Genomic DNA, 57,671 nt, shown 5'->3' with positions numbered 1-57,671 from the left:
GATCCTCACAAAATTCAGTACAAGCGATTCAAAAGAGAGGCCATGCGCGAAATCCGTCAGGCACTAACGCAAGACAGGATTATGAATAGCAGAGGCTAGCTTTTGGTTGCAGGGCGTTATAAGTATTTCGCCTGGCTTACAAATTCAATATTCAAACGAGCCGAATTCGCTCGTTAAGGTTACTTTACTCTTTTCTGCAGCTTCAACGCTGCCAATTATTTGGGCCTGTACTCCAAAACCGTTTGAAATATCAATTACTTGCTGAGCATATTTCTCTGGCAGATACATCTCCAGGCGATGTCCCATGTTAAATACCTTGTACATCTCTTTCCAATCAGTTTTGCTCTGTGATTGAATCATTTTAAAAAGTGGAGGCACAGGTAATAAGTTGTTCTTGATTATGTGAAGCTTATCTACGAAGTGTAAGACTTTGGTTTGTGCCCCGCCACTGCAGTGAACCATACCATGAATTACACCTCTTAACTCTTGCAAAGCCTTAACAACAATGGGTGCATAAGTGCGCGTTGGCGCCAGCACAAGCTTACCCGCATTTGCAGGTACACCCTCTACTTTATCGGTAAGTTGGTATTGACCTGCATACACTAAGTCGCTGGGCACAGCACTGTCATATGACTCAGGGTATTGCTGTGCATACTTTTTGTTGAACACATCATGTCGTGCAGAGGTTAAGCCATTGCTACCCATGCCACCGTTGTACTCGCTTTCATAAGTTGCCTGTCCGTAGGATGCGAACCCCACAATTACATCGCCAGGTTGAATATTGGCATTGTCAATTACATCGCTTCGCTTCATGCGCGCAATTACTGTACTATCAACAATAATGGTTCGCACCAAATCTCCCAGGTCAGCAGTCTCACCACCTGTACTCACAATGTTTAGTCCGTATGAACGTAGCATTTCTAGAACTTCCTCGGTACCATTTATGATGGCTGCGATTACTTCACCCGGGATCAGGTTTTTATTTCTGCCGATGGTGGAGGATAGAAGCATATTACCTGTGGCTCCCACGCACAGGAGGTCATCAATATTCATGACGATAGCATCTTGCGCTATGCCTTTCCAAACAGACAAATCTCCGGTTTCTTTCCAATATAAATAAGCCAGTGAAGATTTAGTACCGGCACCATCCGCATGCATAATTGAGCAATAAGCAGGATCACCAGTTAAATGATCTTCTGTGATTTTGCAAAAAGCCTTTGGGAACAAACCTTTATCCAGTTTGCTTATGGCTTTGTGCACATCTTCTTTGCTGGCGGAAACACCGCGTTGGTTGTAACGATCGGAAGTCACTTTCTTATATTTGAACTACAAAGTTGATTATTTTTTTTACAATGCCAGCTGTCTGTAAAAATGCCATAAAATGATACCTGCACAAACAGACACATTAAGTGAATGCTTCGAGCCGCTTTGTGGAATCTCCAATGCAATACTTGCTATTTTCAGCACTTCATCACTCACTCCTTCAACCTCATTTCCAAAAATTAAGCAGTACTTTTTTTTGGTATCGGGCATGAACTTTTCTAATGATTGACTCCCTGTAGTTTGCTCTACGACCACAGTTTCGTACCCGTCTTCTTTTAATTGTGCGATAAGCTGACTAACGCTTTCATGATACGACCAGGGCACAGATTCTGTGGCGCCCAAGGCAGATTTGTGAATTTCACGGTGAGGCGGAGTACCTGTTATACCGGTTAAATAAAGATGAGCAACAGCAAAAGCATCTGAAGTACGAAAGAGCGAACCAACATTGTGCAGACTGCGAACATTGTCCAGCACAACAACCAGACCAGGCTGTGTAAACGTTTTATATTCCAGTGCAGATACACGGCCGAGCTCTTCCATGCTCAACTTTCTAATCGGCTCCATTTATTTTTTTAATATAATAAACACTTCCTTTTTTTTCATACTGTTTTTCCAATTCAGGTAATTGACTGAAAAAAGCTGACAGCATATTACTCGGATCGATAATCACTTCGGGGCTTTCCAATGCAAACTGTTTTTTTACAGTAAGAATATTCTCATAGTAGTCGGGCTCCTCAAATACTTTTTTATAAAGAGCCCACTCGCTAAAACCAGTAGCCAGATGGTTTTTTGCATAAGGGGTATAATCCGGACCAATAATTAAAACGCGTTTGTCTTTTACAGAAAGCGTACTATCCTGTACGATCAGCGCTGAGTAACTGACACCGGCAAAAAAATTATTGCGAACAAAATATGAACACAGTAGTATACCTATTGTAAAAATCCATAAGTGAATTTCAGCAAAACGTTTGCGATGAATTGACAATAAAAAATGCGTGAGCAAGAAACTTAATGGAGGAAACAAGGGCAGTAAACTCTGCGGACGCAAAGATCTGGTAAAAAATAAATGCACAACACCTGCAATGAGCCAAAGAAACATGGCTTGCAATAATTGTGACTGATAATTGGTAAGCCTGCTTGCTCTGTTTAAGGTAAAAAATGAAATAACAAAATAGGCCAGTGGAACACTACTTAAGATTAACAATGCTTTAGTAGTTAGAAAAGTACGCTCATCGGCAATTAAATTTGCTTTGTAAAAATAGGTGAGCAAAAAATCATGCTGATTTACCAGATAATAATAGCTAAGCAATAGGGCATGTGGCAGTAGGAAACCGAGGAGAAATAAAAATTGTCTTCGAAGCGAAGAACGTGTGAAAAACGCAAGAATAAGGATGGCAGCAAAAAAGAAAATGACATAAGAAAAAACAGACAAGGATGCCAGGCTTAAGTAAACACCTGACTTTACAAGAGAGCTGTCGTTTGGTTCACGAAATTCAATTTCCCTGAAAATACTATTGATAGCAAGCAGTAAAAAACCTGAAGCCAGCAGTGTTCCTGTAATGGAAATAACATCAAAGGATATGCAGCACAAAAGGCAGAACAACACGGATGGAATATAGGTTGTTTCAGTGTAGGCTTTACGGTTTATAAACACCAGACCAATGTAAGCAGCCTGGAAGAAAAGAATCAAAAAAGCCAGACTGTGTCGCAAGGTAATATGCTGGCCGCTGATCCAGTTGAAAACCCCATAAAGCCATTGTGTTAAGAGTGGCGTAGAATCGATCAGTGCGGAGTAGGGCCTGAAACCCTGATTAATTTTCTCGCCAACAATGAAACTATTAAGTTCCTGCCAGGTAAGGCCGGGACTATACAGAAATACAGGCAAAGAAATAATAAAGAATAAGATGAGTAAGCCCAGAAGCCTGTAAGGATCATTTATGCGAAAGAAGCTAAGCAAGTCGTTAAATTTTGCTCGAAAATACTCAAATGTTATCAGCGTTGGAGGTGTAAATACAAAAAACCATCGCTTATTAATCGAATAACCTGTGCATTGCTGTAACTTGCAGCCTTATGACGGGGAGTACCAGACAACAGAAAGTAGCCAAACTCATTCAAAAGGAAATGAGTGATATTTTTCAGCGCGATCGGAGAGGTCTTTTGGATAATGCTTTTTTGAGTATTGCGGAGGTCAGGGTAAGCCCCGATCTGAGTGTGGCCAAACTTTATATCAGTATGATGCTTGTAAAAGACAAGCAGGCCTTGTTAGCTAAAATTAACGATCATAAAAAGGAGTTTCGGGGCTTGCTGGGTAATAAGGTGGGCAAGCAACTGCGTATTGTGCCTGAGATTGTTTTTTATTTAGATGAAGTGGAGGAAAATGCACAAAGGCTGGATGATATCATCAATAACCTTAACATTCCACCAACAGAGTAAAAAGAATCTCAAATCATATTCCACCCATCGCCTAATTAGATTTTGAATCTCCCCTTTTTCATAGCAAAGCGATACCTCTTCTCTAAAAGAAAGAAGAACTTTATTAATATTATTTCGTGGTTGTCGGTAGTTGTAGTGGCTTTCATTACGGCAGCATTGGTTATCGTTCTGTCTGTTTTTAATGGGCTAGGCGATTTACTACGAACGCTCAATAATTCTTTCGATCCACAAATAAAAATTGAAGCTGTTGAGGGTAAAACCTTTGTTATGACTGACAGCCTCATGCAAAAAATCAAGCGTGTGGCAGGTGTGGAAATAGTAACAGAGGTGATGGAGGATTATGCATACCTGCGTTACAGAGATGCTAACCAAATTGTGACGCTCAAGGGCGTGAGTGAAAATTTTATTGATCAAAAGCGTATCAATAATTCTATTGTAGCAGGTAAACTGGCACTTATTGAGAACAACGTAGACTATGCACTTATTGGAAGAGGTGTTGAGTACAATCTTTCTATTGTTGTGAATGACCCTTTATTCCCTTTGCAATTGTACTATATTAAAAATGCAAAACTGACAGGACTCGATCCATCGAAGCTTTACAACAAACGCAATATAATACCGGGCGCTGTTTTTTCTATTGTTCAGAATTTTGATGACAACTACGTTATTGTTCCCCTTCGTTTTGCTCAGGATCTGATGGACAGTGGTAATAAACGCACTTCTTTGGAGATAAAAACAAAAACTGAAGCCAGCCAACAGCAGGTTCAGGAGGCATTGAAACAAATTTTGGGTCAACGTTTTTCAGTGCTTAATCACGAAGAGCAACACCAGGATCTGTACAGGCTTCTTAACATGGAAAAGTTGTTCACTTTTCTTGCCTTCACGCTGCTGCTAGGAATTGGTGCTATTAATATTTTCTTTAGTCTTATGATGTTGGCACTCGACAAGAAAAAAGATATTTCTGTTTTGATGGCCATGGGTGCAGATGGCAATCTGATTAGAAAGATATTTGTGAGCGAGGGCGTTTTCATTGCCGCGCTGGGCACCTCATTTGGTCTTTTATTAGGCGCAATATTAATATGGGCACAAATGCATTTTGGCTTTGTCTCCATGGGTATGGAAAGCGCCATCACTGAGGGCTATCCGATTAAACCTGTATTATCCGACTTTTTACTAACCCTGGGGGTTGTGGCCATCATCACTATTTTGATTTCACTCCGACCCGCGCACCTTGCTGCACGTGCCGCTGCCATTGAACACCTGTAAGTTTGATGTACCTTCCCGCGCGAAATTTTACAAATTGACTTAAATACTTTTAGTATCTTTCAGGTTCCCGTAGCTATGGAAAGCTCTTTTTCGGGCGTTTTTAATACTTTTTTGAATGTTCTGGGTTTTAAGAGCGAACGCAACAATCGCTCATGCCTCGACAGATTTTAGACTATTATGAAAGTTTCTGCTGCACAGCCTTTCCAAATTGTGTACTCGGTTTTTCAGCACGAGTATCTTGGCTATGTGTTTGAGTCATATATTGTTCACCTGGATGAGCGTGGAAAACTAACCTACCAGCATCAAAATATCTCGCACAAAAATGCCCGTGAGTTTACCAAAGGGCTTGATGACCGCGATTTCAAATTGATTGAGCTCATGGATGCCATGCAGCAGGATGTTATCGTAAAAAAGTACTCTGCCAAGCAAATGAAGCCTGAAGAGTTTTTTGCTAAAACTTTTGATAAAGTGAAAGGCAACGAACTCATTCAGGAGCAGATTGAGGACTACATGGAGAAAAGGCGAGCACAGGTGCTCGAGCTGCTGAAGGGGAAAATGGTTTTTGAAATGGGTAACGATGGTGAACCCACCTGGCGTAAACTTGAAGTGCTGGAAAAGCGTGCAAATGTTCAGTTTCATTTCATGCGCACCCCGGAGAACACTCAGTATTTTCCTACCATTTCTTATGAAGGCAAAAAAGTGGATCTTCCAAATGCCACGGCCTTCTTGGTATGCAAACATCCGGCATGGCTGGTATTAAATGGCAAACTGTATGGTTTTGAAAAAGGAGTAGATGGAAAAAAACTGATTCCTTTTTTAACAAAGAAATCAGTGACCATTCCAAAAAATCTTGAAGAAACCTATTACAACCGTTTTGTTGCGCCACTTATTGCATCATTTGATGAAATTGAAGCACAGGGTTTTGATATACAAAAGCATGATCATGACCCACATCCGGTACTGACGCTTTCTGAACTACATACCGCTCAATCAACACAGGCCGCCACACTTTTTGATTCGAATCCTGCCACCCAAGAGGACAGGACAGATGAAAGTGGTAAACTTGTATTTGACCTTTCCTTCAAATATGGAAAGTATCGTTTCCGTGGTGATGCCAGTGGCTCTGTCAATGTTACCGTAGAGAAACAAGAGGAACAATATATTTTTCATAGGGTAACACGCAAGCCCGATCTAGAAAAGAAATTCTTACAGACGCTGCAAAAACTCGGACTTCCCTTTAAAGATTTCAGAGTAGCTGTACCAAAAGCAGAAGCATTTTCATGGTTAAACGAAAACAGAGTTAATCTTTTAAACCTGGGGTTCGAGGTTAGCCAGCCAGAAAGTCGTGACAAAAAATATTTTGTAGGCAAAGCGCTTATTGAGGTAGAGGTTAAAGAGAATATCGACTGGTTTGATATTCACGCAAAAATTCGTTTCGGTGATTTTGATATCCCTTTCAAGGAATTGAGAAAGCTGATCATGCGAAAAAAGGTTGAGTTCAAATTACCCAATGGTGAAATCGCCATCATACCTGAGGCCTGGTTGACAAAGTACTCTGATCTTTTCGCACTTAGTGAAACAGAAGGCAAAAATGAAAAACCTGTTTTGCGTAAACATCACCTGGCACTGGTAAAGGAACTTGAAGAAGGCAACCTGGCTAAAGTGCACATCAGTGAACGCCTGCGTAGCCTAAGCTCATTTACAGGTATTAAGAATTATGATTTGCCTAAAGGCTTTGGTGGTGAATTAAGACCGTATCAGAAGGCAGGCTATAACTGGCTTAGATTTTTAAATGAATATCGGCTGGGCGGTGTGTTAGCCGATGACATGGGTCTCGGTAAAACAGTACAAACCCTCACTTTGCTTCAATCCGAAAAAGAAGCAAATCATGGTACATCTTTGTTGGTTATGCCCACCTCGTTGGTCTACAACTGGGAGATGGAGGCGAAGAAGTTTACCCCTGAGCTACGAATTTTAACCTACACTGGTACACAACGCAATAAAGATGTTAAGCGATTTGATCAATATGATCTAATACTTACCTCATATGGTATTACGCGCCTGGATGTGGAGTTGTTTAAAAATTTCTATTTCAACTACATCATCCTTGACGAATCGCAGGTAATTAAAAACCCGACTTCAAATATTGCACAAGCCGTACGAGAATTAAAATCACGACAAAAGCTTGCCTTAACAGGTACACCACTGGAAAATACAACCCTGGATTTGTGGTCGCAAATGACTTTTATCAATCCGGGTTTGCTTGGGCCACAAACCTATTTTAAGAATGAGTTTTTAAATCCTATTGAAAAGAAAGGTGATGAAGTTCGATCCAAACGATTACACACCATTATTAAGCCATTCATGCTGCGCAGACATAAATCGCAGGTAGCCACAGAACTTCCTGAAAAAGTTGAAAATGTGCAGTATGTGGAGATGAGTGCGGCTCAGCAAGAAAAGTATGAGGAGGCAAAAGCATTTTACAGAAGCAAGATTCTTGATCAGATTGATAAAGAAGGTATAGGCAGTAGTAGGTTTATGATTTTAGAAGGTCTGACTAAACTTCGTCAGTTGGCCAATCACCCTAAAATGATAGACCCTAATTACACAGGTGATTCAGGGAAATTTGAAGACATCATGCATATGCTGGCCAATGCATTGGCTGAAGATCATAAAGTGCTTGTGTTTAGTCAATATGTTAAACACCTTGAGTTAGTCAGACAGTATCTGAAAGAGCAGAAAATTGATTTCGCCTATTTAGATGGTAGCAGTAGTGATCGTAAAGAACAGGTTGAACGTTTCAATAAAGATCCGAAACTAAAGCTGTTTTTGATTTCGATAAAGGCAGGTGGTCTTGGTCTCAATTTAACAGAAGCTGACTATGTATTTATACTTGACCCATGGTGGAACCCGGCAGTAGAAGCGCAAGCAGTAGACAGAGCACATAGAATTGGTCAAAAGAAAAAAGTGTTTACCTATAAGTTTATTACACGTGATACGGTAGAAGAAAAAATATTACAACTTCAGCAGCGTAAATTAAAACTCACCACCGATCTGATTACAACGGAAGAAAGTATTATGAAGCAACTCACCCGCGAGGACATTGCTCAAATGCTGACCTAATTTTATTTTATGCCGAGCATTGGGGTATTTACCCTACATTACTTTTAGCGATCTTTCCTAAAATCCTTATTTATGAAAGCCCTGCTGAGCCCTGCTAATTCCCTATTAGTTTTGCGCATGATGATCTCCATATGCATGTTGGCACATGGTACACAACGTCTGTATTTTAATACGGTGAATGGTTTTGGTGATTTCCTGAATGCAAAAGGATTTCTGATAGGCGTACCCATAGCCTGGGGCATCACATTATTTGAGTTAATTGCAGGCCTGGCCCTTCTGTTAAACTATTTTACAAAATGGATTTCGCTTGTATGGGCAATACAATTGCTGATGGGCATAATACTGGTGCATGCCCAAAACGGTTGGTTTGTAGTAGGGCCGTCAACTGGTGGTGTAGAATATAGTTTACTGCTGATTGTATCTCTGCTTGTGTTGCATGCCCATGCAAACAAGAATATATAGTAAAATTTTATTCACTGGCTTGAGGGGCCTCATCCAGATGCCTTTTCTTCCAACGGTTATGCGACCAAAGCCAACCCTCTGGCTGCTGGTAAATAGATTGTTCTACCGCTTTTGAGTAATTATCAATTACAAACGTATCCATTTTAGTGTATGGCGGTTCACCCACTAAGGCTAGTCGGCACGTATAAAAACCTCTTTTAACCTTTTCGACAATGGCGTACAAAACAGGGGCTTGCATTAAGGTGGCCATTTGCTGACTGCCATAAAAAAAAACAGTATCCTGTCCTAAAAAAGTAGTTTGATGACGTTTATCATTTCCGTGGCCAGGATATTGATCTGCAACCACAGCGATGCCTCTTACAATTGACTTACGCTTAATTAACTCACGGGCGAGTTCATTTCTTTTAACCGCATAAGCACCAAATCGTGAGCGTGCCTTTAAAATAAAAGAATCAAAAAAGGAATTTTTAACAGGCTGATAGACAAAATCCACGGGTGCTGGTAATGAAATGCTGCCGGCCACCAGCAGCCACTCCCAATTAAAGGTGTGCGATGATAACAACACAACGGACTGACCATTGGAAGTATATTTTTCCATTAATTCCGGATTAATATACCTGATACGCTTTTGGAGCTCTTCTTTTGTAATGCCTATTAATTTGATGGTTTCTACAGCATAATCGCACAGGTTTTTATAAAACTTCCTTTCAACATTCAGAAGTTCTTGCTCACTTAGCTGTGGAAGCGATTTTCTGATATTTTGCCTGACCAGCTTCTTTCGGTAACCCACAATCCTATAACTTACGAAGAATAGGAAGTCGGAAAACAGGTACAGCACTGAAAAAGGTAAACGAGAAAGTAATTTCAACAGCCACATGGCAACAAATCTTTACGAAGCAAGTTAAGCAAGTATTAGTATTTTTGGGTAAACTCAGAACAGACGTCAAAAGGATTACCCGGATTTAGCGTATGAAAAATAAGGTTGTAATTATAACTGGTGCCACTTCCGGAATAGGAAAAGCCCTTGCTTTTGAGTTTGGTAAAAAAGGATCATTGTTGGCGATAACCGGCCGTAGAGGGGAAGAGTTACAAGCGATAGCTGACGAATTAATAAAAAATGGGGTTGAAGTACTGCCCCTTCAAGGCGATGTAAGCCAGGAGGCAGAAGCTAAGCGGATAGCAGATGAAACCATCAAGCGTTTTGGTAAAATTGATGTGCTCGTTAACAATGCCGGAATTTCGATGCGAGCTCTGTTTGAAAATGTACAACTCGATGTATTTAAAAAGGTAATAGACATTAATTTTTTTGGCACGGTCTATTGTACCAAATACGCATTACCCCATATCCTGCAATCAAAGGGGTCTATTGTGGGAATATCTTCGATAAACGGTAAAAGAGCGACACCTGCACGTACAGCTTATTCAGCCTCCAAGTATGCAATGGAGGGCTTCCTGGAAGCGCTTCGCATGGAGGTAATGAAAAGGGGTGTTCATGTGTTATCGGTATGCCCGGGCTTTACCACATCAAATATTCGCAATGTTGCACTAACAGCCGATGGTCACCCACAAGGCGAATCGCCAAGGGACGAAAGTAAAATGATGTCAGCTGAAGAAACAGCCGAGCATATTTATTATGCTATCCTTAAACGCAAGCGCGATTTAGTTTTGACTACACAAGGGAAACTGGCTGTCTGGTTGACAAAACTTTTTCCTTCACTAATGGATAAAATCACCTATTACTTTATGGCCCGGGAGGACGACTCCCCATTTAAATAGTGTATTGCTCATGTCTTACTGAGCAATACAATTTTAATATTATCGGCTTTGTTAAGATTCTTGTAAAAATCAGTGAGCTCCTGATAGGCAGAGGCCGGGTATTCACCTTCTCTCATTTTAAGCTTTCGGATATAAAGCAAGCCATCTTTATCCATCTGAAAGCTCGACTCATATTCACCAAAGCGAGACTGATGTTTCTGACCTTCAGGTAAGAATTCAGGATATACATTGTCTGGAAGTTTATACCTGACAGTATCTATGTCGATAAACCCTGTAGATAAAACGATAATGGTTTTCCTTTCTTTTAGTTTTTCAGGAATGTAGGTAGACCGATTCATTAAGTTAGGGTTAAAAAATAAACGCTTCCCAGACACAGACGCAAATCGATTCAGGTTAAGATTTAATGAAACGCCAATTTCAGGCTTTTCTTCGTTAATCATACTTAGCTTAAAATTCAATATATCAAATGCGGGTATTGATGTATTATTTTGTATCCATTTCTTTTGATCATCTGCTGATTTGTTTACAAAATTATCAAGTCCGTCATTTTCAATCTGAAGGCCTGTATAACTAGTTTGAACTTTCGCCTGCGCATTACCATTAGCATCAAGCGTTACCTCTGCAGATCTTATTTGCTGATTAACATTCCCTGTATAGGTAGGAGTTTTAATAAGGATGGTGCCATTTTCAGTCACCATCATGGCAGTACGATTGCCTGTAAAATTGCCTAAATAACCAAAGGGGTTTTGTTGATTAGTACATTCAAGCCAGACTGTATCTTTTGCCAGCGGCACCGTTACAATCACATGATTGAAATAGCTTTTAGGGAAATCTTCCAGCACCGTAGGTGGATTTAATCCTCCATAAATTACTGTATAGTAACCTTTAATATCAACAGCTTTTAATAAAGAGATCATGTAGTTCGACAATGCTTTACAGTCCCCATAACTTAACTTATCTACCGTAATAGCCTCAAAGGGTTGCCAACCACCAATACCCAACTGGATACTGACATACCTGGTTTTGTTTTGAAGATACTTGTAAAGAATTTTTACTTTTTCTCTGTCATCTTTTGCATCCTTTGTCAGCTGCTTAACTTTTTCAATGGTTTCAGGCAGAATAGCATCTCTTCCTTTGTTAAGAGCAAGTTGCCACTTACCAAAATTATTCCAACTATCCATTGTACCTGCATAGCCATCGTATTCAAAAGCTACGGGGGCAACAAGTATTCTTGGAATATATTTCTCAACGTTTGGTGACATTGCCTCAAATTTTTGAGGAATTAAATTTTCAAAAGTCCATAGCAATGATTCATTACCATTTACGATCCGTTTGGTAGGGTCACCCACAAGAGTGCCTTTATACCTTGGCTTAAGGGAAGTAGGGTAAATTAATTGATATGATTTTTTCTGAATGCTCACTTCATCGTCATCAAACAAATAGAAAGATGGAATGAAAAGTAAATAACTAAGATCAAGCTCATACTCAAACTCAACTGTATAAGGATAACTCGCCTGACGCAAGTCAATATACTTTTCACGATTGTCTTCGTACAAGCTAAAACCTGAAATCGAACTTTGGTCGATAAAATCAGAGGCCTTCACTTTTTTGATTATGTTGCCGTTAGCATCGTAAACATTTGCTCTAATAGATTTTATTTTAGTAAGCTTATCATATTCAACAGATAACAGAGCGTTTGATCTGCCTGTACTTTTTAAAATAGTAACAACAGAACGGTACAATATATTAGAGTGTGACTTGTCTACAATGGTAAAGACATTACTCTCTTCACGAACCACAGCATACATACCATTTTTTAAACTGTCGGGTATATCGCTGACAGGAAATTTATTTTCAGCAGCTAACAGACTAACCGATAATGAAAGAATACAAATTGTTAATGAAAATTTCATTTGTTATTTCTTTTTTAATACTACCTGTTCAGCCTGTTTGGCAACAAGCTGATTATAAAACTCTCTCAACGAGGCGTATTCTTCCTGATTGAATACACTTTTATTAATTTGAAGATTATTTATGAGGTTAATCGTATTCCCCATCTGACTAAAACTGTAGGTAAATCGTCCTGCTCCACCAGGTAAAGCCATAGCTTTTGGCTGAGGAGCTTCATCCACCACATAACCCTCAGGAATGGTTAATTTTAGTACAAACATTTGATCAAACGATAAACCAAAGTCTACCGGATATTTGCGATCTTCAGCCTTAAAAGGATTTTCCTTAATCTTATTAAAGAAGACAGGATTAAAGTAAATGGTGTTAGGGGCAACATTACCTCTGTCTGTTGCAACAAAATCATGTATTTCTTTAAATGAATTACTCAGATCTTTTGCATTATTAAACTCACTTTTAGTCACCTCTAATTGATGATTATCTGAAAGATCTTTTATGTACACAGTTTCATCTTTAGCCAGGTATTGTTTTCTGTCGCGTGCTGCAAAATAACCTGTTCTTTCAAGGCTTAACTTTCCTTCGAGCACAGCCTCTTCCGTTAGCTTACCCTCAACGTTATAAATCAGCCTTGAGCGAACAGGCGCTGATAATGCCACCCAACTATGGCCAGCCTTGGCAACAACAAAGCCTTTCCCATTCAAACAACGCTCAGGCAACATCCCAAAGGGGAGTAATTTCTCGGTAGCATCAAGCAAATATTGTTTGTCGCCTATCTTTGCAAGAATAATAGAGTAATTGAATTGCGAAGACACGGGAGTCATCTCACGAATGAATCCATTATTTCTTGTGCTGATCAGGACAGGATAAACCTCTACACCAATTTTTTCCAGCATAGAGCCCATCAACAAATTTAGTTCAGCAGAGCTACCCTTTTTTTCATCAAAAATTTTTCGAAGAGGGGTTTCAGTAAATTTTCGGGAGGAACCATCCCAAATAAAATTATTACGAACAAAAGCGTGTATGGCAGAAGCCTTCTCCTCAGGGCTGCTAAAACCTGTTATTATTTCTTCTGCTGGTTTCTTTAAAAAACCATTGCCTTTAATTTCTCCACCAAAATCAGAACTCTCTACATAACTATTGTTAATATCTGTCCAGTTTCCCATGATTTGATTAATAGGTCTGTCGGGAAATTTTGTATAGGATAGCTCAAAATTAATTTTTGAAATATAGTCTTTATATGAAGTAATATAAGCCTCCTCTTTAAAAGCAGGGGCATTTTCAATGACCCATCGATGTGTATTCAGCGTATAGTCTATTTTATCAGTGCTAAAACTACTTTGTGTCTGTCTTACACCCATACCTCCATCACTACGATTATTTGTGGTAATAATAATACTTTGCGTGGAGGAGGATTGCTCATTTATTTTAACTGGTAAATATCCCTGTATATACTTTTCGTAATAATAATACTCAGGAATGTTAGCCCGGTATTCGCTAAACATTACAGGAATTGTTGATTGAAATTCCCAATCTTGAAAATTAAAGAGAAAGTCAGACACTACGCGATAACTAATTTCGATAACCGAACCCTCTTTTACATTGGGCATCGTAAACTTTACAAGGTTAAGATTGACAGATTGCTTTTCTTTAAACTGAGCATCATTTTTTAACTTAGATTCGACCACTTTTCCACCCTCAAGGTTGTATGTTACACCCTTAAGACTAGTTAGTTTTTCATCATTATCACCACTGCGATACAGGGGAATTGAGAAATCTCCCTGATCCAGACCATCTTTAGTAAAGATCTTCACTCGTTTTATCCTTTCAAAAATCAGTTGAAAGCCCTCCTCTTTATTGTACTCAATGGTTGATGTGCCAAAATCCGTCAAGACCACCGCAGCCGCTGAGGAGTCTTTATCATAGACTTTCAATTGAATTTGATCCATGGGTACATCACCAAATTTGATTGGGGCTTTTTGAGCGTAAGCAATGCCTTCTGCAATAATGGAAATTGCTACAACGAGAATTAAACGCATAGGTAAAATTAAATTTATTGGGTTTAGATTTGTCAAATATAGTATTATCAAGTAACATCTTATCAGAACACTGATGGCAAAAGTCAAAACCCTTTTTTTCTGTCAAAATTGTGGTCATGAATCACCCAAATGGTTGGGTAAGTGCCCTGCATGCAATCAGTGGAATACTTTTGTTGAGGAGGTTGTTAAGAAAGAAGAAAGTAAAAATGAGTGGCGACAGGAAGGAGGCCGCGAGCGCATTGCAAAGCCAAAGACTTTACATGAAATAACCTCAGCCAGCGAGGTTCGTATCATCAGTCCAGATGCTGAGTTGAACCGTGTTTTAGGGGGAGGCATTGTTCCCGGCTCGCTCATGCTTATCGGTGGCGAACCAGGTATTGGCAAATCAACTTTAATGCTTCAGGTAGCGCTTTCATTAAAAAAGATAAAGGTTTTGTATGTAACAGGCGAGGAGAGCGATCAGCAGGTTAAAATGAGGGCAGAACGAATTCTGCCTAAAGAAAAAGTCAGTGATAACTTTTACATTCTTACCGAAACCAACACAAAAAATATTTTCCTGGCCATTGAGCAGGTAGAGCCTCAGTTGGTTATCGTAGACTCTATCCAAACACTCCACTCAACCATGCTTGATTCAGCCGCGGGCAGTATTGCTCAGGTAAGGCAATGCGCTGGAGAGTTGATGAAATTTGCCAAAGAAACAAACACCCCTGTTTTTTTAGTAGGGCACATTACCAAAGATGGTATGTTGGCGGGGCCCAAGGTGCTTGAACATATGGTGGATACAGTGCTGCAATTTGAAGGCGATAGACATTTGGCTTATAGGATTCTACGCACCACTAAAAATCGCTTTGGTTCAACCTCAGAGATAGGTATTTATGAAATGTTAGGCTCCGGTTTGCGCGAAGTAAGTAATCCATCGGAAATACTGATCTCACAAAAAGATGGTCAGCATACGGGGGCCACGATAGGCGCTACCATTGAGGGCAACAGACCACTGCTTATAGAGATACAATCACTTGTAAGTCCGGCCTCTTACGGCACGCCACAACGTACGCCTAATGGTTTTGATCATAAGCGTTTAAACATGTTGCTGGCAGTACTTGAGAAAAGATGTGGCTTCAGGGTAGGAACACAGGATGTGTTTGTGAATATGGCCGGGGGTATTACTGTTGAAGACCCAGCAATCGATTTGGCTTTATGTGTTTCTTTAATTTCCTCTATGGAAGAGATATCCGTTTCGGATAAAGTATGCTTTGCCGCAGAAATTGGCTTAGGGGGTGAGTTGCGCGCTGTCAATAGAGTTGATCAACGCATCTCAGAGGCAGAAAAACTGGGCTTTGAAGAAATTTATATCTCCAAGTATAGTAAGAAGTCACTTGATCTGAGCAAAACAAAAATTGTCGTTAAATCTTTTGGTAAACTAACAGAGGTGTTTCAGGAATTGTTTGGATAATCAAAAAAGTTGAAAACTATGGTTGAATCACTGGGTATCTCCGAAGAAATTTTTGCTTACGTTATACTGCCACTATTGATTTTTCTGGCACGTATCATAGATGTATCCATTAACACGATCCGTATCATATATGTGCTAGGTGGAAGAAGAATGATCGCAACCTTGTTAGGTTTTGTAGAATCTTTTGTATGGCTGATGGCCATTCGCCAGATATTTCAGCATCTGGATAACTGGGCCTCGTACATAGCTTATCCGGCAGGTTTTGCCATGGGTATTTTTGTAGGGATGATGATCGAAGAAAGAATTGCTTATGGTAAAGTAATCATCAGGATAATAACCAGAAAAGAAATAGACCAACTAAAAGAATACCTGACAAAACAAAATCACCGCTTCACAATACTAAAAGCACTCGGCCCTGATGGAGATGAAAGTGTAATATTTACTGTATTAGAAAGAGAACGCCTGGAGGAGCTTACATCCAAATTAAAGGAAATTCTTCCCACAGCTTTCTACACTGTTGAAAAAGTTAACAGGGCATCAGAGAGCGGAGCTGTTGTGCAGGAGACTACTCGTTGGAGTATCGCCAGTTGGTTAAAGGGTGTCAGGCGAGAATGATTTAAACCTCTTCTAATAAAGTTCTAAAGGCTACTTGTTTTCCCTCAAAACGCTTACTCACCTCTTCTCTCAAAGCGGGCGCAAATTTCTCCAGGTATTGCTCCACATGGCCAATAGTCTCAGCAAAATACTGAATAGAGTAAGAAACAGTATCTTCTTCACTTTGATGCAGTATTTTATAAATTTTGGCTTGTATAAACATACCGGTATTCAGTACATCTAATATATGTTCTGTCTTCATCCAATGCAGCCATTCCTGTGCTACACTTTTATCTACACCAACTGTTACATTATATAAAAACATTTCTACGCTGTTTTTTAGTTATACCATTTTAATCTTTTTCAACGCGCAAGATTCTTCGGGTTTCGATCAAGCCTGCTGAGTCATAATTTATCTGTTTAATAATAATGGGCAATTCAGGACTTATGTAAACATCACTCACTTTTCTTAGTGCATTATCATAATAAGTACGCCTGAAATGATACAGTTGAGAAAGAGATAAATCTGATGTTAAGTTATAATTTGTGAGTATGCTGTCTACACACACTTTGTACTTACCTGTTTGATCTTCGCCATCCCAGCAGAAACCTTGTTTACTAAACATATACACTTGGTCGTTTACAAAAAACACATTATCACGATAGTAGATATGCTGAATTTTATTGGACGCATTTAGGCTTGAATCGCTATTATCAGCAAATTCAATCCATTGACCATTACGTGTATTACTGTTAACGCGTGATACTAGTTTGTAAGTAGTCTTCCCTCCATTCTTTTCATTCAGCACTTCATAAGTTACAGTAGTATTTTCAATGCTGTTTTTGTTTAGGTAAATCAAAGAGAAAGGAATAAAGAAGAAGGCAGAAAGTAGATAAACAAAACCAACCAGCCTGTATTTGAGGGTAAGCTTTCCAAGGAAGGAGGCTAAATTGAGAGGTATTTTACGAAGTATTGGGATTGGAAAAAAAATAAGCACACCCAAAAAATTGAATAAAAAATGAGCTATTGCTATTGTTATTGCACTTGAGTTATTAGCGTAAAGTATGGCAGCAATAAATGCCGTGATGGTAGTTCCGATGTTGGCACCGAGAATGAATGGTGCTGCGGCCTTTAATTTAATCACTTGTTTGGCCACTAATGGCACAACCAATGAAGTAGTAATGGTACTTGATCGAATTGCTGCCGTGGTAACAAGTCCCCAAGCAAAGGACTTCACCGGTTTTTCAAAAAAGAAGGTGCCCAGCTTTTCAGGTGATTGAACCAATAAAAGATTGGATATCAATTTTCTAAAAAGCAAGATTGAGCCAAAGAGCAAAACAAAGGCAATAATGACAAGGATAACACCGCTGGGGATAACATTGACTAACCAGTTTACAGAATCACCAAAACCCCAACCGAAATGGTGATCATTTGTTGTTGTTACATCTGCAGCTGGTGTGAATAGCGCAGCGCTTATTCTGGTTGATAAAGACGATAAAAAACCATAGTAATACTCTAGAGGGAATAGGATAATAACTGTTAGAATATTAAAAAAATCATGGTACGTACCAGCAGCCACAGCACGTTTAAATTCTTTCTTCTTATTGATAAAGCCAAGTGAAATAATGGTGCTGGTAATTGTGGTTCCAATGTTTGCACCCATAATAAGTGGAACGGCACTTTCCAGGGTTATGGAGCCAGAGGCAACAAAAGCCACCACCAAGGATGTAGTGGTAGAGCTACTCTGAATCATAGCGGTAATCAGCAGACCAATAAACAAGCCTGTAAACGGATTAGCGGTGGCAAGCAAAATGGTTTCAGCAACCCCTCCTCCAAGCTCCTGCAAGGAAGTCACCATCAGATCTATAGCAAAAAAGAAAAGCAAGAGGGCGCCAATGATAGAAATTGCGGTTTTAATGGTTAACCACACGTGTTTTTGAGCACCCTTTGTTGAAACCTCCGTCAATGGCAGTATAATTAAGTAGTCAAGTAACTAAGGTATGCCTGATTATAAAAGGGAAAGGAAAAAGAAATTATTGTTAACAGGATACCCGTATCAGGTGGCGGATAAAAACAAAACCCTACATCTTTAATAGGAATTATTATCTTTGCCCGCTGAAATTAACATAATAATAACTATGCCATACCTCTTCACCTCCGAATCGGTTTCTGAAGGTCACCCTGATAAAGTGGCTGATCAAATTTCCGATGCACTTATTGACTCATTTCTTGCTTATGATCCTAACTCTAAAGTGGCCTGCGAAACACTGGTAACCACCGGTCAGGTTGTTTTAGCGGGGGAGGTCAAATCACAAGCTTATTTAGATGTGCAGGACATTGCACGTGACGTAATCAAGAAAATCGGGTACACCAAAAGCGAATACATGTTTGAGGCAAATTCATGTGGTGTTTTTTCAGCTATCCACGAGCAATCTCCCGACATTAATCAGGGTGTAGAGCGCAAAAAGAAAGAAGATCAGGGGGCTGGTGACCAAGGTATGATGTTTGGTTATGCTACTACTGAGACTGATAACTTTATGCCACTTCCTTTAGAGTTGGCTCATTTGTTATTACGCGAATTAGCAGCCATTCGTAAAGAGGGCAAGACAATGACTTATTTACGTCCGGATGCAAAGTCGCAAGTAACTATCGAGTACAGCGATGATAACAAACCTCAGCGTATTGATACAATTGTTATTTCTACACAGCACGATGATTTTGCAAAAGACAATATAATGTTGGCTAAGATCAAGGATGATGTAATCAACATTCTTGTGCCTCGCATTATGAAGAAATTGCCTAAGCGTATTCAAAAGCTATTCGCAGGCGATATAACCTATCACGTTAACCCTACTGGTAAATTCGTGATTGGTGGTCCTCATGGTGATACTGGCTTAACTGGCCGTAAAATTATCGTAGATACATATGGTGGAAAAGGAGCACACGGTGGAGGTGCATTCTCAGGAAAAGACCCTTCAAAAGTGGACCGTTCAGCTGCTTATGCCACACGCCATATTGCTAAAAACCTGGTAGCTGCCGGTGTAGCGGAAGAAGTATTGGTGCAGGTTGCTTATGCCATTGGTGTAGCTAAACCTGTAGGCCTTTACGTAAATACCTATGGTACAGCCAAGGTTAAAATGACCGATGGGGAGATTGCCAAGAAAGTAGAAAAGCTATTTGACATGCGTCCATATTTCATTGAAGACCGTTTCAAGCTGCGTACACCCATCTATTCTGAAACTGCAGCATATGGCCACATGGGTCGCGAGCACAAAGTGGTAGAAAAGATTTTTAATAAGGGTAAACAGAACGAGAAAAAGATAAAAGTTGAGTTATTCCCTTGGGAAAAGCTCGATTACGTAGATGCTGTTAAAAAGGCGTTTAAAATATAAAAGCAAAAAGGGGCGAAAGCCCCTTTTTTGTGCTTATATAAAAAAGTTAATGCATGCATAGGGGTATTTCTATTTTGGCCTGTCATAGTGCCAAAAGCAAGAAATGAAAAAACACATTACAACATTAGTGGCGGTAGCCATTTTACTGGGCACGAGCTATAGCGCGTATGCTCAATCTGAATCCCCCAACGAAGTCAGAACCATCTTTAAAAACACCAAAGGCTCAGGTGGCTATGTTGCTTTAAGCAACAAGTTAACCAGCATACACGGTAGCTTTGCTAACATGCCTGAGATTTATGGAGGCTGGTTTATCGGTAAAAAGTTTTTAGTGGGTGTCGGTGGAGGATCCACAACCAATTACATACCGGTAGATATTAATGAAAGCGCAAACCCGAGTCAGCGAATGAGTTATTTGTATAGCCAGTTTGGTATGGTAAACGAATTGGTAATCGCTTCAAACAGTCCGATTCACCCTGTACTTCACGTGTTTAATGGTGCAGGCTTCACCTTGCAATACCACAGGCCGCGTTGGGAAGATCTTGACAACTCACAGTATCGTGAAGACATAGAAGATATAAGGTGGTATTACATCTGCGAACCTGCCATACAAGTTGAATTAAATCTATTGAAATGGTTACGCATTTCGCCAGGCATTTCATACCGTTTTGCCTTCGATAATGAAAAGCGTTCATTAGATGATCAGGTGAGCGGACCTAGCGTAAGCCTAGGTATGAAGTTTGGAAAGTTTTGAATTTACCCTAACAGTTCTAAGGGAAGTTTAATCTGATCAGAATAAAATGCCAGACGAGTAGAATCTTTATCGAGTAAAGCAATTTTAGCAATGGTGGAGTCTTTGTGTTCAACAAAGACTTCCACATAAAAATTACCCATCAGGTAAAGATTTACTTTGTATTGATAATAACGAATAGCCATGACAAAGCTTCCATCCTCATACAGGAGTCTTACCTTATCATTAAAGGTGAGTTTTTTGTATTCAGGCCATGTAATCATGCCTTAAACGTGGCTTAAAATACAGAAACAATCAAGCTTGATTTTAGATTATATTTTCACTAATCACACAGCTGCCCCAGCCAATAACTATGGATTAATTTTTGCTATTCTACCGATTCAATACCTTTGTTATAACTGATTTGATTTTATGGTGTTAAGGGCAGAAAACCTGGTAAAAAAATATAAGAAGCGCACAGTGGTGAATAATGTGTCTGTGCACGTTCAACAAGGCGAAATAGTTGGTTTACTAGGTCCTAACGGGGCAGGTAAAACTACTACCTTCTATATGACAGTCGGCTTGATTAAACCCAACGAAGGTCAGATCTTTTTGGACACAGAAGATATTACGGCCTTGCCCATGTATCAGCGTGCCAAGTTGGGCATTGGCTACTTGGCGCAAGAAGCCTCTGTATTTAGAAAACTTACGGTGGAGGAAAACATCATGGCCGTGCTTGAAATGCGTGATTTCACCAAACAGCAACGTAAAGATCGCGTAGAGGAAATGCTGGAGGAATTTAGTCTTACCCGCGTTCGCAAGAATATGGGTATGTCGCTTTCAGGTGGAGAGAGGCGCAGAACCGAGATAGCCCGAGCCTTGGCCGTAGACCCTAAGTTTGTATTGCTCGATGAACCTTTTGCAGGGGTTGATCCGATAGCCGTAGAGGAAATTCAGGGTATTGTGTCCAAACTAAAAACAAAAAATATAGGCATTCTTATTACCGACCATAACGTAGACGAAACCCTATCCATCACCGACCGCGCCTATTTGATGGTAGATGGTAAACTTTTCAAATCTGGGACAGCCGAAGAACTGGCAAGCGACCCCCAAGTGCGTAAAGTTTATCTTGGACAAAACTTTGAATTGCGCAGGGCCAGGGTTACGCTACCCCCAGATGCCTGGAAAGAAGAGTCTGGCCCCATTTTATAAGCTTTACCCAAGTTTTGCACTTCTCAGGATTAGCTTATTTTTGAGGTTTCCTAAATCTTAATCATGGGTCTGTTTAATACGATTGTAACCTGGGCTATGAAGCACCGCTTTAGTCAAATTGAGCGGTTCATGAATAACCCCCATGAGGTGCAATCAGAGTTATTGCAAAATTTGTTGCTTTCAGCAAGGCATACGGAATTTGGCCAACGTTACGATTTCAGATCAATAACAAATTACGATCAATTTAAAAGCCGAATTCCTGTTCATTCTTACGAACAATTCTATCCTTACATAGAACGCTTAATGCGTGGTGAACAAAATATATTATGGCCAAGTGAAATCAGGTGGTTCTCAAAATCATCGGGCACTACGAACGCACGAAGTAAGTTTATTCCTGTATCACCCGAAGCGCTGGATAATTGCCATTTCAAAGGAGGCAAAGACTTATTGTCCATTTACATCAATAACTATCCTGACACAAAAATTTTTGATGGTAAGGGTTTAGGTGTTGGGGGTAGTCATCAGGTAAACGAACTTGACCCGACAGCCGCTTCATTTTATGGTGATGTATCTGCAGTAATTATGCAAAACTTACCAGTTTGGGCAGAGTTTATTCGTACACCCAGTCTGCAAACAGCCCTGATGAATAGCTGGGAAGAGAAAATTGAGCGAATGGCGCAAGAAGTTTCTCAAGTGAATGTTACCCAAATAGCCGGAGTACCTACGTGGACTATCCTATTGATTCAACGCATAGTTGAACTGCAAGGCAAGAAAAATATTTTAGAAGTCTGGCCTTCATTAGAAGTGTTTTTTCATGGAGCTGTTGCCTTTGGCCCTTACCGTGCATTGTTTAAATCGTTAATACCTTCCGATAGTATGAACTATTGGGAGACCTACAATGCCAGCGAAGGATTTTTTGGTATACAGGATCAAAAAAATTCAGAAGAGCTTTTACTAATGCTGGATTATGGAATTTACTATGAATTTATTCCTGTTGAAGAACTCGACAAAGAGAATCCTTCAGCCCTTTCGTTAGAACAAGTGCAGCTGGGTAAAAATTATGCGATGGTCATAAGCACTAACTCAGGGCTATGGCGCTACAACATTGGCGATACGATAAAATTCACTTCTAAAAATCCATATCGTATTAAAATTTCAGGGCGTACCAAACATTTTATCAATGCTTTTGGTGAAGAATTGATTGTAGAAAATGCTGAGCAGGCAATTGCCAAAGCCTGCGAATCTACGGGTGCTGTGATTGATAACTTTACTGCAGCGCCTGTTTATTTGCAAGAAGGCAAAAAGGGTGGACATGAGTGGATCATTGAGTTTAGGAAAAAACCAGATGACCTGAATCAGTTCACAAAAATGCTGGACGATACATTGCGCACCATTAACTCTGACTATGATGCCAAACGCGCAAAAGATCTTGCGCTGGTTGCTCCTATTGTGCACAGTGCAGCGGAAGGCACCTTTTATAACTGGATGAAGAAGCGGGGAAAGCTGGGCGGTCAAAATAAAGTCCCGCGTTTATCTAACACACGGGAATATGTTGATGATTTGCTGCTGCTGATGCAGTAAGCCTTACTTTAATTTTTTAAGAAAATCTTCGGCAACTGCTAAATGTGCCTCTAACTTACTTTTTTCCATTTTATTAACGAGATTAACCATCATACTCATGCGTTGATTGTTTTTAAAAATATCCTGATGCTTAAAAAGGAATCGCCAGTAAAGTGCATCCCAAACAGCGCACCAATCTCCCTTTTTGTAATCACTCATTTTTAAAACATAATTTGATCCTGAAACATAGGGCTTGGTGGTAATGAATCCACCATCAGCATATTGACTCATGCCATATACATTAGGCACCATTACCCAGTCGTACGCATCAATAAATAATTCCATAAACCAACGGTAGACCTCATCTGGATCAAATTCGCACAGCAGCATAAAATTACCGAGTAACATCAGCCTTTCAATATGGTGACAGTATGCATTGGCTAAAACTTTTTTAATGGTGGCGTCAATGGGTTCAATGCCCGTTTCACCTCGCCAAAAACTTTCCGGAATTTTTTTGTCGAAATTAAAAAAGTTGGTTGTTCTTTCGCGTACTCCTTCAAACTGATAAACGCCACGCATAAACTCGCGCCAACCTATAATTTGTCTTAAAAATCCCTCAAGACTATTTATCGGAAAATTCTTTTTAGTGTGCACACGTAAGGTTTCATCTATAATTTGTTGTGGAGTGAGTAAGCCAATATTTAGTGCTGGTGTAAGTGCTGAGTGAAACAGGATCGACTCTTTTTTTGCAATGGCATCTTCGTATTCTCCGAAGTGCTCCATCCTGTTTTCCAGAAAATCATTTAATGCCCTTTTTGCCTCTTCATGTGTAGTAGGGTAATTAAAACCATCATCGACACCGTATGTATGAGTAAACTTTTCGCCAACATACTCCCTGGCCTCCTTTACAAATTGATTTTCAGTAAAATATTTATATATAGGTGATTGAAAATTTTTGGGCAACTTCTTTCGATTATCCTCATCGAAGGACCAACGCCCACCCAAAGGTTCTCCATTATCCTGCAGCAACAGGTTAAACTTTTTTCGCTGCTGCACATAGAATGGTGCCATAAAGTATTTTTTACCTTTCCCCAATTGCCGTTGAAAGTCATCAGGTGCTAGTAAAAAATTTTCGTTTTTGTATTTTTGTAAATCAAGCTTATACTTTTTAGCATAACGCAGTATTCTTCTTTCCAACAAATAATCAGTTGTATCTGTATAGTGAAGTGTTTCTATTTTGTTTTTTTGTAAGTTTATGAAGGCGCTTTCCAGACTTAGCTTTGGATTAAAATCGAGGTAGTGTACATCATAACCTTTATTCTCAAGCCATGATTGATAGTATTTCATTGAAGCCCTGTGCAATACAAGCTTCTGTTTGTGAAACTTATATTGAGAAAAATATAACGAATCCTCTATCAAATAGATAAGAGTACTTTTGTCGAACGAGATGGATTGATAAAGTTGGTGTGGAAAAACAAAGGCTGCGTGCATATTGCTCAAACAGCCTTTGTTTGTATTTGTTTAAAAAGGTCTAGCCAAATAGACTATTGATCTCTAAATCAATTTTATTAACAATAAAGGAGAAGTCTTCAGTATTATCCAGAAAATTCATATTGTTAACATCCACGATCAACAACTTACCAGCCGAGTAGGAATTGATCCATTCTTCGTAATGCTCATTGAGTGTTTTTAAATAGTCAAGACGAATGGCATACTCATAATCGCGTCCTCTTTTTTGAATTTGCTCCACCAGCTTGGGAATATCAGCTCTTAGATAAATAAGTAGGTCTGGGGGTTCTACAAATTTCACCATCGAATGAAAGATGTCCAGGTAACTTTTATAGTCGCGTTCATTAATGTGACCGCTTTTATGGAGGTTAGCTGCAAAGATGTAAGCATCTTCATAAATCGTTCTGTCCTGTACGGTTACATTACCTGTACTTCTGATTTCATTGATTTGCTTAAAGCGGCTGTTTAAAAAGTAGATCTGTAAATGAAAGGCCCAGCGCTTCATGTCCTCATAAAAATCACGTAAGTATGGATTGTCCTCAACAGATTCGTATAAAATCTGCCAGCCGTAATGCTTACCTAGTTTTCCGGCCAATGTGGTTTTACCACAACCAATATTACCCGCAATTGCAATGTGTTTCAGCATAGACGCGCGAAGGTAAAAGGCATAGCGCTGTGCGCAAAGCAGAAGTATCAATTATTATAAAAAAGTCCTGCCAACACTTCTCTGGCAGGACTTTTTTAACTTTTTAATCAGAATTTGAAACTATTTGGCAATAAGTTTTACGCTGGCATCATCTGCGCTCACTTTTACCCTGGCTGTACCTTTACCCAACGCCAGCTTTTTATAATTCTCATTATCCTCTAAAACTCTGAAATCGCCATCTGCTCTTATACTACTGTCGTCATGCCGGATGCTAAATTCACCCCCACCACTTAAAATATCAAAAAACACCATGCCATCTTCAGTGTCTATACTGTATACACCACCATTTTCGAGTGAAGTATGCACGATAAAATCTCCATCATCAAGCCGGGCATTGATTTCGCTGAAAGCAGCTTCTAAAATCTCCACATCTGCATCGTCTGCCACTACCTCTAATGAGCCCTTGCCTTTATCCATGGTTATATCTCCATCATCAAGCCTGAAGCTAAAGCGATCGCCAAGACAGTTGGTTAATTGAGCATTGCCGTCATCAAAATTCATGGATATAGCACCATTAATATTTTTTATCACATAGTCACCATCATCTCCACGTATAGTCAGACTTATGCCTTCGGGAGCTTCAATTAAAATTTTATAATCTTCATTGTAGTAGCCAATAATACCAATGTTAACATTCGACTGTTGTTCGCGGATAGTGAGATTACCATTTTCTGCATTAACACTTACATTAAAAGAGCCTTCACTTTTGTACCAGCCTTTTACAGTTACTACTCTATCGATCTTAACACGCGCGGTCGCACCCCGAGTAGTGCCTGTTATCCGAACATCAGCATCAGAAGAATTCAGATCAATAGTGCCATTGCTTGCCATGGCATATTCTTTATCAAGATGAAAATCGTCTTGTTGCGCAAAAGCAAAACTTGCCAGAAAGACAAGACTAAGGGTTAATGTGGTTTTCATGGGATGTTGGTTTATCCCTAAGACGCAGTTTTTAAATGAAGGGTTGCATCACCAGGAGCCGCTGCTTCCACCACCTCCAAAACTGCCACCTCCACCAGAGAAGCCGCCTCCGCCAGACCATCCACCACCGCTTCCGCCACCTACAAACCAACCGCCACCACCAGACCATCCTCCGCCTTTGCCGCGATTATTATTTTTCATTTTTTCGGCCATTGACTTACCCCACGCAGTTTTGGGTAAAATCATTTTTAAAATGGGCAGGCCAAGCGCATATGTGGCTAAGGTGGCAAGCCCCCCATTGGTACCTAGTACAAAAAGTGGAAAGGTTCCGTAAAAGGGAATAAGAAAAGCATAAAGTCCCCATCCGGCACAACCGGGTGTAAATAATGCGAAGAAGGTAAAGACTGCCAGTATGCCAAAAACAAACAAGCCCACAATTACTTTGTCTTTTGCAGACATACTGTTACCTGAACTATTGGGTGTATTCTCCGCATTGTATTCGCCTTTTATAGCCAGCATAATACTGTTGACACCTGCAGTGATTCCGGCATCATAATCTTGCCTGCGAAAGGCAGGCGCAATTTCATTGCGTATAATCCTGCTACAAAGGGCATCAGGAAGAGGTCCTTCCAAGCCCTCGCCTACCTCAATTCGCATTTTGCGATCATTAATAGAGATGAGTAAAAGCACGCCATTATCATTTTTAGCAGAACCTAACTTCCAGGCTTCCGCTACCCTAAGTGCATAATCTTCAACAGATTCACCTTCTAAAGAAGAAATAATTAAAACGGCAATCTGGTTAGTAGTTGAATCTTCAAAAACTTTAAGCGAATTTTCTAATTGCTGCGCAGTTTGTGCAGACAATACTTTGGCATCATCGTGCACACGCATGCCCCAAAGTTCGGGCACAGTTAATTGAGCTATAGAAGAAGAAAAAGAAAGTAAAATCAGTGTGAATAAGAGTATTGATTTTTTCATGAGTGTGAAGAGTCGGAGAACACGTAAAAAATTAACCAATGCGTAAGTCGTCATTCAATTCGTTTACATCATCATCAGCGATGGCAAAATTGTTTTGAAGTAAAATCTGACCACATTGTTTTATACAATGCTCAAGGCCGCCAATGGTATCGCCATTTTTTATTTTTTCAATGAGCTGTCTTACCATCTGGTCCCACTCACGCTGATCTACAACCTTGCTTATACCCTTATCGGCCATTACAATTACTTCGTGTTCGAAGAAGGAGATAAAAATCATGATGCCTGTGCGTTGCCTTGTATTAAAAACCTCTTGTTCCAAAAAAGCAGATTCAGCTTTTAGCTTGGTTGCTTTATCCATGTGGAGCTGTGTAAGCATAAGGCGTTTGACAGGATCCCAAAAATGAGCCAACAATCCACCAACAAATCCAAATGTAAGTACGGTAATGAAAATGATGAGTGGATCATAAATGGCAAGCTCAGGCACATACCGGTCAAAAATTACGATACATAGAAAAGTGATAGCTGCAAAAGCCAGTGCGGATCGATAGCCTGCTATGGCATAAACCCCACTTCTTTCCACCATTACGGGCACGATCTCGCCCGATACTTTACTTTCAGCCTCCTTTACAGCCGCTTTAATGCGCTGTAAATCTGAATCGCTAAATTTTTTTTTGAGATTCATATACTTACGATGAAAAGTAAAGTTAACTCAAAAAGCCTTAGACTTTAAGTTTCTGCAAGTAAAGCTGAATGGTATTCTCAAGTCCGTAATATAGGGCGTCACAAACAACGGCATGTCCGATGCTCACCTCATCCAGATAAGGTACAGATTTGGCAAAAAAATTAAGGTTGTTTAAATCAAGGTCATGCCCGGCATTAATACCCAAGCCAAGTTGATGGGCAATCCTTGCACTTTCAATGTATGGCTTTACTGCTACTTCAGGACTTACCAAAAATTCGCGTGCATAAGGCTCTGTGTATAACTCAATGCGATCAGCACCAACTTTTGCAGCACCTTCTACCATATGTGGTTGTGGATCCACAAAAACAGATACACGGGTTCCGCTTTTCTTTAATTCCTGAATAATTTCTTTAAGAAGAGCCTGATTGCGAATGGTGTCCCAACCGGCATTGGAGGTTAATACATCTGGCCCATCTGGCACCAGGGTAGCCTGTGCTGGACTGACTTCTCGTATAAGTTGCATGTAGCGCTTATCTGGATAGCCCTCAATGTTAAACTCTGTTGTTACTACCTCCTTGAGTTGTATCACATCGCTGTAGCGAATATGCCGCTCATCCGGCCTTGGGTGTACGGTGATGCCTTGGGCACCAAAGCGCTCACAATCAAGGGCTGCTTTCACCACATCCGGATTGTTTCCGCCTCTTGCATTTCTGAGTGTGGCGAATTTATTAATATTGACGCTGAATCTAATCACTTCCTTTAAACAGATAGAACAAGAAATCGTTTCACAAAAATTATCTTTACACAAGTAAAATCAAAGTATGAGCTTAAAGCAACAAATAGACCAGGATATTAAACAGGCCATGCTGGCCAAAAATAAAGAAGAACTTGAAGCCCTCCGCGGTATTAAGTCACTTATTCTGCTTGCCGAAACGGAAAAAGGCGGTAGTGGGGAGGTTGCGTCAGATGTAGAGAATAAACTACTGATGAAAGCGGCTAAGCAGCGTAAAGAATCCGCTGATATTTTTACACAACAAAATAGGGCCGACCTGGCCGAGAAGGAACTCAAGCAACTTGAAGTAATCAGTCGTTACCTGCCCAAACAATTAAGTGAGGCAGAGCTCACAATAGAACTTAAAAAAATAATTGAAGCTACCGGAGCTAAGTCAGCTGCTGAGATTGGTAAGGTAATGGGTGTAGCTACCAAACAGTTGTCAGGTAAAGCTGATGGAAAAATGATTTCAGAACTTGTTAAAAAATTATTGGCTTGAGTTACATAGACATTGCCCTCATTTTATTTCTGATTTTTGGAGCATATAGTGGTTATAAAGAAGGTTTCCTGATGGGACTTTTCTCTATGCTGGCTATTTTACTTGGTATTTTAGGCGGTTTCAAATTAATGGGTAACGCCATGGTACTGCTCGATCAGCAATTTAATATTGATGAAACTGTTTTGCCATACCTTGCTTTTGCAGTAGTTTTTATTCTGGTTGTCATTATTGTTAATCTTATCGGTAAATCGATAAGAGCTTCTATTGACGAAGGCTTTTTAGGAAAGGCCGACCAATCGGCTGGCGCATTGCTGGGAATTTTTAGAACGGCTTTTATGTTAAGTGTGGGTCTGTGGATTATTCAATCACTTAAAATTGTTTTCCCTGAGCAATGGACAGAGAATGCCTGGCTTTACCCAAAAATTTCTGTGTTGGCGCCAACAGTGGCAGCATGGGTCGGTGATTATTTACCATTGTTTGGCGATATCTTCTGATTCTTTCTTTCGATGTAAGAAAGAGCTCATTTAGTGCAAGGTATATTTCTATTTTTTTACTTACTTATCATCCGAAATCAAAGCTATGGCCTTAGTTGTTAAAGAAGAAGGGGAGTTTAAATATGTAGATGAAGGCAGCGGTCCTGTGGTGCTTTTGCTGCACGGACTCTTTGGTGCTTTAAGCAATTGGGAAGGTGTTACAAACCGTTTCTCAAAAAACTTCAGAGTGGTAATTCCCATGCTTCCTATTTATGAAATGCCAATCAGAGAAGCAGGTATTGATGGCCTTAGAAAATTTGTGGAAGAATTTGTGGCCACCAAAAACCTCCATGATATGATTATTATGGGGAATAGCCTAGGGGGGCATGTGGCCCTGGCATACACACTTAAAAATCCAGATAAAGTAAGGAAACTCATCCTTACCGGAAGCTCAGGTTTATTTGAAGATTCGATGGGAGGCTCTTACCCGAAACGCGGTAATTATGAATACATCAAAGAACGTGTGGCCTATACATTTTATGATCCCAAAGTGGCGACCAAGGAATTGGTAGATGAGGTTTTTGAAACCACCAACAGCATACCTAAATGTATGCGTATTGTGGCCATAGCCAAATCGGCACAACGGCATAATATGGCAACAGATATACCAAACATTAAAGCGCCCACCTTTTTGGTGTGGGGACTTAATGATACTATAACGCCTCCTATTGTGGCGCATGAGTTTAACAGACTTATTCCAAACTCCACGCTACAGTTTATTGATAAATGTTCGCATGCACCCATGATGGAGCATCCGGAAAAGTTTAATGAGCTTGTTGAAGAATTTATGCTTAAATAACAGCAGAAAGGTAATTGCCCTATGTCCCAATAAATGATAGCTGAAGACCTGATAAACCACATGATACCCCCGTTAAAGGGAACAGACGATGCGCATAAGGCTATTGTGTGGATGGAAGAATTTCGTTGCAACTATCTGCCCGTTGTGGAAGATGGAATCCTTCTTGGCTTTATCTCTGAAGAAATTATTCTGGAGACAAATGACATTGATCGTGAAGTAAAAGACTTTAACCTGCAAGGCGAGAAAAGTTCTGTACAGAAAGGAACGCACTTTTATGATGTACTCAAGGTAGCCGCTGAGAATAAGGTACAAATGGTGGCCGTACTGGACGAAGACAATAAGTACTGTGGTGTAATCACGGTACAAGACACCATGGCCTCTTTTGCACAAACCGCAGCAGTGCAGATGCCGGGCAGTGTGCTCGTGTTATCTATGAATCACGTTGATTATTCACTGGCAACGATTAGCAGGTTAATTGAAGAAAATAATGCCAAAATTTTAAGCAGTTTAGTGAAAGAAGATCCACTTGAGAATGCAAGAATGCGGCTTATTCTTAAGATTAACCAGACCGATTTATCCAGAACAGTAGCAACACTAGAGCGTTTTGGTTACCGTGTCATAGGCCGTTATCAGGAACAGAAGCAAGAACCTGCTAACAAAGAAAGAATCGACATGCTCCTTCGCTATCTAGACATCTAAATCTATTCCTCCACAGCCATTTTTGTGAATAAAAGATGCTTATCTTTAAGTTTTTCAGGTATTTAACACAACCTACTTAAAGTCAGATATATGCAAGTTGGATTGCATGGAAAGGAGTTTTCACTAAAATCCTTACCCGTTATTGAACGGGTATTAGACCTGATTCATGAGCATGGTGCAGAAGCCTGTGTCTCTTACTCCTTTGCGAGCCAGCTAAAAAAGGCCGGTTCAAAGCAAAAATTCCAGATTTACGATAAAGGTGCTTCCCTCAAGGATATGAAATTTGTTTTGAGCCTTGGCGGGGATGGCACATTGCTGGAAACGGTTTCTCATGTTGGGAACACAGAGGTTCCTGTATTAGGAATAAATCTTGGCCGACTGGGCTTTTTGGCCACAATCAACAAAGATGAAACCTCCCTGGCACTTGGCAAACTCTTTGAAGGAGCCTATACAATCGACAGGCGATCACTTTTAAAATTAGAGCTTAAAGAAGATCTTTTCGATGGGCTAAACTTCGCCCTTAACGATTTAACAGTTTTGAAAAAGGATACTGCCACCATGCTTATAATCCATACCCATATTGATGGCGAGTACCTGAATTCCTATTGGGCTGATGGGATTATTGTATCAACCCCCACGGGAAGCACAGGCTATAATTTGAGTTGTGGTGGTCCTTTGGTTCATCCGAAATCATCAAACTTTATCATAACACCTGTTAGCCCACATAATCTAACAGCAAGACCAATTATTCTTCCTGATTCTTCAGAGATTACACTTGAAGTGGAGGGACGCAGTAAAAATTTTTTAATTACACTTGATAGCCGGGTGGCAACTGGCTTATCTGGTTTAAAACTGAATATTAAGCGGGAAAATTTCGCAGCTAACTTAATACAACTGGAAGGTCAGCATTATTTCAAGACCCTTCGAAGCAAGCTTAACTGGGGTCTGGATATTCGCAACTAATTTTTAACTATTTTTGCAAGGCTTTAATCATCAACATCATAGATATGCGTAGGGGTTTAATCATTTGTTTGACTTTAGTGGCTTTTTTACTCTCAATCGATTCGCAAGCACAGATGAATCGAAAGAAAATAAAGAAGAATAATCGGTCAATTGCACACTTTAAGGGTAAGAAAAGAGGCTTTGATCCGGCAAAAAAATACAATGCCTTGGGCATTTCCCTCAATGCCCTCAATTACTACGGGGACATTGCACCGCTTCCTAATAGAATCAGTACGGACATTGGCTTCACACGACCCGCCATTGGTGTTTCATTCACTCACCGATTTGGACCTTTTTATCAGTTGACAGGCGGTTTCTCTTATGGTACTTTGGCTGGTTCAGATGCTGAGTCGGCCGATCCAACAGATAATAATGCAGCCTTCAGGTATGTAAGAAACCTGAGCTTCAGAAATAGAATTAAGGAGTTGTCAGTGGTGGGTCAATTTGATTTATTCCCTAACCAGGGTACCTACATCAGTCGTGTGCGTTGGACCCCCTTTGCTTTTGCCGGACTGGCTGTTTTTCATCACAATCCTCAGGCGCAAAACGCCAATGGTGAATGGGTAAACCTTGAACCACTCGGAACGGAGGGTCAGTATGCTCAACTAAGTCCAACAGATGTTAACTACGGTATTAAACCTTATAAGCTGATCCAATTGGCCATTCCTTTTGGTATTGGTGCACGTTTTCGTGCCAATGAAGTAATTGATATTTCTGCCGAATTCGGCTTCAGGTATTTGTTTACAGACTACATAGATGATGTGAGCCAGAATTATGTTAACCTGGATTTATTATCTGATGAAGCCAAGGCTTTTTCGTACAGATCAAACCTTGTTAATCCTGCGAGCAGCGAGAGAGTATCTGAAATCATGTCAAACACGCATCCCACACTTACTTATAATGGCAGCCCCTTGATAAATGGATACGGGCATGAGCACCCGGATAATGTAAGAGGAAATAAAAATGATCGTGACATCTACACAATTACAACCATACGTGTAACGTATATACTGGGTAAAACCTTTCACAGGGCTAAATTCAGATAATGCGTTTTTACTTCATCATTATTATCCTTTCATACTCCCTTTTGGCCAATGGCCAAAGAGCTGAAATTGGTTTTGGTGTTGGCACCTGGAATTATACAGGAGATCTATCAAGAACATATAATATTTTAAATGTAAAGCCTGCAGGCACTATTCTGTATCGCTCAAACCTCGGGCGTGCCATAAGCTTTAGAACCTCTGTTTCAGCCGGCAAAATTGCCGCAAGCGATGCTCGCCCTATTGATGCCTTTGCAACAAACAGAGGAGCCTCTTTTAATCTTTTTTTATATGAATTGGCGCTGGCCACAGAATATCATTTTTTGGACTGGCGAAGTGAAAAAAGACCCTTGCGCTTCACTCCTTATGTAGTAACCGGACTTGGGTTATTTGGAATGGCTGGGCAAATTCAAAAATCAGCCGAATACAGCAGCATTCAGCCTTCAGTGCAATTGGGCATTGGCTTTAAATATGTGCTTAACCCTCTCTGGTACCTGAGCATTGAGTTTAGCAGCCGCAAAACCTTTTTTGACTATCTGGATAATGTTTCAGAGGGGAATACAGCAAATAAGAACTACCGATACGGAAATCCTAACGATAACGACAACTATCATTTTTTGGGAATTACACTTACAAGGACTTTCTATACCATCCCTTGCCCCACCAATCCCTATAAGTAAGTACAAAAATTTGGCTTTACTTGCCTAAACCAGTATAATAGACCAAGAATTATCTACTAATCAATAACTTATTATCCTTATTTTTGCCGCCTTGTGGCTTCTTACCGCGAACATATAGACCCAAATAATTTACCCCGCCATATTGCCGTTATAATGGACGGCAATGGACGCTGGGCTAAAAAGAAAGGCGCCCTGCGCATTTTCGGGCACCGCAATGCCATACAATCAGTAAAAGATGTAACGGAGGCTTGCGGAGAACTTGGAATAAAATATTTAACACTCTATGCCTTCTCTACCGAAAATTGGGGTAGACCAAAGGAAGAGGTAGATGGTTTAATGGAGCTTTTGGTAAATACCTTGAAAAAAGAGATCAAAACCTTAATGGACAACAGTGTAAAACTGAAGACTATTGGCGACACATCTCATTTACCGAAAGAATGCCAGGATAACCTGCAGTGGGCAAAAGACACAACACAAGGTAATGAAGGGCTGACACTTATTCTGGCCTTAAGTTACTCTGGCCGTTGGGAGATAACAGAGGCTGTTAAAAAGGTGGCCAACGAGGTAAAGAAAGGGAATTTAGAACCATCAGCCATTACTGATAAGGTGATTGAGAACTATTTGGAGACTTCTGGCATCCCAGATCCTGAGTTGCTCATCCGCACCAGTGGTGAACTGCGCATAAGTAATTTCCTGCTTTGGCAAATTGCTTACACAGAGCTTTACATCACGCCAACCTTATGGCCTGATTTTAGAAAAGAAAATTTATATGAAGCCATCTGGTCGTATCAGCAACGCGAACGAAGATTTGGTAAAACAAGTGAGCAATTGAATCCTGTGGGATAATGAAAAGATTTGTACTATTTTTTTTACTGCTAACATTTTTTGCAACGGTAACATCCGCCCAGTTTAGAAGGAGCCGTGACCGTGCAGGCAGCGCAAGCGACAATAACTTGAACTATGCAAACCCAGGCGAGTATACCCTAGCTGGTATCGAGGTAGTTGGTTTAAATGTGCTCGATAAAAACTCCATGGTTGCTCTTACCGGTTTAAAAATTGGCGATAAAATAAAAATACCCGGAGATGGTATATCAAGTGCAATTCGCAAATTATGGAAACTTGGTTTGGTGGGTGATGTTTCCATCAAAGTTGATCGTATTGAAGGCAATGATGTTTACTTAATACTTGAACTTTCTGAAAGACCACGACTAACAGCTTTTTATTTTACAGGCATAAGCAAAGGACAAGAGTCTTCCTTAAAAGAAGATCTAAGCCTTATACGCGGCAAAATTGTTAATGATGCCCTAATCAGAAACACAGAGAATGCAGTACGCAAACACTTTGTTAAAAAAGGGTTTCTCAATACCGAAGTTAAAATAATTCAGGAGCGAGATACCTTAAACAGAGAGGGTATAAAACTAAACATAGATGTAAGACCTTACTCTAAAGTAAAAATTAATAAAATCAACATTGAAGGCAACGAAGAAATTTATGCCGGAAAATTAAAACGTAAATTAAAATCAACACACGAACATCCACGCTTTACTTTACATAGAGCTATTGTTAATTCATTATTTACAAAACAGGTTTGGAAAATGGGCGACTCTACCACCTGGACTGATGTAAAAACATTCCTGAACGATAATATTAAGCTCAATGTATTCGCTGGATCCAAATACATTAAAACAGATTACGAGGAAGATAAAAAGAGCCTGATCAGTTTCTATAACTCTAAAGGTCATCGCGATGCTGAAATTTTATTCGACACTGTATTTGCTCATAACAAGCGAACCGTTGATGTAAACATAAAACTTGTTGAAGGCCCCAAGTATCACTTTAGAAACATTACCTGGAAGGGTAATTACCTACACAGCGACAAGACACTAGCTGCAATTTTGGGTATTAAGAAGGGTGATATTTATAATAGAGAATTATTAGACCGCAAAATATCCTTTGATCAAAAAACAGGGGTGGATATTAGTGGATGGTATATGGACGATGGTTATTTATTTTTTAATGCACGTGCGTTTGAAAAAGTAGTAGAGGGCGACTCCATTGACGTTGAAATGAGGATCTTTGAGGGTGAGCAAGCGATTATAGATGAAGTTACGTTTAGTGGAAATCAGCGCACAAGCGATCATGTGGTTCGTAGAGAATTGAGCACAATGCCTGGTCAAAAATTCAGACGCTCAGATATTATTCGTACACAACAGCGACTTGGACAATTAGGCTATTTTGATCCTGCTAAAATTGGTCAAAACATTGTACCGAACCCTGCCGATGGTACCGTTGACATTGAATGGCAGTTAGAAGAACAATCAAATGATCAGATCCAACTCTCAGGCGGATGGGGTGGTCAGTTCGGTTTTGTCGGAACGCTTGGTCTTACTTTTAATAACTTCTCCCTTAGAAACGTGCCCAAGATAAAAGAATGGAGACCTTTGCCTGTAGGCGATGGTCAACGTCTATCCATTCAGGCACAGGCTAACGGAAGATCTTATCAGAACTATAGTTTCTCCTTTACAGAGCCCTGGTTAGGTGGTCGCAAGCCACACTCACTTACTGTCAGTTATTCACGCTCTTTCTCAAGATCGGCAGGCTTGGGTGCCACTAATATTTTTGATTTGAACTCGCTTATCAAATTAGATAATATCTCTGTTGGTTTAGGACGTTTCCTTGAATGGCCCGACAACTATTTCACATTGAACAACTCCTTGTCATTCTCTTCATTTAACCTGGAGAACATTAATTATGGCCTAGGTTGCAGCACATGCAGCTCTTATGCTATATCACTGATTACATCCATCTCAAGAAGCAGCATTGATGATCCTCGCTATCCGGCACAAGGTTCTCAGATATCATTGACCACAACACTCACACCTCCTTACTCATCTTTTAATAATAAGGACTATAATAATCTTTCTGATGAGGAAAGAAACAGATTCCAGGAATACCACAAATGGATGTTTGACGCGAAGTGGTACCTGCCTTTGGATAGAAAGAAGAAACTTGTGATTGAAGCGAAAGCACACTTCGGATTCTTGGGAGCCTACAATACAAACAAAACCGGTATAGGTCCATTCGAACGTTTCTATCTTGGTGGTGATGGTCTTGCCGGTGGTTTTAGCTCATTTGTGTTAGGTCAGGAAGTAGTGGGTTTAAGAGGTTATGAAAACAATGCGATTACACCACCAGACTATGGCACAGGTAACACTACTTCAAATGTTAGGGGTGGTATAGCATACGATAAGTTTGGCTTGGAATTACGCTACCCGGTAACTACAGGAAACACAGCCACCATTTATGGTTTTGCCTTTACAGAGGCAGGTAATAACTGGGGCAATTACAAAGACTTTAATCCGTTTAAGATGTATCGTTCGGCAGGATTTGGTGCACGTATATTTATGCCTGCTTTTGGTCTGATCGGACTTAACTGGGCTTACGGATTTGATACCGTGCCCCTCGGGGGCAGAGGTGCCATTAGCGGATCTCAGTTCCACTTTACTATTGGTCAACAAATTCGTTAAACATGCAAAAACTGCTGCTTACAAGCCTATTCTGCATTTTCGGCCTGACTTTTGTAAATGCTCAGCGGTTCGGGTATATCGACACGGATTATATCCTGAAGAAAATGCCTGAATACAAAAAAGCAGAGGACGAAATAGGTCAGCTGTCGCAAGCCTGGGAAAAAGAAGCAAGTGAAATGGCCAAAGGAATAGAAGCCATGTATGCTGCACTACAAGCAGAGCAAGTGTTGCTGACAGACGAGATGAAAACAGAACGCCAAAAGGCAATTAAAGTGAAGGAAAATGAACTAAAGGAGTATCAGAAAAAGGCTTTTGGTTTTGAAGGACTCCTTTTTTTAAAAAAGCAGGAGTTGATTAAACCCGTGTTGGATAAAATTTGGGACGCTGCAGATAAAGTGGCCAAACAAAACAACCTCGCTATAGTTTTTGATAAAGCAGGACAACTGGTGATGATTTATACCGACCCGCGTTATGACTATACAGAATTTGTGCTCGAAGCTTTAGGCTTAGGCGATCCGAACGATACTATTAAAAATTAAATTATACTTTTACACAACCATAGAAACAGAATAATCCAATTGAACTTTGAATTAATGACCATGAGAACACTATTTTTCCTTTTTGCTTTCGGATTAGTAACATCTGTAGCAAGTGCGCAGACACCTTCTAAAATAGGTTCTGCCGATGTAGATTATATCTTCAGCCAGATGCCAGAATTTAAGCAGATCGATGCTGATTTAAAGTCACTCGAAAATATGCTTAAGAAAAACCTTGAGGCAAAAGGTCAGGAGTTTCAACGCAAAGTGGCTGAATACCAACAGAACGAAGCAACCATGTTGGATGCTGTAAGACAAAACACACAAAGAGAATTACAGCAACTACAAGCCAATCTTGAAAAAATGCAGCAAGATGCACAAGCTGAAATTCAAAAGAAATCAGCAGGCTTGATGGAACCAGTTTATACTAAAGTTGGTAAGGCAATTGAAGATGTAGCAAAAGAAAATGGCTATACCTTTATCCTGAATCAGCAAATTGGCGGTTTGGATGTAATCCTTTATGGTGACCAAAATGCTGACGTCTCTGATCTTGTATTGAAGAAAATGGGTGTAACACCTGCTGCAGCAGCACCTAAAAAGTAATCAGTAAATCGAACTTATTGAGAGAAGCCCTCCTGTAAATTCGGGAGGGCTTTTTATTTTTATATATGATTCAACCTCCAACTTTACAATATGGTGACTGCGTGGGCATAGTTGCACCCGCACGAAAAATAGATTCAACGTTGATCGATGACGCAAAAGCAATACTGGAATCCTGGGGACTAAAGGTTGAAACAGGGCAGAATTTATTTAGTGAGGATCATTCCTATTTTTCTGCACATGACGACAAACGTCTTAAAGACTTTCAGGAATTCTTAGATGCCGATCATATTCGCGCCATCATTTGCGCCAGAGGAGGTTATGGCAGCACAAGAATTATTGATTATTTAGATTTCAGTAAATTCCTTAAGCAACCTAAATGGATCACTGGATACAGTGATATTACTGGAATACATGTAAAGTTGCAATCAATACACGTGCAAAGCTTGCACAGTACGGTGCCGGCATTGTTTACGAAGGAAGGTGCTGACTTGTCGGTGGCGTATTTGAAGAATATGCTTTTTGGTGAACGCCCTACTATACAAGTATCAACAGACAAACAGAATAAAAGAGGCACCGCAAGTGGCCCGCTGACAGGTGGAAATTTATCTCTGCTGGTTGATTCATTGGGCACCAGTACAGAAATAGACACCCATGGAAAGATCCTCGTCATTGAAGATGTTGGTGAACATTACTATCGTATCGACCGCATGCTTGTACAATTAAAGCGGGCAAACAAATTGAAAAATTTAAAAGGATTAGTAGTTGGTTATTTTACTGATATCAAGGAATCAGTACTTCCCTTTAATGAATCTGTTAAAGACATTATTCTTAATCACACAAAAGACTGCAACTTTCCTATTGCTTTTAACTTTCCCATAGGACATGAAGAACCCAATCTTTCTTTTATTGAAGGAGCCAATGCTACGCTGCTGGTTAATGAAGCAGAAGCACGTCTTGGTTATAACAATGAATTAATCAATCCGTAAGCACCTAGTATAAGCAGTGTTGCAGCTGGTACATATTTCAGTATAGAGTTTCCACGCATGTAAATGGCAGCTTTATTGGCGAGGTAGGCAATGAGCATGAAAAAACTGAGCGCTCCCAATACAACTCCAATCAGGTAGGCGTGTAAATCGTAATCACTATTAATTGTAAGCCATTGCTGACTTTTTAAATATGCAGTGATGGCAATCCAATATGGTATGGCGAGGGGATTTAAGACACCAAGAATTAATCCTTTTCCAAAGCCAAAAGCTTTTGCGTCTACCTTCTTTATATGTTGTTTTCTGAGTGAAATGAGGTTAAGTACACCCAGCACCAGCATAACACTGGCACCGATGCGCTCAAAGTTTTCCACAATGCCCGGTGTAGAGGTAATCAGTGTTTCAAAATGAATGGCAATCCAGCAATAAGGATATTCCACAAGTGCAGCGGCAATAGAAAATTGCCAGGCTGCTTTTAATTTATTCTCCAAGCCTAACTGCAACACACTGAGGTTAAGTGTGCCTGGAGGAATGGTGCCTATAAAACTAAACACAAAGGCTATGCTGAAAGCTATAAGTACGCTCATGGTTGCACAGCCAGTTTAAATTTTTGGTAAAAGCTTTTGGCTTCACCGTAAGTCAGGTAAGCAATACCCAGTTTATTATTTTCACGGGCTATTTTAAAAATATATTGCCAGTGGTTAAGCATAATCCCTACTGCACGCCAGAATGAAAAGCCAGGTTGATAGATATGAGCAGGCTCAGCACCACATCCATTCAACTCTAAAATTTTAATACTTCCTTCTGTTAAAGCAGTAACAGATTCGCAACGGAGATCAAACCTTCCGTAATAAAAACCTTCAATTTGCTGACTGATTTTGTCAAAGCTGTTATTCAGTTTTTCGTTTATTAGATGATTGCTGTTGAGAAATGTGGTGCCTAAACAATGATTTCCAATTGCATTTAATAAAAAGATATCTCCAGCTGGAATAATATTTTTGAGTTGAGCATGGTGCTGTTCCTTTAATTTATCCCACTGTAATTTTGCGCGGTCTTTGGCCAGTATTAACTCTTCGAGGGTGCTTCTTCCATTACCCGTAACGGTAAGCAATTCTTTACCTACAATGGAGAACACCTCTCCTTTTTTCTGAGAGGGTAAGCGTCTGTAGAAAACACCAAATTCTTCCGGAAGATCTACAAGCTCCTGAACAAGAAAATCAAACTTAAATGTGTTAATGTAATGTTGCGCTTCCACTTCGTTGTAGATACGCTTTACGCGATAGCCTCGTTCTCCCAAATCTGGTTTAAAAATTACCGGAAAAGTTAAACCAGCAGCATGCATGTGCTGAACTACATGAAGAAGGCTGCTGCTGCGTTCGATAAAAATAGTTTTTGCTTTATATGCTTCTGGAATCTTGTCAAGGATTTTAAATTTTGATTCCCCGAACATGCCCCCCATTTCAATGCCAGGGTTGGAGGCTGAAAAAAAGAAAAAAGATTTAGCCCTCAAAGAAAGCCATAGGTAGTAAAAGATCACAGGAAATTGAAGTATGCCAAAGGGCCAATATTCCCAATGGCGTAGCTTTATCATAAAATTGCTACGCCAGAAACGATTGAGAAAATTCATGTAGACTGACTAGGAGAGCGCTTTGTTTCCGGTTTCTTTGTGCCGAATGGTGGATGCAGCCACACCAAAATCAAAAGGCAATTGAATATATGGGGCTACTTCTTTAATACCAATCTTCATGATGGCCATATGATGCACAGCATGTTCGATGTTGTACACGAGCTCGCGGGTAAAATTAGTCTCAATGCGTACAAATTCATCTGAGCTCATATCATAACCTACCTCTAAAATAAGGGGCTTATTGTTATGTGTTTGCCCGACAAATTCTTGTATGCGCTGAATAGATGCCAAAGCAAGGTACTTATCACTTTCAATTAACTTATCGTGGGCGCGTTTATCATAATTAATGATGCCTTGTTCAAAGCCCTTTTCAAAACAAATGAAAAACTCGAGCGTATGGCGAAGGTGTTGGCCAATCGTAGCGTGGCTGAGCGTGGCAACAGGCTGACTGAAATCTGTTGCCTTAATATGCTGAACAAGGTCAGTAAGCTGATCTAGTATAATTCTGCAGGCTTGTCGCGGTTCCATAAAATTTATCCTAAACAAATATAAAGTAAAAGCAGCGCAAAAAAGTATGCCCCATATACAGGGATAGCATAGATACGGTAAAATTCTCTGAGTGGTTTTTTAGACTGTATGATTTGTCGTTTGCGTTACCTTAATGGGAACCGGGTTTTGTCGGGAAACAGGATTTTCAGCTCGCGCCAGACCAGTTCGGCTTCAAAGCCCTTTTGTATGGCATAACGGGACAGACGGTCGCGAAGGGTGAAAATATTATCGGCTTCTATGGCCGGTGCCTTTTTGCTAAAAAGATTTCTGAGGGTAGTGATATACTCATCGTCTCCAATTTCCTGAAGCCCCGCCTGAATACAATGCCTGGAGAGATTGCGTTGTTCTAACTCATTGGTGATTTTAAGTCGCCCCCAATGCTTAAGCCTGAACTTACCATTGGCAAATGCTTTGGCAAAGCGTTCTTCGTTTAAAAAACCTTCTGATATCAGATGATGAATAATCTCATCCACTTCATCACCTCTTATCCCTAACTCACGAAGCTTGGTTTCAACTTCCTGATGACAACGTTCCTGGTATGCACAGAAACGGTAGAGCTTAATTTTAGCTTCTTGTACCGTCATGCTACCCCTTTATTTACTACTTAATCAGCCCCTTGGTTTTTAGTACACTGTTAACAAACTTTCTTTCGTTGTCGGTATTAAAGATTTTATAGGGCAGATAGATCATCTGTGCTTTGTTTACCATTAATATGAAAGCATCTTTACCAGCTTTGGCGCTTTGTATCATATCCCACTTCATGGGCATGCCTTCGCGAGGATTAATCTTCATCAGTATTTGCTGGCTGCTGATCTCATAAGAGAATTTTTCGAAAAGCATTTTGCCTTGTTCGAGTTGGGTAACACCGAAAAACTGTACCCACCAAAATAAAACATAAAGCGCTAAACCGATAAAGGCTGCAATAAACCACCAGATGCTAAAAATCCAAAGTGAACCAAGACAAATGGCAAGGGCAGCCAGGGCAGCAATCCAACCTTGCTTTAAAAGTATGTTGGTAAGTGCCACTTTGATATAGACTTTTTTATCGAGCTTATAGTTTTTAGTTTTTACGATCATGTCGTTATTAAATTATTTGTTCTTAAATTTTTTCAGCCTTTAAACTTAAATCGAGACTTCTATATGAATGTGTCAATGCACCCACAGAAATATAGTTAACACCACATGCAGCCACACTTTTTAAAGTTGTCTCGGTAATTCCGCCACTGGCTTCAGTTTTGGCTTTGTTACCGATCAAAGTCACCGCAGCTTTCATGGTGGCAATATCCATATTGTCTAACATAATAATATCCACTCCACCAACAGCCAAAACTTCTTCTACTTCAGCCAAGGTTCTGGTCTCTACTTCAATTTTTAGTTTTTTATTAGAGGCGCGAAGATAATCTTTTGTTTGATTGATCGCTTGGGTAATACCTCCCGCCATATCGATATGATTATCTTTTAGCATGATCATGTCATAAAGACCAATTCTATGATTTTCGCCACCCCCGATTTTTACGCCCCATTTTTCTAGTAACCTGAAATTCGGGGTTGTTTTACGCGTATCTAATAGATGTGTGGAGGTGCCGGCAAGCAATTTTACGAGCTGATTGGTTTTGGTGGCAATGCCACTCATCCTCTGCATGCAGTTAAGCACAAGTCTTTCGCAGGTAAGAATAGAGCGTGATGAGCCATGCACAGTAAAGGCCCAATCACCTGCCTTTACGATAGCACCATCATTTAAATGGGCCTTTATTTCGAGGCTGGCATCAAAGTGTCTGAAAATTTCGTAGGCCATTTCTACACCTGCCAAAACACCGTCATCCTTTATTTTTAGTATGGCAGTGCTTTTGGCTGCCTGGGGAATAGCTGCCAATGTACTATGATCGCCATCGCCTACATCTTCGGCAAAGGCACTCTTAATAAAGTCCTGAAGGAATTGGGTCGTGATATAATCTGGGCGCACGGCACAAAGGTAAGGGCTGCGAATGAAATGAGAAGAAAGCTTTTGGCGGAATACTTATTCTTTTGAAAAAGAAATTTCGTGGATAAGCTGTTGGTTTTCTACAGTCTTAATCTTCATAAAAATGCGATATAAAGAAGCTCCGCTTTTGTATTGACCGATGGCAAAGGGTTGACCACTGGGAGATTGACCCTTATGTAAAATGTTAAAATCTGAAGGCGGATTAGCTTTAAAGAAATCTCGTAAAATAATTTCAGCTTGCGCCTTGCTATAGGTTTCCTTTTTACCATTAAGTTCGATATCTACGTTTTGATTGAAAAAACGCACTAATTCCTTGGCACTACCTGCTTTAATGGCCTCTTTTACCTCGTTAACGATATCGCCCTGACCAAAACCTTGCATTGAGATCAATGACACTAAAAATACAACCAGTACTTTAATTTGTTTCATAGGAGAAGTTGCACCAAAACTGTGCCGAAAGATACACTAATTTGTTAATGTCTTTGTTAATCAATAAGTGACCCTAAAGGCTACGGAAAGCCCTATATTTGCACGTTTTTATTGATTTTTATGAATAAGAAAGTCCTTTTAATGATCCTTGACGGCTGGGGATTGGCACAAAACAAAAATGTGTCAGCAATAGACCAAGCCAAAACTCCATTTATCAGTTCACTTTATAGCAAATATCCCAATAGTAAGCTGGAAGCCTCCGGCCTGGCGGTAGGTTTACCTGTCGGACAAATGGGCAATTCTGAGGTGGGCCATATGAATATTGGTGCTGGCAGGGTAGTGTATCAGGACCTGGTAAGAATTAATAAAGCAGTCGAAGACAAAGAGCTGGATACTAATCCGGTATTGATCGAAGCCATTACCTACGCTAAACAAAATAGCAAAAACATACACCTGATCGGTCTGCTTTCTGATGGTGGCGTGCATTCGCACATTGAACACCTTAAGGGATTACTAACCATTGTTGCCAATCATCAAGTCAATAATATTTTTGTTCATGCTTTTACTGATGGCCGCGATACTGATCCGAAAGGCGGCAGTGCCTATTTAAAAGATTTGTTGTCGCATATGAAAAAGACAACAGGAAAGCTGGCCAGTGTTGTAGGGCGCTACTATGCCATGGACCGCGACAAAAGATGGGAACGTGTTAAACTGGCTTACGACCTCATGGTGAAAGGAATTGGTGTCAGCTCAACCAATGCAATTCAATCAGTTGAGGATTCTTACGCTGCCAATGTAACCGATGAATTCATCAAACCTATTGTGATGGTTGATGCAAATCAACAACCTCTTGCTACTATTCAAGCCGATGATGTAGTGCTATGTTTTAATTTCAGAACTGATCGCGGCAGACAAATTACACAAGCGCTTACGCAGCAGGATTTCCCTGAACAGAACATGAAGAAGCTCGATTTGTATTACGTAACACTGACCAATTACGATGACAGCTTTAATGATGTGAAAGTGATGTTTGATAAAGATAATTTGAATAACACACTTGGTGAGGTATTAGCAAATGCCGGTAAGAAACAGATTCGTATTGCAGAAACAGAAAAATATCCGCACGTTACTTTCTTTTTCTCTGGTGGCCGTGAAGAAGCTTTTGATGGAGAATCGAGATTACTCTGTCCTTCACCCAAAGTTGCTACTTATGACTTGAAACCGGAGATGAGTGCTAATGATATCAAAGAGGCTATTATACCTGAGTTGAAAAAGAAAGAAGCCGACTTTATCTGTCTCAACTTTGCTAACCCGGATATGGTGGGGCATACTGGTGTATTTGAGGCTGTGGTAAAAGCCTGCGAAACGGTTGATGCATGTGCAGCTGCAGTAACACAAACTGCATTGGACAATGGTTACACTATTATCATCATTGCAGATCATGGCAATGCAGATTATATGATTAATGAGGATGGAACTCCCAACACAGCACATAGCACCAACCTTGTTCCCTGCATTTTGGTAGACAATAATTATAAAGGAAAAATGAAAGATGGTAAGTTGGGCGATCTTGCTCCAACCATATTAAAATTGATCGGCTTGTCAATTCCTAAAGAAATGACAGGTAATATATTGATAGACTAAATGAAATTTACTGCAGTTATTTTTTTATTGACCTTTTTGTTGTTGACTTCTTGTAAAAATACACCTGCCACGCAAAAAGAAAATGTCTTTGCCATTGATAGTATTCTGACATCTCAAAACAAAACCTTGCTGCAGTTGAAAGCAAGTGTTAATAAAGAGGTATTCATGGAAGGTAAGGAAGAGAAAACCAGTTTTGTGCCCGAAGATTCTTTAGCTTGGGCAAATGAGCTGCAAATTTTTCAACAATTGGCAACCATTAACAAACCCATAAATAGGGACGTTTATTATGAAACAGTTTTGCCTGATTCTCTAAGCAATCTTACCATCCGCAGCTTAAAAACAGATAAGAATCTTCCTTTAAAAGAATTGAAGATTTATTATTTAGATAGCCCAGAAAAGATCAGAAAAGTGGAGGGCTACATTAGTGAGAGGAATTCACTTTATAGCAGCGCCAGAATTTTATCATTACATTTTTCTGAAGTGTACAATAAAACATTGCTTACATCCTACACTGTAATTGGTGGCCAGCACATGATTTTGGGCGATACTGTTCAGTTTAATATTCAAAGCACAATCCGAGTCAATTAAAATTTATGGCAAAGCAATCGAGGGAGGCACTGCGAGAAGAAGACAAAAGACCAATCACAAAAGACACACTTAAAAAGTTAATTGGTATTTTTCGTTTTTTGGCCCCTTATAAACTCACTTTTATTATTGGTTTAATCTCATTAATGCTATCAAGTGTTATGTTGATGGCCTTTCCTTTTTTTGCCGGTAAGTTACTGGATGTGGCCAGTGGTAAGGAGGTACCTTACTTCAACAGTATCAACACCATTGCTTTGGTGTTGCTCGGTATATTGGTTGTACAAAGTATCTTTTCTTTTACAAGGGTATATACTTTTGCTATCGTAAGCGAGAAATCACTAGCCGATGTTCGCAATACAGTCTATAAAAAAATAATATGGTTGCCCATTACTTTTTTTGACAACAGAAGGGTTGGTGAACTGACCAGTCGTATTACCTCTGATGTTGCCATATTACAAGACACCTTTACAACAACTTTTGCAGAGCTGATCCGACAAGTATTAACACTGACCATCGGTATTGGCGTGATTTTTTACTTTGCACCCAAGCTCACTGTATTTATGTTGCTTACTTTCCCGGCCATTATTTTACTGGCACTTTTTTTTGGAAAGGCCATTCGTAAATTTTCAAGACAGGTTCAGGATAAACTTGCAGAGGCGAACGTAATCGTGGAAGAATCATTGCAAGCGATAACAGTGGTGAAGGCTTTTACTAATGAGTGGTTTGAAGTTGAACGTTACAAAAAGGCGCTTAACAGTGTGGTCGATGTTGCATTACGTTCGGCTCGTTTCAGAGGCTTATTTATTTCATTTGTCATTTTCGCATTATTTGGTGGTATAGTAGCTGTAGTGTGGTATGGTGCCAGGCTTGTGCAAGGAGGTGAGATTACCATTGGTGATTTATTGTCTTTTGTCTTGTATACAACCTTCATTGGAGGCTCTATTGCCGGACTTGGCGATATTTACGCACAGATCCAGCGATCAATCGGTGCCTCGGAACGCATTCTTGAAATAATTGACCAGGCAGATGAGCAGGAGACTGTTACGTCAAGTTTAAAACTGCGTGGAGATATTGATTTTAAAAATGTAAATTTTGCTTACCCAAGCCGGCCTGATTATCAGGTGTTGCAAGGACTGGATTTCTCGATTAAAGCAGGTGAGAAGGTAGCCTTGGTTGGTCAAAGCGGATCCGGTAAATCGACCATTATCAATCTGCTTATGCGTTTTTATCCACTACAGCAGGGTGAAATTAATGTGGATGGCCTGACACATGCCTCTTATAATTTAACAGCGTATAGGAGTAACGTTGGTATTGTGCCGCAAGAGGTAATTTTGTTTGGAGGCACCATTCGGGAGAACATAGCTTACGGAAAACCAGGAGCTTCCGAAGCACAGATAATTGATGCTGCGCGAAAAGCAAATGCCTATGAGTTTATTGAGCGTTTTCCGGATGGACTAAACACCATGGTAGGAGAACGCGGTGTAAAATTATCGGGTGGTCAACGGCAACGCATAGCCATTGCAAGGGCTATACTCAGAGACCCCAGCATATTGATTCTTGATGAAGCAACAAGCTCATTGGATGCAGAAAGCGAAGTATTGGTGCAAGAAGCGCTGGAAAAATTAATGGAAGGCAGGACCACACTGATTATCGCCCATCGCCTGAGCACCATCCGAAAAGTTGACAGAATATTTGTTATTAAGGATGGGCTATTGGCAGAAACAGGTTCGCATACTGAACTAAGCCAGCAACAAAATGGTATTTATAGTAACTTGCTGAAGCTGCAATTACAATGAGTAAATCAGATCATCTTTTAAAAGACTTTCAGTTACGCTCAACACCGGGGCGTCAGGAAGTCTTGGCTATTTTTCTGAAGAACAACCATGCTTTATCGCATGGAGACATTGAAAGGAATATGCCTGATGATTTTGACCGCGTGACCTTGTACCGCACCCTGAAAACGTTTCTGGACAAGGGATTGGTGCATAAGGTGCTGGATGATGAAGGCGGGCTTAAATATGCCCTATGTAACCACAACTGCAATGCCACGGGACACGACCACAACCATGTCCATTTTAAATGTACTGTTTGTGGCCAAACCAGTTGTTTGGATATTGAAATTCCAGGCATAAAACTGCCTAAAGGATATAGACCTGTTGAATCTAATCTCCTAATACAAGGAACTTGCCTTAATTGTGGCTGAAATAGGTTACTTTTAAAGACGCCATGTATAAATCACCCGTGTAAGTTTTTGGGATAAAAATATATTCGTATTTTGGCGTCTTGGGGACTTTCTCAAGTTTGAGAATTCTCATTTTTTGATTGATTTAACCGCAATACTTTGCAGTCTATAGCCAGCCTTTTATTCTTCTCCCTCTTTGGGGACAGCAACGGAGCCGAAACCATATTATTTGGTGCCTTCGGCCTCGTAATCATTATTTTCCTGGCATTAGACCTTGGTCTTTTCCACAAAACCGCCAGAAAAATCACCACTAAATCAGCACTTTACCAATCAATTTTCTGGGTAATAATTGCTACTATTTTTGGAGTATTCATATATCTCTATGACGAATCCGGGTCAACCGGAATGATGGAATACTTCTCGGCCTACCTCACAGAGTATGCTTTATCGGTAGATAACATCTTCGTAATTCTACTCATTTTGAAATACTTCCAGGTGAAGGAAGAATACTATCATAAAGTACTCTTCTGGGGAATTTTGGGTGCCGTTGTTTTCCGCGCCATCTTCATTTTTGTGGGCGCTCTACTCATTCACGAGTTTCATTGGATACTCTACATTTTTGGTGTGTTTTTAATTTACTCGGGTATACGAATTTATTTTGAGGACGAAGACGAGAAAATTGAGCCTGAGAAAAATCCTATTCTTCGCCTTTGCAAAAAATATTTGCCAATGGCCAAAAAGGAGGAGTATGGCGACAGCTTTATGGTGAAGGAAAATGGTAAATGGGTATTTACCTCACTCTTCTTAGTAATTATCTTAATTGAAACAACCGATTTAATTTTTGCAGTAGACTCCATTCCAGCAGCTTTTGCTATTTCTCAGAATGAGTTCATCATTTATACATCCAATATTTTTGCGGTGATGGGTCTAAGGGCTATGTTCTTCCTGTTATCAGGTGTTATAGACAAGTTTTACCTGCTCCAAAAGGGTCTTTCTATTATCCTTTTCTTTATTGGCGCCAAAATGCTGTTGGATATCTGGGATGTACACTTGCCACCACTCTTATCCTTTACGGTGATTATTGCTACGCTTACGTTGGCAATTATATTCTCTGTATTGATTCCCAAAGTGAAAGAGGCCTCTGCTAAGGAGTAGTAACGCTTTATCTTTTTCTAAACTTCTTCAGAGAAAATATTCTTTGGTAGAATTTTTAATAAGATGGGCAGCGTTAAAAACTTTTGTGGAAGTGAAATAATAACAAAAGTAGGTACTGTTCGGAGCATAGCGATAAGTAGCTCACGCATTTGCTCCTGTTCCTCTTTATTCAACTCAGCGGATCTTGATTTTTTAAGTAACTCACTCAGGGCCTCACTGTCTTGTATTTCGCGTTGCAAGCGACTTTTATTCTTTTCTGCAATTTTAGAAACACGGTTAATAAAGTGCTCACTTACCAATTGATAATCCTGTTTGTTCTGCAGGTACTCTAATTGTTCCCAATGCTCCAGTACAAAGCCCTCAATGGCTATCATACTGTTCTCAAGGTCTTCATCATTAAAGCTCAGGTACTCACTAAAACGTTTAAGAAAATCCTCCTCTTGTTTTTCAACCCTTCGATCTGCCCACATGGTAAGAATGGAAATTTCAAGAAAGAATTTTTTTAGTATCCAGGAATTTTCTGAAGGGAGATTAATTTCAGAAATATCAATACCCTTTTCAAAAATAGCGATGGCTTCTTTGCGCTTTTCACTTGAAAGATCAGCACTTTGTATAAAGAGTTCCAACAATTTTTTTTCTTCAAACTCAACACTCTTGTTCGCATGCGCAGAGGCAGCGATAACTTTTACGACAGAGAACCTGAGTTCTTCTCTTTCATAGCGGAAAAAGTCAGATACAATTTTGTCGGCATTGGTGTGTATCCATTGCCCGAAAATAAATACATCGAGAAAAAGTAAACTGTTATGGAAGAAGCTGGACCAAAAATTTCCTTTAAAGTCTGCAGTTCTCTCAATGCGTTTTTCCAGAATTCGTTCAGCTAATTCCAGCGGAGATTTTCTTTTACCAAAAAGTGTTTTAGATGGTGTTGCCAGCTCAGGGAAAATATTGTTATAAAAGTTGCCAATGTTTTCAAGCGTTTTAATAATCACTTGCGAAAACTCATCCGGACTGGAAATGGTTTTGTCATGATATAGCAGTGCGCTGCTAATCAGGCTCTCGGCTAATAAGATTTTCATCCTGTCTTTCTCCGACAGATCTTCGGTAGGCTCTCCCTCAAAACGCAAACCATGACCATACATAAGCCCGGTTGGTTGCAGTATTCTGTAAAGTGAGTGTTCTGGATGGGCGGCTTTACTTTTTGTTTTACTGGTAAGATCCTTCAACAGATCTTTGCGAAAATTTAAGTATTCCTCAAGCCATCCTTTTCCGAGCGTTTTCATTGTAATACTGGGGAGATAAGTTATCTAAGATAGAGATTTCTTTCGATAATTTATTTTTCAATTGCTTTCCAGCCCTTTGCTTCTAGGGCAGAAGCCGCCTCCTCTACCTTTATTTTTAAAGACTGTTTGTAAGCAGCAAGACGTTCAGCTAGTTTTTCATCATGGGTTGCAAGGATTTGCGCTGCAAGGATACCGGCATTTTTTGCACCGTCAAGGGCTACCGTAGCTACGGGCACACCGCCCGGCATTTGCAAAATGGAAAGCACAGAGTCCCATCCATCAATAGAATTAGATGATTTAACGGGCACTCCAATCACCGGTAAGGTTGTAATGGAGGCAACCATGCCTGGGAGATGTGCCGCACCGCCTGCGCCAGCTATAATTACCTTTAAGCCCTTATCTCTGGCTTGCTGGGCATATTCCACCATGCGCAAGGGCGTTCTATGTGCTGAAACAATGGTGAGCTCATAGGCAACCTGCAGTTCGTCTAAAACTTCTGCTGCCTCTTTCATAATGCGCAGATCAGACTGACTGCCCATAATTATACCCACTGCTACTTTTGTCATGCGATTACTTTTAAAGTTTGTTTTACAAGTTGTGTTGTTTGCTTGAGTTGCTCAATGTTACTATCAACAATAGTTACATGCCCCATTTTTCTAAAGGGCTTTGTGATACGTTTGCCGTACAAGTGCACGTGAACACCGGGCAGCTTGGCAATGGCTTCAAAACCCTGGTAACGTGCTAAGCCTTCATAACCCTCCTCACCTAATAAATTAACCATAGCACTTGGCAGTACTGTGTTGCATGCACCCAGTGGTAAGTTAAAGATGGCCCGTAAATGTTGTTCATATTGAGAAGTGATATTCGCTTCAATACTTTGATGCCCACTGTTGTGCGGTCGTGGCGCCACTTCATTTACTAACACCTTTCCATCTTTAGTCACAAACATTTCAACAGCTAATAGACCTGTCATGTTTAATGATTTAATAACCTTGCGGGCAATGCTATCTGCTTCCTGTGTTACATTATCTGACAGCGTAGCGGGAGCAAAAAGATATTCAACAAGATTTTTCTCCGGATGAAAAACCATTTCAACAGCTGGATATGAAACGATATCTCCATTTTGATTGCGGGCTACAATAACAGCAATCTCCTTTTCAAAATCTATTAGTTTCTCAAGCAGACCAGGGGCATCAAACGCTTTGTCCAAATCGCTTTCAGTGCGCAATAGTTGCACGCCTCTGCCGTCATACCCTTCTTTACCTAATTTATTCACGGCAGGGAGAAAACTCTTTTGTTTCAGCACCTCCTCTTTTGTGTTTACCAGAATAAATTCTGCAGTAGGTATTTTGTGTTCTTCGTAGAATTTTTTCTGAATGCGTTTATCCTGAATCAGTTCGATTACTTCGGGTTGAGGATAAACCTGTTTACCAATCTTGACAAGTTCTTTTAAGGCTTGCGTATTGACATTCTCAATTTCTACAGTAATAATGTCGCAACGTTTTCCAAAATTTAATACCGTTTTATAATCTGTTAATTTACCAACAGTGAAGTCGGCCATAAAGGAGCAGGGTGCTGAGGCATCGGGATCTAATACAGCTACCGGCATGTTAAAGTCAATGGCGGATTGAATAAGCATACGACCTAACTGACCTCCGCCAAGAATACCAAGTTTTTTATCTGTAAACAGGTTGTTCATTTTTATAAGAATACACTATTTGATTTCAACACTTAAAATTACATCGCCAACTTCTATGGCATGCACCACATCCATTCCGCTCTCCACTTCTGCAAAAATAGTATAACGCCCATCTAAATGTGGGGTGGGTGAATGTGTAATAAACCATTGTGTCCCCTCTGTATCTTTTCCGGCAGATGCCATACCTACCGATCCTTCCTTATACCTGCGTGCTGTAAATTCAGAACGAATAGAGTAATCTTCGCTACCATAGCCGTCACCCCTGTTGCAACCACCCTGGATAACGAAATTGGGAACAACTCTGTGAAAAGTTTTATTATTAAAATATTGCTGCTTAGCCAGTGATACAAAATTAACAACAGAACCTGGAGCTTCATCCACCAATAAATTTAGAACGATTTCTCCTTTGCTTGTTTTGATGTAAGCCTTTTGACTGCTCTTTATTTCTTTTACTAAAGTCCAGTCTATCGGGTGATTAAATTCGTTTTTTACTTCTACAGCTTTTCTGCCTTCTAAATAAGCAATGGCGGCTTCAAGTGGTTGAAGTGATTCATTGTCTTTAGGCAGTGAAAGTTTAGCTTTTGCGGCAGTGAGGAAACTTATATCCTTGATTAAACTTTTATATTGCTTTGTGCTGTCGCCCAACACTTGTGCCACAATACCGATTACGGCAGCATCACCCTTACCAATCGCCTGTTCATATGCGGCTAAGAAAGCCGGTCTTTGATCTGCAGAAAAATCGCTCGCATCGTTAGCAGAACTTAGCGCAGACGCAGCAGCGGATAATAAAACAGGACTTTCAGTCTTGTTTAATTCAGCCAGAATAAAATCAAGGTTGGATGAAGAACGTCCCAGTACATTTAGGAGCGCAGCTTTGTGATATTGATTAGTACTGCTGTTATAGTTTTGTTTAATTGTTTCGAAAGGGAAATCTTTTGGAGATAGTGCAACGGCTATGCTGAACAATGTTGACTGAACACGCCATTGCGAGCTCTTTGTGGCGACCTCAAGCATTTTAGCAGAAGCTGTAGTTGGTGCAAAATTAATCAGTGCTTCAGCGGCTGCCACGGATACTTGAGCACTCGTATCGTTGAGTGCAGTTAATAAAAGAGGTTCAGCTTTTTCGTAAGCGAAGGTTCTGAGTGCTCTTAAAGCACTCACGCGAACGCGTACATCACCATCATTAACATTGGTTTGTAAAGCAGCAAAAGCTTCATCCGTTTTAAGATTACGAAGCGCTGAGTTGGCAGGAATGCGAATAAGTACTTGGGGATCGCTGGCAGCTTTAATTAAAAAGCCTTTGTCATCGCTAAAGTTGACAATGTTAGCCCTGCCAAAAAAATGCGCTGCTGCCAATCGCACAGACACATACTCAGAAGGAAGATTTTCATAGGCAGCGCTTACAACATTATCAGGTATAATGCCCCTAAGTGCAAGCCTGTACAAACCCCAAGCCTTTCCGGTTAAGACAATCGAATCAGTACTTATATAGTTGCTGAGAACAGTAGTATTTTGTTTTGATAAAACCTTGCCTAAGGCTTCCAATGCTTCACGGAGTACACCAGCAGATTCTTCTGTCGCTAAGCTTTCAGTCAAAGCAGTTTCTGATTGTTTACAAAGTGTTTGCCCTAATGCAAAGGCAGCAGCAGCCCTTACTTGCTCATCTTCATCTTGCTTTAATATTTTGCTGAGCGCAGGTGCAACAAGGCTGTCTTGTACAGAAGCAAAGGCAAGGCAAGCTTCTTTTCTATAAAGCGGATTTTCATTTTCCAAAAACAAACTTAAACTATCCACCTGACGCCTGTCCTGCAGATTGCTGATGCTGATAAGCGTGTTGTCTGAAAATTTATTATTCTTTCCTTGTTGACTTGTGCAATAAGTCAGGAGTAGAACGGGTAAGAAAAATATGAGCTTCTTCAAGGCTTAATGTTTTAAGACCTTAAAGGTAAGGCTAATATTTTAATGATAACCTCTAGCTATCTGTCTAAGTATTCAATAAAAACCAAGTGTTAGAATAATCTTATTTTAAAAGCTGGTAAACCAATAAAGCCGATAAGTAAGCAAGGGCGGACATGTAGCCTAATTGAATGAGTGGCCATTTCCAGCCTTTCGTTTCGCGGTACACCACTGCAATGGTACTCATACATTGCATGGCAAAGGTATAGAACACCAACAAAGATAAACCTACGGCCAATGTAAAGCGAGGCTCGCCCGTTTCAGGATTTATCTCTTGTTGCATTCTGCTCTTAATGGTATTCTGATCTTCTTCGCCAACGCTACCGATACTGTAAATAGTAGCCATAGTACCTACAAAAACTTCGCGTGCAGCAAAAGAAGTAATCAGTGCAATACCAATCTTCCAATCGTAGCCCAGGGGCTTAATAGCAGGTTCAATTGCTTTACCGATTACACCCGCATAGGAATTTTCCAGTTTGTAGGCAGCGATGCGATCTTGGAGTCCCTGTTCAGTCAAGCGCATGTTAGCGGTTTCCTGCATCACATAAGTCTCTGCATTTTTTAATTTATCACCAGGGCCATAGCTGGCCAATACCCACAGCACAATCGAGATGGCCAGGATTACCTTTCCAGCCTCAAGCACGAATGATTTTGTTTTTTCTACCAGTGTTAGCCCAACATTTGCTCCTTTCGGTAGACGGTACGTTGGCAACTCCATCATCAGATAGCTGCGTTCTTTTACCTTGATTAGTTTTTTCATTACCCAGGCAGATACCAATGCAGCAACAAAACCTAGTAAATAAAGACTCATTAATGCCAGGCCTTGTAAATTGAAAAAGCCGAGCACTTTTGTTTCTGGAATTATGAGAGCAATAAGTATGGTGAAAATGGGAATGCGCGCAGAGCAGCTCATTAAGGGCGTAACCATAATGGTAATAGTTCGCTCTTTCCAATTATCTATGGTGCGTGTTGCCATAATTGCCGGAATTGCACAGGCAACACCAGACATTAGGGGCACTACACTTTTACCGTTAAGCCCAAACTTGCGCATGACCTTATCCATCAGAAATACAACCCTGGCCATGTAGCCAGTTTCTTCTAACACCGCAATAAAGGCAAAGAGTATTGCAATCTGTGGCACAAACATAACAATGCCACCAAGCCCGGGGATTATACCCTCAGCAAGTAAGCGGGTTAAGGCACCATCCGGCAAAGTATTAGAAAGCCACCCACTAAAATCTGCGAAAAGGCCATCAATAAAATCCATGGGGTAAGAGGCCCAGGCAAAAACAGATTGAAAGACTAAGAATAACACAGCAAAGAAAATAGCATAACCTGCTACTTTGTGAGTAAGTATACGATCCAGTTTATGCGAGAAATTTTTCCAGGCATAATCTGGCTGCTTTAGAGTTGCTTCATTTAGCAAATCCTGAATAAAACCATAGCGCTGTATTGTTTCTGCACCTTGAAATTTACCTGGAAAGTATTGATGTGTTTTGCGGATGGACTCCACAAAATCTTGTTTGTCTTTTGATAAGAAATGAAGTGATTGTGGCTGTTCTAAAAACTGATACGCCTGGTAATCATTGCTCAATTGAAATACGTCTCTCAATTGTCTTACTGCCTCTTTCGCTTCAGGCCACACCGGAAAAATCGGTTGCATGCGACTTACTTCTGCCTGCGCGATTTCCCTTTTCAGCGCATCAATGCCTTCTCCCTTTCTGGCATTAATGGGAACAACAGTTACGCCTAATCTTTGTGCGAGCTTTAAAAAATCATAACTCACCCCTGCCTTGGCCGCAAGGTCCATCATGTTCAATGCCAGCACGGTTGGTAAGCCGATATCCACAATTTGGGTAAGCAGCAACAAACCTCTTTTAATGTTGGTAGCATCGACCACCACCACCACTTTGGTAGGTGCGCTTGGCGAATTTTGATCAAGCAAAGATTCTGCTACAATGCGTTCGTCAAGACTTCGGGGATAGATACTGTAAATGCCAGGCAAATCAATAACCTCCGTTTCACCAATGCCAGGTAGTTGTGTTCGGCCTATCTTTTTGTCGACTGTAACTCCGGGAAAATTGCCAACCTTTTGATTTAAACCAGTGAGGTAGTTAAAAAGAGAGGACTTACCCGAATTAGGGTTACCGATTAATGCAACTTTAGTGGGCTTGGCAGAACTCATTAATTCATAATTGAAATGGTGGCTGCCTCCTCAAGTCTAAGAGAGAGTTCGTAGCCCAAAACACTGATACAAATGGGGTCACCAAAAGGTGCCTTAAAGTTAAAACGAACCGGAGCACCGGGTAAACAACCCATCTCCATCAGCTTGGCAGATATCTCTGAATCGGTAAAACCAGCGATTATGGCCGTTTCTCCCGGTTTCATCGTTGCAACACTTTTTACCTTTTCCGCCACAGCTTAATTTAGATTAAATTTAAACAAGGCAAATATAGACTTGGTTTTGTTTTTGTACAATGATTTTAGCCATGGCAAAAAGAAAGAAAAAAACAGTGCCTCAGAAGGTTAACCCAAAGGATTCAGAAAAGGAATTGACCGAAAAGCCAGTACCACCAATCCAGGAGGATGACGAGGAATACCCTGCATATGGCATTTTGCCAAGCCGAGATCTAAAGAAGAACTTAGGCTGCGGTTAAAAGCCTATTTCAGAAATTGTAGTTTTAGTTTTTCATGATTCGCCAACATGGTTTCGTAGGCATGATCGTTATTATAAAACTGATTCATCATTTCTTTTGCGGCATTCATGGTTTTTAGAAACTCATCCTTAATCGGTTCACGTTGCATGCCTAAGAGCGTAGAAATTTCCGGGCCAACTAAATAACGCATTT

At 40.2% G+C, this 57,671-nt stretch carries 59 protein-coding genes (2 of these 59 cut by a window edge); 30 read left to right on the top strand and 29 right to left on the bottom strand.

All coding sequences use genetic code 11. The features are described 5' to 3' along the window. Positions 1–99, top strand: the 3' end of a protein-coding gene (locus tag ACO1XM_RS11300; protein ID WP_486228935.1) for a hypothetical protein. 105 nt of this gene lie to the left of the window's left edge; only the last 99 of its 204 coding nucleotides appear in the window; its start codon lies off the left edge, out of view; it ends in the stop codon at positions 97–99. A gap of 45 nt (positions 100–144) precedes the next feature. On the opposite strand, the gene ACO1XM_RS11295 is transcribed toward ACO1XM_RS11300, so the two are convergent. Genes ACO1XM_RS11295 through ACO1XM_RS11285 form a run of 3 tightly spaced genes read right to left on the bottom strand, consistent with a single transcriptional unit; the run spans position 145 to position 3,280 of the window. Further along, positions 145–1,311, bottom strand: a complete 1,167-nt coding sequence (locus ACO1XM_RS11295) for an AIR synthase related protein (protein WP_486228933.1) — start codon at positions 1,309–1,311, stop codon at positions 145–147. Positions 1,312–1,347: 36 nt separating this feature from the next. Beyond that, positions 1,348–1,887, bottom strand: coding sequence for an RNA methyltransferase (locus ACO1XM_RS11290; protein ID WP_486228931.1), 540 nt, complete (start codon positions 1,885–1,887; stop codon positions 1,348–1,350). Then, the gene (locus ACO1XM_RS11285; RefSeq protein ID WP_486228929.1) at positions 1,874–3,280 is read right to left on the bottom strand and encodes a hypothetical protein; all 1,407 of its coding nucleotides are present in this window, start codon (positions 3,278–3,280) and stop codon (positions 1,874–1,876) included. The genes ACO1XM_RS11290 and ACO1XM_RS11285 overlap by 14 nt, the downstream gene beginning before the upstream one ends. A 113-nt stretch (positions 3,281–3,393) precedes the next feature. Between ACO1XM_RS11285 and rbfA the strand changes: the two genes are divergently transcribed. The 4 genes from rbfA (at position 3,394) to ACO1XM_RS11265 (ending at position 8,607) form a co-directional block, all read left to right on the top strand. Continuing rightward, entirely contained in the window at positions 3,394–3,756 is a 363-nt protein-coding gene (gene rbfA, locus ACO1XM_RS11280) for a 30S ribosome-binding factor RbfA (RefSeq protein ID WP_486228927.1), read from the top strand. A gap of 42 nt (positions 3,757–3,798) precedes the next feature. After that, entirely contained in the window at positions 3,799–5,022 is a 1,224-nt protein-coding gene (locus tag ACO1XM_RS11275; RefSeq protein WP_486228925.1) for an ABC transporter permease, read from the top strand. 177 nt (positions 5,023–5,199) lie between these two features. Continuing rightward, positions 5,200–8,145: a DEAD/DEAH box helicase gene (locus ACO1XM_RS11270; RefSeq protein WP_486228923.1), complete on the top strand. Its 2,946-nt coding sequence runs from the start codon at positions 5,200–5,202 to the stop codon at positions 8,143–8,145. 72 nt (positions 8,146–8,217) lie between these two features. Then, a complete protein-coding gene (locus ACO1XM_RS11265; RefSeq protein ID WP_486228921.1) occupies positions 8,218–8,607 on the top strand; it encodes a DoxX family protein in 390 nt (129 codons plus the stop codon). A 7-nt stretch (positions 8,608–8,614) separates the two neighbouring features. On the opposite strand, the gene ACO1XM_RS11260 is transcribed toward ACO1XM_RS11265, so the two are convergent. Further along, the gene (locus tag ACO1XM_RS11260; protein ID WP_486228919.1) at positions 8,615–9,484 is read right to left on the bottom strand and encodes a lysophospholipid acyltransferase family protein; all 870 of its coding nucleotides are present in this window, start codon (positions 9,482–9,484) and stop codon (positions 8,615–8,617) included. Positions 9,485–9,576: 92 nt separating this feature from the next. Here ACO1XM_RS11260 and ACO1XM_RS11255 point away from each other — a divergent pair, with 92 nt between their 5' ends. Next, entirely contained in the window at positions 9,577–10,383 is an 807-nt protein-coding gene (locus tag ACO1XM_RS11255) for an SDR family oxidoreductase (protein WP_486228917.1), read from the top strand. An 8-nt stretch (positions 10,384–10,391) separates the two neighbouring features. Here ACO1XM_RS11255 and ACO1XM_RS11250 read toward each other — a convergent pair whose 3' ends face one another. Further along, positions 10,392–12,296 (bottom strand): DUF3857 domain-containing protein, encoded by a 1,905-nt coding sequence (locus ACO1XM_RS11250; protein WP_486228915.1) that lies wholly within the window; start codon positions 12,294–12,296, stop codon positions 10,392–10,394. A 3-nt stretch (positions 12,297–12,299) separates the two neighbouring features. Beyond that, positions 12,300–14,327 carry a transglutaminase domain-containing protein gene (locus tag ACO1XM_RS11245; RefSeq protein WP_486228913.1) on the bottom strand — a complete coding sequence of 676 codons (2,028 nt, stop codon included), beginning with the start codon at positions 14,325–14,327 and terminating at the stop codon, positions 12,300–12,302. 73 nt (positions 14,328–14,400) lie between these two features. On the opposite strand from ACO1XM_RS11245, the gene radA reads away from it, so the two are divergent. Both radA and ACO1XM_RS11235 read left to right on the top strand, forming a co-directional pair. Then, positions 14,401–15,780, top strand: coding sequence for a DNA repair protein RadA (radA, locus tag ACO1XM_RS11240; RefSeq protein WP_486228911.1), 1,380 nt, complete (start codon positions 14,401–14,403; stop codon positions 15,778–15,780). A gap of 18 nt (positions 15,781–15,798) precedes the next feature. Then, positions 15,799–16,395: a DUF2179 domain-containing protein gene (locus ACO1XM_RS11235; RefSeq protein ID WP_486228909.1), complete on the top strand. Its 597-nt coding sequence runs from the start codon at positions 15,799–15,801 to the stop codon at positions 16,393–16,395. A 1-nt stretch (position 16,396) separates the two neighbouring features. Here the strand turns inward: ACO1XM_RS11235 and ACO1XM_RS11230 are convergent, their stop codons facing one another. Continuing rightward, entirely contained in the window at positions 16,397–16,699 is a 303-nt protein-coding gene (locus ACO1XM_RS11230; RefSeq protein WP_486228907.1) for a DUF4286 family protein, read from the bottom strand. 28 nt (positions 16,700–16,727) lie between these two features. Further along, positions 16,728–18,341, bottom strand: a complete 1,614-nt coding sequence (locus ACO1XM_RS11225) for a Na/Pi symporter (protein WP_486228905.1) — start codon at positions 18,339–18,341, stop codon at positions 16,728–16,730. Between the two features lie 172 nt (positions 18,342–18,513). Between ACO1XM_RS11225 and metK the strand changes: the two genes are divergently transcribed. After that, complete coding sequence (gene metK, locus ACO1XM_RS11220) at positions 18,514–19,767, top strand: methionine adenosyltransferase (RefSeq protein WP_486228903.1); 1,254 nt, start codon at positions 18,514–18,516, stop codon at positions 19,765–19,767. Between the two features lie 103 nt (positions 19,768–19,870). Beyond that, positions 19,871–20,518 carry a hypothetical protein gene (locus tag ACO1XM_RS11215; protein ID WP_486228901.1) on the top strand — a complete coding sequence of 216 codons (648 nt, stop codon included), beginning with the start codon at positions 19,871–19,873 and terminating at the stop codon, positions 20,516–20,518. 2 nt (positions 20,519–20,520) lie between these two features. Here ACO1XM_RS11215 and ACO1XM_RS11210 read toward each other — a convergent pair whose 3' ends face one another. Continuing rightward, positions 20,521–20,778: a hypothetical protein gene (locus ACO1XM_RS11210; RefSeq protein ID WP_486228899.1), complete on the bottom strand. Its 258-nt coding sequence runs from the start codon at positions 20,776–20,778 to the stop codon at positions 20,521–20,523. Between the two features lie 148 nt (positions 20,779–20,926). Between ACO1XM_RS11210 and lptB the strand changes: the two genes are divergently transcribed. Together lptB and ACO1XM_RS11200 are read left to right on the top strand one after the other, a co-directional pair. After that, positions 20,927–21,706, top strand: a complete 780-nt coding sequence (lptB, locus tag ACO1XM_RS11205) for an LPS export ABC transporter ATP-binding protein (RefSeq protein ID WP_486228897.1) — start codon at positions 20,927–20,929, stop codon at positions 21,704–21,706. 63 nt (positions 21,707–21,769) lie between these two features. Then, positions 21,770–23,287, top strand: a complete 1,518-nt coding sequence (locus ACO1XM_RS11200) for a GH3 auxin-responsive promoter family protein (RefSeq protein WP_486228895.1) — start codon at positions 21,770–21,772, stop codon at positions 23,285–23,287. A gap of 3 nt (positions 23,288–23,290) precedes the next feature. On the opposite strand, the gene ACO1XM_RS11195 is transcribed toward ACO1XM_RS11200, so the two are convergent. The 6 genes from ACO1XM_RS11195 to ACO1XM_RS11170 all read right to left on the bottom strand — a co-directional run bounded on the left by ACO1XM_RS11195 (position 23,291) and on the right by ACO1XM_RS11170 (position 28,816). Continuing rightward, positions 23,291–24,757, bottom strand: a complete 1,467-nt coding sequence (locus ACO1XM_RS11195; RefSeq protein ID WP_486229542.1) for a cryptochrome/photolyase family protein — start codon at positions 24,755–24,757, stop codon at positions 23,291–23,293. 40 nt (positions 24,758–24,797) lie between these two features. Then, on the bottom strand, positions 24,798–25,421 hold the full coding sequence (locus ACO1XM_RS11190; RefSeq protein WP_486228893.1) for a deoxynucleoside kinase: 624 nt from the start codon (positions 25,419–25,421) through the stop codon (positions 24,798–24,800). A 120-nt stretch (positions 25,422–25,541) separates the two neighbouring features. Beyond that, positions 25,542–26,402: a DUF4097 family beta strand repeat-containing protein gene (locus ACO1XM_RS11185; protein ID WP_486228891.1), complete on the bottom strand. Its 861-nt coding sequence runs from the start codon at positions 26,400–26,402 to the stop codon at positions 25,542–25,544. A 48-nt stretch (positions 26,403–26,450) separates the two neighbouring features. After that, positions 26,451–27,380 carry a TPM domain-containing protein gene (locus ACO1XM_RS11180; RefSeq protein WP_486228889.1) on the bottom strand — a complete coding sequence of 310 codons (930 nt, stop codon included), beginning with the start codon at positions 27,378–27,380 and terminating at the stop codon, positions 26,451–26,453. A gap of 31 nt (positions 27,381–27,411) precedes the next feature. Continuing rightward, entirely contained in the window at positions 27,412–28,062 is a 651-nt protein-coding gene (locus tag ACO1XM_RS11175; RefSeq protein ID WP_486228887.1) for a TPM domain-containing protein, read from the bottom strand. A gap of 37 nt (positions 28,063–28,099) precedes the next feature. After that, on the bottom strand, positions 28,100–28,816 hold the full coding sequence (locus ACO1XM_RS11170) for a pyridoxine 5'-phosphate synthase (protein WP_486228885.1): 717 nt from the start codon (positions 28,814–28,816) through the stop codon (positions 28,100–28,102). A gap of 67 nt (positions 28,817–28,883) precedes the next feature. On the opposite strand from ACO1XM_RS11170, the gene ACO1XM_RS11165 reads away from it, so the two are divergent. From ACO1XM_RS11165 to ACO1XM_RS11110, 12 genes are all read left to right on the top strand, one after another. Further along, entirely contained in the window at positions 28,884–29,333 is a 450-nt protein-coding gene (locus ACO1XM_RS11165; protein ID WP_486228883.1) for a GatB/YqeY domain-containing protein, read from the top strand. Next, positions 29,330–29,827 (top strand): CvpA family protein, encoded by a 498-nt coding sequence (locus tag ACO1XM_RS11160; RefSeq protein ID WP_486228881.1) that lies wholly within the window; start codon positions 29,330–29,332, stop codon positions 29,825–29,827. Before ACO1XM_RS11165 ends, ACO1XM_RS11160 begins: the two co-directional genes overlap by 4 nt. A gap of 85 nt (positions 29,828–29,912) precedes the next feature. Further along, on the top strand, positions 29,913–30,665 hold the full coding sequence (locus ACO1XM_RS11155) for an alpha/beta fold hydrolase (protein WP_486228879.1): 753 nt from the start codon (positions 29,913–29,915) through the stop codon (positions 30,663–30,665). Between the two features lie 60 nt (positions 30,666–30,725). Next, the gene (locus ACO1XM_RS11150) at positions 30,726–31,364 is read left to right on the top strand and encodes a CBS domain-containing protein (RefSeq protein ID WP_486228877.1); all 639 of its coding nucleotides are present in this window, start codon (positions 30,726–30,728) and stop codon (positions 31,362–31,364) included. Positions 31,365–31,454: 90 nt separating this feature from the next. After that, positions 31,455–32,327 carry an NAD kinase gene (locus ACO1XM_RS11145; protein ID WP_486228874.1) on the top strand — a complete coding sequence of 291 codons (873 nt, stop codon included), beginning with the start codon at positions 31,455–31,457 and terminating at the stop codon, positions 32,325–32,327. 44 nt (positions 32,328–32,371) lie between these two features. Continuing rightward, positions 32,372–33,412, top strand: coding sequence for a DUF6089 family protein (locus ACO1XM_RS11140; protein WP_486228872.1), 1,041 nt, complete (start codon positions 32,372–32,374; stop codon positions 33,410–33,412). After that, positions 33,412–34,086 carry a type IX secretion system protein PorG gene (porG, locus tag ACO1XM_RS11135; RefSeq protein ID WP_486228870.1) on the top strand — a complete coding sequence of 225 codons (675 nt, stop codon included), beginning with the start codon at positions 33,412–33,414 and terminating at the stop codon, positions 34,084–34,086. The genes ACO1XM_RS11140 and porG overlap by 1 nt, the downstream gene beginning before the upstream one ends. Before the next feature lie 153 nt (positions 34,087–34,239). Next, positions 34,240–34,932 carry an undecaprenyl pyrophosphate synthase gene (gene uppS / locus ACO1XM_RS11130; protein ID WP_486228868.1) on the top strand — a complete coding sequence of 231 codons (693 nt, stop codon included), beginning with the start codon at positions 34,240–34,242 and terminating at the stop codon, positions 34,930–34,932. Further along, positions 34,932–37,613, top strand: coding sequence for a BamA/OMP85 family outer membrane protein (locus ACO1XM_RS11125; protein WP_486228866.1), 2,682 nt, complete (start codon positions 34,932–34,934; stop codon positions 37,611–37,613). Before uppS ends, ACO1XM_RS11125 begins: the two co-directional genes overlap by 1 nt. A 2-nt stretch (positions 37,614–37,615) precedes the next feature. Next, positions 37,616–38,152 carry an OmpH/Skp family outer membrane protein gene (locus tag ACO1XM_RS11120; RefSeq protein ID WP_486228864.1) on the top strand — a complete coding sequence of 179 codons (537 nt, stop codon included), beginning with the start codon at positions 37,616–37,618 and terminating at the stop codon, positions 38,150–38,152. 60 nt (positions 38,153–38,212) lie between these two features. Then, positions 38,213–38,752, top strand: a complete 540-nt coding sequence (locus ACO1XM_RS11115) for an OmpH/Skp family outer membrane protein (protein WP_486228862.1) — start codon at positions 38,213–38,215, stop codon at positions 38,750–38,752. A 65-nt stretch (positions 38,753–38,817) separates the two neighbouring features. Beyond that, on the top strand, positions 38,818–39,738 hold the full coding sequence (locus ACO1XM_RS11110) for a S66 peptidase family protein (RefSeq protein WP_486228860.1): 921 nt from the start codon (positions 38,818–38,820) through the stop codon (positions 39,736–39,738). Here ACO1XM_RS11110 and ACO1XM_RS11105 read toward each other — a convergent pair. The 7 genes from ACO1XM_RS11105 to ACO1XM_RS11075 all read right to left on the bottom strand — a co-directional run bounded on the left by ACO1XM_RS11105 (position 39,711) and on the right by ACO1XM_RS11075 (position 44,321). Then, positions 39,711–40,322 (bottom strand): LysE family transporter, encoded by a 612-nt coding sequence (locus ACO1XM_RS11105; protein WP_486228858.1) that lies wholly within the window; start codon positions 40,320–40,322, stop codon positions 39,711–39,713. The genes ACO1XM_RS11110 and ACO1XM_RS11105 overlap by 28 nt on opposite strands. Beyond that, positions 40,319–41,362 carry an ATP-grasp domain-containing protein gene (locus ACO1XM_RS11100; RefSeq protein ID WP_486228856.1) on the bottom strand — a complete coding sequence of 348 codons (1,044 nt, stop codon included), beginning with the start codon at positions 41,360–41,362 and terminating at the stop codon, positions 40,319–40,321. Before ACO1XM_RS11100 ends, ACO1XM_RS11105 begins: the two co-directional genes overlap by 4 nt. A gap of 9 nt (positions 41,363–41,371) precedes the next feature. After that, positions 41,372–41,890: a hypothetical protein gene (locus tag ACO1XM_RS11095; RefSeq protein WP_486228854.1), complete on the bottom strand. Its 519-nt coding sequence runs from the start codon at positions 41,888–41,890 to the stop codon at positions 41,372–41,374. A 125-nt stretch (positions 41,891–42,015) separates the two neighbouring features. After that, entirely contained in the window at positions 42,016–42,495 is a 480-nt protein-coding gene (locus tag ACO1XM_RS11090; RefSeq protein WP_486228852.1) for a regulatory protein RecX, read from the bottom strand. A gap of 16 nt (positions 42,496–42,511) precedes the next feature. Beyond that, positions 42,512–42,988: a YcxB family protein gene (locus ACO1XM_RS11085; RefSeq protein WP_486228851.1), complete on the bottom strand. Its 477-nt coding sequence runs from the start codon at positions 42,986–42,988 to the stop codon at positions 42,512–42,514. 22 nt (positions 42,989–43,010) lie between these two features. Beyond that, on the bottom strand, positions 43,011–43,874 hold the full coding sequence (gene nadC / locus ACO1XM_RS11080; protein WP_486228849.1) for a carboxylating nicotinate-nucleotide diphosphorylase: 864 nt from the start codon (positions 43,872–43,874) through the stop codon (positions 43,011–43,013). 54 nt (positions 43,875–43,928) lie between these two features. Next, positions 43,929–44,321, bottom strand: coding sequence for a DUF4783 domain-containing protein (locus ACO1XM_RS11075; protein ID WP_486228847.1), 393 nt, complete (start codon positions 44,319–44,321; stop codon positions 43,929–43,931). Positions 44,322–44,441: 120 nt separating this feature from the next. On the opposite strand from ACO1XM_RS11075, the gene gpmI reads away from it, so the two are divergent. From gpmI to ACO1XM_RS11050, 5 genes are all read left to right on the top strand, one after another. Continuing rightward, the gene (gene gpmI / locus ACO1XM_RS11070; protein ID WP_486228845.1) at positions 44,442–45,965 is read left to right on the top strand and encodes a 2,3-bisphosphoglycerate-independent phosphoglycerate mutase; all 1,524 of its coding nucleotides are present in this window, start codon (positions 44,442–44,444) and stop codon (positions 45,963–45,965) included. Further along, complete coding sequence (locus tag ACO1XM_RS11065; protein WP_486228843.1) at positions 45,966–46,553, top strand: hypothetical protein; 588 nt, start codon at positions 45,966–45,968, stop codon at positions 46,551–46,553. 5 nt (positions 46,554–46,558) lie between these two features. Next, on the top strand, positions 46,559–48,346 hold the full coding sequence (locus tag ACO1XM_RS11060; protein WP_486228841.1) for an ABC transporter ATP-binding protein: 1,788 nt from the start codon (positions 46,559–46,561) through the stop codon (positions 48,344–48,346). After that, positions 48,343–48,753, top strand: a complete 411-nt coding sequence (locus tag ACO1XM_RS11055) for a Fur family transcriptional regulator (RefSeq protein ID WP_486228839.1) — start codon at positions 48,343–48,345, stop codon at positions 48,751–48,753. Before ACO1XM_RS11060 ends, ACO1XM_RS11055 begins: the two co-directional genes overlap by 4 nt. Before the next feature lie 138 nt (positions 48,754–48,891). Continuing rightward, positions 48,892–49,887, top strand: coding sequence for a TerC family protein (locus ACO1XM_RS11050; protein WP_486228837.1), 996 nt, complete (start codon positions 48,892–48,894; stop codon positions 49,885–49,887). 17 nt (positions 49,888–49,904) lie between these two features. Here ACO1XM_RS11050 and ACO1XM_RS11045 read toward each other — a convergent pair whose 3' ends face one another. From ACO1XM_RS11045 to ACO1XM_RS11020, 6 genes are all read right to left on the bottom strand, one after another. Continuing rightward, positions 49,905–51,167 (bottom strand): tellurite resistance TerB family protein, encoded by a 1,263-nt coding sequence (locus ACO1XM_RS11045; RefSeq protein ID WP_486228835.1) that lies wholly within the window; start codon positions 51,165–51,167, stop codon positions 49,905–49,907. Between the two features lie 50 nt (positions 51,168–51,217). Beyond that, on the bottom strand, positions 51,218–51,733 hold the full coding sequence (purE, locus tag ACO1XM_RS11040) for a 5-(carboxyamino)imidazole ribonucleotide mutase (RefSeq protein WP_486228833.1): 516 nt from the start codon (positions 51,731–51,733) through the stop codon (positions 51,218–51,220). After that, positions 51,730–52,866, bottom strand: a complete 1,137-nt coding sequence (locus tag ACO1XM_RS11035; RefSeq protein ID WP_486228831.1) for a 5-(carboxyamino)imidazole ribonucleotide synthase — start codon at positions 52,864–52,866, stop codon at positions 51,730–51,732. Before ACO1XM_RS11035 ends, purE begins: the two co-directional genes overlap by 4 nt. A 15-nt stretch (positions 52,867–52,881) precedes the next feature. Continuing rightward, on the bottom strand, positions 52,882–54,786 hold the full coding sequence (locus ACO1XM_RS11030; RefSeq protein WP_486228829.1) for a peptidylprolyl isomerase: 1,905 nt from the start codon (positions 54,784–54,786) through the stop codon (positions 52,882–52,884). A 100-nt stretch (positions 54,787–54,886) separates the two neighbouring features. Beyond that, the gene (gene feoB, locus ACO1XM_RS11025) at positions 54,887–57,007 is read right to left on the bottom strand and encodes a ferrous iron transport protein B (protein WP_486228827.1); all 2,121 of its coding nucleotides are present in this window, start codon (positions 57,005–57,007) and stop codon (positions 54,887–54,889) included. Further along, positions 57,007–57,210: a FeoA family protein gene (locus tag ACO1XM_RS11020; RefSeq protein ID WP_486229540.1), complete on the bottom strand. Its 204-nt coding sequence runs from the start codon at positions 57,208–57,210 to the stop codon at positions 57,007–57,009. The genes feoB and ACO1XM_RS11020 overlap by 1 nt, the downstream gene beginning before the upstream one ends. A gap of 101 nt (positions 57,211–57,311) precedes the next feature. Here ACO1XM_RS11020 and ACO1XM_RS11015 point away from each other — a divergent pair, with 101 nt between their 5' ends. After that, a complete protein-coding gene (locus ACO1XM_RS11015) occupies positions 57,312–57,479 on the top strand; it encodes a hypothetical protein (RefSeq protein WP_486228825.1) in 168 nt (55 codons plus the stop codon). Positions 57,480–57,483: 4 nt separating this feature from the next. On the opposite strand, the gene ACO1XM_RS11010 is transcribed toward ACO1XM_RS11015, so the two are convergent. Beyond that, positions 57,484–57,671, bottom strand: the end of a protein-coding gene (locus ACO1XM_RS11010) for an oxygenase MpaB family protein (protein WP_486228823.1). Its footprint extends 841 nt past the window's final position; 188 of the gene's 1,029 nt are visible here — the last part of the coding sequence; its start codon lies beyond the right edge, outside the window; it ends in the stop codon at positions 57,484–57,486.

The organism is Chryseotalea sp. (assembly GCF_057350905.1).
The sequence above is the reverse complement of the archived record's forward strand: the minus strand, read 5'-3'. Positions and strand labels throughout refer to the sequence as shown.

Bases quoted from the DNA above. Each gene is read 5' to 3' on its own strand.
- ACO1XM_RS11290 (WP_486228931.1), bottom strand. From the start codon at position 1,887: ATGGAGCCGATTAGAAAGTTGAGCATGGAAGAGCTCGGCCGTGTATCT.
- rbfA (WP_486228927.1), top strand. From the start codon at position 3,394: ATGACGGGGAGTACCAGACAACAGAAAGTAGCCAAACTCATTCAAAAG.
- ACO1XM_RS11270 (WP_486228923.1), top strand. From the start codon at position 5,200: ATGAAAGTTTCTGCTGCACAGCCTTTCCAAATTGTGTACTCGGTTTTT.
- ACO1XM_RS11265 (WP_486228921.1), top strand. From the start codon at position 8,218: ATGAAAGCCCTGCTGAGCCCTGCTAATTCCCTATTAGTTTTGCGCATG.
- ACO1XM_RS11260 (WP_486228919.1), bottom strand. From the start codon at position 9,484: ATGTGGCTGTTGAAATTACTTTCTCGTTTACCTTTTTCAGTGCTGTAC.
- ACO1XM_RS11255 (WP_486228917.1), top strand. From the start codon at position 9,577: ATGAAAAATAAGGTTGTAATTATAACTGGTGCCACTTCCGGAATAGGA.
- ACO1XM_RS11250 (WP_486228915.1), bottom strand. From the start codon at position 12,296: ATGAAATTTTCATTAACAATTTGTATTCTTTCATTATCGGTTAGTCTG.
- ACO1XM_RS11245 (WP_486228913.1), bottom strand. From the start codon at position 14,327: ATGCGTTTAATTCTCGTTGTAGCAATTTCCATTATTGCAGAAGGCATT.
- radA (WP_486228911.1), top strand. From the start codon at position 14,401: ATGGCAAAAGTCAAAACCCTTTTTTTCTGTCAAAATTGTGGTCATGAA.
- ACO1XM_RS11235 (WP_486228909.1), top strand. From the start codon at position 15,799: ATGGTTGAATCACTGGGTATCTCCGAAGAAATTTTTGCTTACGTTATA.
- ACO1XM_RS11230 (WP_486228907.1), bottom strand. From the start codon at position 16,699: ATGTTTTTATATAATGTAACAGTTGGTGTAGATAAAAGTGTAGCACAG.
- metK (WP_486228903.1), top strand. From the start codon at position 18,514: ATGCCATACCTCTTCACCTCCGAATCGGTTTCTGAAGGTCACCCTGAT.
- ACO1XM_RS11215 (WP_486228901.1), top strand. From the start codon at position 19,871: ATGAAAAAACACATTACAACATTAGTGGCGGTAGCCATTTTACTGGGC.
- ACO1XM_RS11210 (WP_486228899.1), bottom strand. From the start codon at position 20,778: ATGATTACATGGCCTGAATACAAAAAACTCACCTTTAATGATAAGGTA.
- lptB (WP_486228897.1), top strand. From the start codon at position 20,927: ATGGTGTTAAGGGCAGAAAACCTGGTAAAAAAATATAAGAAGCGCACA.
- ACO1XM_RS11200 (WP_486228895.1), top strand. From the start codon at position 21,770: ATGGGTCTGTTTAATACGATTGTAACCTGGGCTATGAAGCACCGCTTT.
- ACO1XM_RS11195 (WP_486229542.1), bottom strand. From the start codon at position 24,757: ATGCACGCAGCCTTTGTTTTTCCACACCAACTTTATCAATCCATCTCG.
- ACO1XM_RS11190 (WP_486228893.1), bottom strand. From the start codon at position 25,421: ATGCTGAAACACATTGCAATTGCGGGTAATATTGGTTGTGGTAAAACC.
- ACO1XM_RS11185 (WP_486228891.1), bottom strand. From the start codon at position 26,402: ATGAAAACCACATTAACCCTTAGTCTTGTCTTTCTGGCAAGTTTTGCT.
- ACO1XM_RS11180 (WP_486228889.1), bottom strand. From the start codon at position 27,380: ATGAAAAAATCAATACTCTTATTCACACTGATTTTACTTTCTTTTTCT.
- ACO1XM_RS11175 (WP_486228887.1), bottom strand. From the start codon at position 28,062: ATGAATCTCAAAAAAAAATTTAGCGATTCAGATTTACAGCGCATTAAA.
- ACO1XM_RS11165 (WP_486228883.1), top strand. From the start codon at position 28,884: ATGAGCTTAAAGCAACAAATAGACCAGGATATTAAACAGGCCATGCTG.
- ACO1XM_RS11155 (WP_486228879.1), top strand. From the start codon at position 29,913: ATGGCCTTAGTTGTTAAAGAAGAAGGGGAGTTTAAATATGTAGATGAA.
- ACO1XM_RS11150 (WP_486228877.1), top strand. From the start codon at position 30,726: ATGATACCCCCGTTAAAGGGAACAGACGATGCGCATAAGGCTATTGTG.
- ACO1XM_RS11145 (WP_486228874.1), top strand. From the start codon at position 31,455: ATGCAAGTTGGATTGCATGGAAAGGAGTTTTCACTAAAATCCTTACCC.
- ACO1XM_RS11140 (WP_486228872.1), top strand. From the start codon at position 32,372: ATGCGTAGGGGTTTAATCATTTGTTTGACTTTAGTGGCTTTTTTACTC.
- porG (WP_486228870.1), top strand. From the start codon at position 33,412: ATGCGTTTTTACTTCATCATTATTATCCTTTCATACTCCCTTTTGGCC.
- uppS (WP_486228868.1), top strand. From the start codon at position 34,240: ATGGACGGCAATGGACGCTGGGCTAAAAAGAAAGGCGCCCTGCGCATT.
- ACO1XM_RS11125 (WP_486228866.1), top strand. From the start codon at position 34,932: ATGAAAAGATTTGTACTATTTTTTTTACTGCTAACATTTTTTGCAACG.
- ACO1XM_RS11120 (WP_486228864.1), top strand. From the start codon at position 37,616: ATGCAAAAACTGCTGCTTACAAGCCTATTCTGCATTTTCGGCCTGACT.
- ACO1XM_RS11115 (WP_486228862.1), top strand. From the start codon at position 38,213: ATGAGAACACTATTTTTCCTTTTTGCTTTCGGATTAGTAACATCTGTA.
- ACO1XM_RS11110 (WP_486228860.1), top strand. From the start codon at position 38,818: ATGATTCAACCTCCAACTTTACAATATGGTGACTGCGTGGGCATAGTT.
- ACO1XM_RS11105 (WP_486228858.1), bottom strand. From the start codon at position 40,322: ATGAGCGTACTTATAGCTTTCAGCATAGCCTTTGTGTTTAGTTTTATA.
- ACO1XM_RS11100 (WP_486228856.1), bottom strand. From the start codon at position 41,362: ATGAATTTTCTCAATCGTTTCTGGCGTAGCAATTTTATGATAAAGCTA.
- ACO1XM_RS11095 (WP_486228854.1), bottom strand. From the start codon at position 41,890: ATGGAACCGCGACAAGCCTGCAGAATTATACTAGATCAGCTTACTGAC.
- ACO1XM_RS11090 (WP_486228852.1), bottom strand. From the start codon at position 42,495: ATGACGGTACAAGAAGCTAAAATTAAGCTCTACCGTTTCTGTGCATAC.
- ACO1XM_RS11085 (WP_486228851.1), bottom strand. From the start codon at position 42,988: ATGATCGTAAAAACTAAAAACTATAAGCTCGATAAAAAAGTCTATATC.
- ACO1XM_RS11075 (WP_486228847.1), bottom strand. From the start codon at position 44,321: ATGAAACAAATTAAAGTACTGGTTGTATTTTTAGTGTCATTGATCTCA.
- gpmI (WP_486228845.1), top strand. From the start codon at position 44,442: ATGAATAAGAAAGTCCTTTTAATGATCCTTGACGGCTGGGGATTGGCA.
- ACO1XM_RS11065 (WP_486228843.1), top strand. From the start codon at position 45,966: ATGAAATTTACTGCAGTTATTTTTTTATTGACCTTTTTGTTGTTGACT.
- ACO1XM_RS11060 (WP_486228841.1), top strand. From the start codon at position 46,559: ATGGCAAAGCAATCGAGGGAGGCACTGCGAGAAGAAGACAAAAGACCA.
- ACO1XM_RS11055 (WP_486228839.1), top strand. From the start codon at position 48,343: ATGAGTAAATCAGATCATCTTTTAAAAGACTTTCAGTTACGCTCAACA.
- ACO1XM_RS11045 (WP_486228835.1), bottom strand. From the start codon at position 51,167: ATGAAAACGCTCGGAAAAGGATGGCTTGAGGAATACTTAAATTTTCGC.
- purE (WP_486228833.1), bottom strand. From the start codon at position 51,733: ATGACAAAAGTAGCAGTGGGTATAATTATGGGCAGTCAGTCTGATCTG.
- ACO1XM_RS11035 (WP_486228831.1), bottom strand. From the start codon at position 52,866: ATGAACAACCTGTTTACAGATAAAAAACTTGGTATTCTTGGCGGAGGT.
- feoB (WP_486228827.1), bottom strand. From the start codon at position 57,007: ATGAGTTCTGCCAAGCCCACTAAAGTTGCATTAATCGGTAACCCTAAT.
- ACO1XM_RS11020 (WP_486229540.1), bottom strand. From the start codon at position 57,210: ATGAAACCGGGAGAAACGGCCATAATCGCTGGTTTTACCGATTCAGAG.
- ACO1XM_RS11015 (WP_486228825.1), top strand. From the start codon at position 57,312: ATGGCAAAAAGAAAGAAAAAAACAGTGCCTCAGAAGGTTAACCCAAAG.